A 56,680-nucleotide genomic window follows, 5' to 3' on the forward strand; every position below is an offset into this window, starting at 1 on the left:
GAAGGAATGATCATTGGAGAAGACAATTGTCCCTGTGGAAGAAAGGGTAAGTACATAAAGATAATCGGTCGTTTAAAGAGTGCTGAAATCCGAGGATGCAGCGACACCTACGCGGACAAGATGAAACTATGACAGATATTTTTGAAAACAAAATCAAGTTCCTTGTTGGATGCGTTGATGTTATAAAGAATGCTGTAGAAACGCCGGCATTGCCGATGTTTTCTGATAAGGTTGTTGGATTCCTTTCGGAACTTTCTAAGGAACTTCTCTCAATTCCTGGAATTAGAGATCATCTTGACGTAATGTCCTATGCCTATTGGATTAGAAAGGCTTCTCTTGAAAAAACAAAGGGTGAATTTGTAAGGGCTGATGTTACTCGTATGGGACGAGGCGTCGCTTTCCATATTGCCCCGTCTAATGTCCCTGTCAATTTCGCAGTTTCAATGACTTCAGCTCTTTTGGCCGGCAATATTTGCATCATTAGAGTTTCGAATAAGGAATTCGAAGAAGTCAACATCATCTGTTCTGCAATAAAAAGAATCCTGAACAAAACAGAATATGAAAAAATGAAGTCTTATATCTGCATTGTAAGATATGAGCACAATGATGAAATTACTGCTTACTTGTCTAGCATATGCGATGTGCGAATCATTTGGGGCGGCAACAGAACTATCGAGCAAATTAGACGAAGTCCCATCCCGCCAAGAGCCATCGAAATGTGCTTTGCGGACAGACATTCCGTTGCAATCATTAATGCAGATGAGTATCTCAAATTAGCAAAAGATCCTGATAACGGTTCAAAATTTGCGCAAGATATTGCCAAGAAATTTTATACAGACACCTACTACACCGATCAGAATGCCTGCAGTTCCCCAAGAATTGTTGTATGGTTGAAAGGCAATAATTCTATAGACGAAGCTAAGCAAATTTTCTGGGAAGCCCTTGAAAAAGAAGTGTCCGAAAGATACGAGCTTCAGCCTATCCAAGCTGTGGACAAACTTTCCATGGCTACAGAACTTTCTATGAAAAAAGATGGAGTTCGTTTTACAAGAAAGGGAAACAAGCTCTTTATTGTTGATGTTAATCAGCTTTCTGGCGATGTAATGGACTTCAAGATGAGCGGTGGATATTTTTTCCAGTATTCCGCAGATTCATTACTCGAAATAACCCCCATTCTTGGCAAAATGTGTCAGACCGTAGCAGTTCTTGGAATTGACAAACGTTCCATAGTCAATTTTGTTCTAGAGCACGGCGTACGAGGTGTTGATCGAGTTGTTGATCTTGGCGACACTATGGGCCTTGAATTCACCTGGGATGGCTTTAGAATGATCGAAGCCATGTCAAGAGTTATATATATTTACGAAAAGTAAGTAAAAAAGGTTTGGTGTATGCTAAAAGGTAAAACTGCTGTAATTACGGGCTGTAACCGTGGAATTGGTAAGGCAATTCTTGAAAACTTTGCCGAAAACGGAGCGAACGTATTTGCCGTTGTACGTAAGGAATCAGAGGAATTTACAAGCCTTATTACGCAGCTTTCTGAAAAGTATAGCGTGCAGATAACTCCGGTGTATGTAGAGCTTAAAGATGAAGAAAGCGTGAAGGCAGGAGCTAAGGCAATTCTTGCTGCAAAAATTCCGTTAGACATTCTCGTATGCAATGCCGGCGTTGGTTTACCCTTGAATTCCCTTGCCATGACCAAAATGGAAACCATCAAGGAAGTCTTTGACATAAACTTCTTTTCTCAGATGCTTCTCACACAGCAATTGTCTAGAAGTATGATGAGAAATAAGAATGGCAGTATTGTTTACGTTTCCTCATCTGCGGCTTTTGATGGAGGCGCGAACATTGAATACAGTGCAAGTAAGGCAGCCATCATTGGTGAAGTAAAGAGACTCGCCGTTGAATATGGTCCATTCAATATTCGAGTAAATGCAGTTGCTCCCGGCCTTACCGCCACAGATATGGGCAACAGTATGAATGAGGAAGATGAAAAGATTGCCCTTTCTATGAATATCATGAAAAGAAAAGGTGAACCAAAAGAAATTGCACACGCCGTGACATTCCTTGCTTCTGATAAGGCTTCGTTTGTTACAGCTCAAGTACTTAGAGTTGATGGAGGTTTAAGATGATTCGTGTAGCAGATTATGTGATAAACAGATTGTATCAAGAGGGTGCAAAACACATTTTCTATGTTGTTGGAAGACAATGCTTTTATCTTACAGATGCAATTAGAAGAAGCCAGGAAAAAAATGAAATTACTGGCGTTGCGATGCATCATGAACAATGTGCCTCTATGGCTGCATTGTCCTATTCTCTGTACAATGATGAATTTGGTGCATGCTTGGTCACAACTGGATGTGGCGGAACAAATGCCATGACTGGAATTCTTCATGCGTGGCAGGATAGTATTCCTATGATCATTATATCCGGGCAACAGGAGTATGCCAATACAGTAAAGGCTTCTGGCCTCCCGCTTCGCCAAGTTGGCATTCAGGAGTCTGATGTCGAATCTTATGCTAAGGCAATTACGAAGTATGCTGTTACGATTGATAATGCAAATGACATTGCTTATCATCTTGACAAGGCTATTCTTTTGGCAAAAACCGGAAGACCGGGACCAGTTTGGCTAGACATTCCGATGGATATCCAAAACTGCATGGTAAACGAAGATACTCTTAAACGATTTGACGAACAGAATGAAGTAATAGTTCCCAAACATGAAGATGTTGAATACATTGTTGAAGAAATAAAACGTTCCAAAAGACCTGTTTTACTTGCTGGCCACGGTGTAAGAACGTCTCGTTCTACTGAACTTTTGAAATCGTTTGCTCGTAAGAATAATATTCCAGTTGTTTTCACGAGATATGCAAATGATATTATGGAGTATCATGACAGGCTGAATGCCGGTGTTGTTGGTGCTTCTGGATGCAGTAGGTATGGCAATTTTTCTATCCAAAATTCTGATTTGGTGATATCTCTTGCGTCGAAACTTAGTTTGGAAACAACCGGCAATAGAGATGAGTTTGCAAGAGCTGCAAAAAAAATAGTAGTTGACATTGATAAAATTGAACATTCAAAAAAAGGCATTCGCATAGACAGATTTGTGTATGCGGATGTCCATGAACTATTGGCTCAATTGAATCAAGAAGATCTTTGCTGTGATTTTAGTGACTGGGTTGCGAAGTGTAATCACTGGAAGTCAATCTTTGAATATACAAACGAAAAAAATCCCGAAAATGGGATGCTTGATATGAAACTTGTTTATCAACGTATATCTGAGATTGCACCTAATGGAACGACTTACCTTTGTGATGCCGGATTGACAGGATCCACCGTGGATGTTCAAACGAAGAACAGGGGCTCACAAAGAATTTTGTGTTCTTATTCTCAAGGGGAGATGGGCTATTCTCTTCCTGGTTCAATCGGTGTTGCTGCGCAGATTGGCGCTCCGGTTGTTGCTTACTGTGGCGATGGATCCATAATGATGAACCTCCAAGAGCTTCAGACCATTGTAAGAAATAATTACAATATCAAGGTTGTTATTATCAATAACAATGGATATTCAAGTATCAGGCATGGACAAACCCAATATTTTAGAGGAAAAACGATTAGCTCGGACGCATCTAATGGACTTACTCTTCCTGATTTTGGAAAAATTGCGGATGCATTTGGTTTAAGATATTTGAAAATTGAAAACTATGAAGGATTAGATGCTAAAATTGGCGAACTGTTTAACGACAATCTTCCGCTTGTGTGTGAATTTGCCTGCGATCCTTTCCAGTGCGATCTTCATAATGGCCTTGTAACATATGGAAAGAGAAAATTTGGTTTCAGACCTATAGAAGACCAAGCTCCGTATATTGACAGAGACCTTTTCTTTAAGGAAATGATTGTTGAACCCCTTGAAACTAGCCATGGAACGCCGGTTTAGCGTTTCTCGAAGAGTGTTTAACAGCATGATTGAACGATTTGATTTCAAAAGGGTATAAATGAAAATTGTTGATTTGGTTCGCTATTCAAAAGACGCAAGGTTGACTTTACTAAAAGAGTTGTTGTCGTCGTTCAAGAACATCTACATTTATGGAGCGGGTAAATGTGCAATAAGCACGTTTCGCTTGCTAAGAGAGTATGGTGTTGACATAGCTGGATTTTGTGTGGATGCTGCTTTCTATGTGTCTGACGTTGTAATAGAAAACGTTAAGGTTTACAATGTTGATTCTTTAATTTCCCCAGATAACGAACTTGTTATCGGTTTTGAAAACAGAGAAAGAGCTCTTTGCATAAGAAAGGAATTCGCAAAAAAAAATGTCAAAGTCTATTTTTTTGAAGACTTGTTCTGTTTCAGACAAATGGACTATAAATTTTTTGTTGATAACGTTAGTAGTTATCAAAAAGCATATGATCTTCTGGATGATGATTTGTCAAAAGAAATTTTTATAGCGCACATCAATTCTAGAATATCTGGGGATTATGACGAAATTGCAAAATTCGACTCCAACCTTAAATATGGATATGACCTAGGGTTGATGCATTTGGGTCCTGATGAAGTTTTTGTTGATTGCGGTGCTTTTGACGGAGATACGTTCCTAGAAGTAATGGATTTCACAAATGGCAAATTCAAGAAGTATATTGCTTTTGAACCGGATGAGGCGAATGCACTTCGTCTTGAAGCAAAAACCGCAAGCTTTGATAATGTGAGTATCATTAAGAAAGGCGTGTGTGATGCGAACGAAGTAAAAAATTTTTATAACGATGGTTCTCTATATTCAAATTTTGTTGATTCCGGATTGTGGGGCAATAAAACAAGAAGAGATGTCTATGACGATAAAGGCAATTTTGTTTCTGTGCCTGTATGTCGAATGGATGACACGATTGGAAATGAACCGGTTTCCGTTATAAAAATGGATATTGAGGGGAGTGAATTGGATGCTCTGAAAGACGCTCAACAAGTAATAAAGAGAAATCTTCCAAAATTGGCAATTTGTATCTATCATAAGAGTGAAGATCTTTTTTCTTGTCTTTTGTTTATTAATTACATTGCGGGTAATGGTACATATAAATTTTATGTGAGACATCATTCCGATAATATTACGGAAACTGTGCTATACGCAATTCCGACAAAATAATAATGAGAACTTATGAACATAATAGATAGTTTTTGGGAAAAAGAAAATCTTGGGGTGACCTCCAAGGAAGTCATTGTTGATTTAAAAGATTCCGTTGATGAAGTCAAAAATGGGTTGGCTCCAGTTAATGATCAATACATTGTAGTGAAAATTCCCGCAAGTATGTTCAATATTACAAACTTGGTTCAAGAAATGGGCTTCCAGTTTGTTGAAGAAATGATTGAAGTCGAACACGATCTTCATGAGGTGAAAAGAAATAGAATTCATCAAAGATTGTATGATTCTCTTGATTACCGCCAAATGAATGTTTCTGATATTGAAACGTTATACGCAGAAATTGACAAGGGAATGTTCTCAAGTGATCGAATTTCTAATGACCCTCACTTTACCCCCGAATTATCCGCAAGGCGTTACAAGAATTGGATTCGTCAAATGCTTAATAATGGAGCCATTCCTTACGTGATGTCGTACAAGGGGGAACCTGCTGGTTTTATCATTCTTACTACAAAAGACAGAATCGTTTATCATTCTGTACTCGGCGGTGGATATGAAAAGTTCAGGAAGACCGGCCTTGGCATGGTTCAAAAGGAACAGGAAATAGTTAAGTCCCTTGGTGGCAAATTAGTTTCTACCAACGTGTCGTCTAACAACGTAAACCAGTGCAAAGCGCTGCTTGCCAATGGGTACGCGATAAAAAATATCAATCACGTGTTTGTAAAGCACAATATGTAGGGTTACAACTATGCAACTACTGGATTGCACTCTTAGAGACGGCGCTTATATCGTTGATGCAAAGTTTGGAACTTCTGCAATTAAAGGAATCATCGATAAACTTCAGAAGGCCAACATTGAAGTTATTGAATGTGGATGGCTTAAGAATTCGGAGCATAAGATTGGAACTACCTTTTTCCACGTTCCGGAAGACATATCCATGTATGTCAATCAGAAAAGTGAAAAATCCGTTTTTGTTGCAATGATTGACTGGGACAGATATGACCTCAACTATTTGCCCCAAAACAACCACAGCATTCTAGATGCCATTCGTGTGGTGTTCCCTCGAGGCAAAGCAAAAGAAGGAATCGAGGTCGGACGTCAAATTCTTGCAAAGGGATACAAAGTCTATTTCCAAGCAGCCAATACATTGGCTTACACAGACGATGAACTCGTTGAACTCGCCCAGTATGTAAATGCTATTGATGCAGAAGCATTATCTATTGTGGATACGTTCGGTGCCATGTACGAAGAGGACTTGGACAGAATCATTGAAATTCTTGATGAAAACCTTGACTCTCGTATTAAATTGGGATTCCATTCCCATAATAACCAGCAGTTGTCTTTTGCGCTTACGCAGTATTTTGTAAATAGATTGCAGTATTCTGAACGCGATGTTGTGGTTGATGCAAGCCTGTGTGGCATGGGACGTGGCGCAGGAAATACAACAACTGAATTGGCCGCAAGTTTCTTGAATAGAAAGTACAATTGCAATTACGAAATGAATCAGATTCTGGATGCCATTGATTTGTATATGGGTAACTTCCAGGAAAAATTCAGCTGGGGGTACTCTACTCCGTATTTCATTTCTGGTATGTATTGTTGCCATGTAAATAACATTGCCTATTTGCAGAAGAACCATAGGACTAATGCCAAAGACATGAACGAAATCATCAAGTCTTTGAATCCGGATGACCGCATCAAGTATGATTACGATCTTCTTGAGGAAAAGTATCTTGAAAACCAGAATCGAATGGTAGATGACTCGGATTCTGTTGAAATGTTAAGTAGCGATCTTCAGGGCCGAAATATTCTTCTCATTGCTCCAGGCAAATCGACGCTGACTGAAATTTCTAAGGTGAAGGATTACATTAAGGCTAAAAATCCTGTGGTGATTGAGGTTAACGCCATTAATCCAGAATACGATGCCGACTATTTATTCCTTATTTCAAATAGCCGCTATGACTATTCTAAGAGCGTATATCCAGCTCAGTATAACAAGATGAAGAAAATCTTGTTGTCCAACATTGCGGCAGATAACGACGAAAATAATTTCATTGTCAATTTCAACAAGGTTGTAAAACGTGGGTGGGATTATTTTGACAATGCTGTAATCAGTTGCCTTCGTTTAATGAAAGTCCTTCAGGTAAAGAACGTTGCGATTGCTGGCTTTGATGAATTCAATGATCGTTACAACGAATCGTACGCAGACTCTTCGTTGCCGACGGTTAATCCCAAGGGCGATTGGAATAAGCTGAATGCAGAAATTCTTGATATGTATAAGGATTTCAAGAACAATGTTGGCAATTCAATGAACATCGAATTCGTAACAGATAGTATATTTGATGTGTAAGTTTATCAAGGAGACGTGTAAAATGACCAATTTGGAAAAGTATAAGAACGCATTTGTTGAAGGCTTGGAAATCTCTGCTGATCAGGTTACTGAGGCTCTCGAATATCAGGGCATCCCTCAGTGGGACTCCGTGGGCCACATGGGCCTTGTCGCAAGCCTTGAAGAAGCCTTTGATATCATGATGGACACGGACGATATCATTGACTTCAGTTCCTACAAGAAGGGCATTGAGATTCTCAAGAAGTATAATGTCCAGATGGACTAGTTTTCTGTAGGGCAAAGCATCCCGGTGCATAAGCTTCCTTTTGCTGATATAGATATGTACATGTCAGTCTATAAATACATAGACTCAAACATGTTCATTATTGTCGGGCAAAAGGAGGCTTTTGTTGTAGATCCGCATAAAAATGAAGAGGCTCTAGAAGTCTTAAAGGGGGTTGATAAGGTAACTCTTCTTCTAACCCACGAACATGCGGATCATATCTCCGGTGTATGGTGGTTTAAGGAACATTTTGATTGCACCTTGGTTTGTTCTGATGCGTGCAATACAAACATATCTAACCCTCATTTTATTAGGCCGCTACTGCTGTCTTTGACGATAAAAGAAAAAGACGTAAAGAACGGAACGAATGTGCTTGCTGAATTCAAGAAGGATTTTGTAGCACAGACATATTGTGCTGATACTACGTATTCGGATACATTCAGCCTTACCTGGCAGGGACATTCCATAGGTTTCAAACTGATTCCCGGACACTCTGTTGGCAGTAGTTTAATTACTTTTGACAGAAAGTATGTATTCACCGGGGATTCCTTGCTAAAAGATTATCCCGTTGTGGTTAGCTTCCCTCAGGGGGATAAAAAGACTTTTTTGGAGCAGACAATTCCCTTTTTAGAACGGGATTTGTCTCCAAATGTTATTATTTTACCAGGACATGGGGAACCATTCCTTTTGTCAGAAATAATGAGCGACGGTAAAATTCATGTGGGATTTCGATAAGTTTGGCGACAACATTGCTGTCATAACCGAAAGTGGTGATAAGATTTCTTACTCCATGCTTGGTGAGTATTGCTCTGCCCTAACTGGTAGCATTTCCCGCCGTTGCCTCGTATTCAATCTTTGTAAAAATGAACTTGGCTCGCTTGTTGGCTACGCAGGTTTTTTGAATGCGGGAATTATTCCGTTGATGCTCAAGTCTGATTTAGATGAAGGACTTTTGCAGGATCTTATTCAGCGCTATAAGCCGGACTATATTTATGTTCCCGCAAATATGATCGAAAGGTTTGCCAGTTACAAGGCTGTGTACGAAAATCTTGGATATGCATTGCTAAAAACAGGCTTTGAAAACGTATATCCGTTGAACGATGATCTTGCCTTATTGCTTACAACCAGCGGCTCTACTGGTAGTCCAAAACTTGTACGCCAGAGCTATCGCAATATCGAAGCAAATACTGCGTCTATCGTTCAGTTTCTTGGTTTAACCGCAAGTGAACGAGTGATTACGACGTTGCCCATGAACTACACTTACGGCATATCCATAATCAATACGCATTTGGCTGTTGGTGCAACCATTATCTTGACCGATAAGGCCTTGATGCAAAAGGAATTTTGGCTGCAAATGAAGGATTTTGAGGCAACATCCTTTGGTGGAGTTCCTTACACATTTGAAATGCTGAATCGTTTGCGCTTTGAGCGAATGAATTTGCCGGCCCTAAGATACGTAACACAGGCTGGAGGAAAGCTTTCTACTGCATTGCATGAAAAGTTTGCCAAGTGGGCTGAAGGTGCCGGTAAGAAGTTTGTTGTTATGTACGGGCAAACAGAAGCTACCGCAAGAATGTCTTATCTCCCTGCTGAAAAAGCTCTAGAAAAATGCGGCAGCATAGGAATTACTGTTCCTGGTGGTAGGTTTTCTCTTGTTGCCGAAGATGGTCGCGAGGTTGCAACGGCTGATACTCAAGGTGAACTAGTTTTCTACGGTGATAACGTCACTTTAGGTTATGCCGAATGTGGCGAAGACCTAATTAAAGGTGACGAGCGAAATGGTCGCTTAGAAACTGGTGACATTGCTAAGTTTGATAATGAAGGCTTTTACTATATCGTCGGTCGTAAGAAACGTTTCCTCAAAATTTGGGGAAATCGCATTAATTTGGATGAGACAGAACGACTCTTGAACACGGAATTCTCTGGTTGTGATTTTGCTTGTGCAGGAGTTGATGATAAGATGGCCGTATTTATTACGAATGAATCTTTCAAGGACAAGGTGCTGTCTTATTTGACAGAAATGCTGAAGTTCCATGCAACAGCTTTTAAAATTTGCTTTATAGATACAATTCCAAGAAATGAGTCGGGCAAAGTTCTTTATAAAGAATTGCCGGAGGGAGTGTAAATGCTTACTGAAGAAGAAATGGACATTCCCCCGTATTCGCTATCTAAATCAGAAAAAAAAGAATTTCTTACTAGACATCTGGCTGCATTGACTCGTCATCACTATGAGTCTTGTACAGAATACAAGAAAATTTTAGATGCAAAGGGCTTTGATGTGGCAAGCGTTTCCGATTACGCTCAAATCCCTTTTTTGCCGGTGCGCTTGTTTAAGGATTACGAACTGAAGTCTGTTCCTGCAGATGCTGTTGTCAAAACCCTTACGAGCTCGGGAACCACAGGACAAAAGGTTTCAAAGATTTTTTTGGATAAGAATACGTCTTCTGCTCAGTCGAAGGTTTTGACAAAGATTGTTTCCTCTTTTATTGGGAAACAGCGTGTTCCTATGCTGATTCTTGACAGTTCTGCTGTTATTAAGAATAGGGCAATGTTCTCTGCTCGTGGTGCCGGAATTCTAGGTTTTTCCATGTTCGGTTCTGATCGTCTTTATGCTCTTGATGAAGAAATGAATCTGAATGTGGATGCAATTAAGGCGTTCTTGGAAAAACATCAAGGTGAAACCATGTTCCTATTTGGTTTTACCTTCATGATTTGGCAACACTTCTACAAGGAACTTAAAAAATCTGGAGTCAAGTTTGATTTGTCTAATGGAGTCCTAATCCATGGTGGAGGATGGAAAAAATTAGTCAATGAGGCTGTTAGCCCTGAAATGTTTAAGTCTGCACTTCACGATGTTTGCGGAATAAATCATGTATATGACTATTATGGCATGGTGGAGCAGACCGGTACGATTTATGTAGAATGCGAATGCGGTCGCTTGCATACCAGTATTTTCTCTGACATTATTTGCCGTAATCCAAAAGACTTTTCTGAATGCTTGTTTGGTGAAGAAGGATTAATCGAAGTGGTTTCTGTTTTGCCGGAGAGCTATCCGGGGCATGTGCTTTTGACAGAAGATGTTGGCGCTGTTCTTGGAGAAGATGATTGTCCGTGTGGTCGTAAGGGAAAGTATTTCAAAATCAACGGCAGAATAAAGAATGCTGAGATCCGCGGGTGCAGTGATACCTATGCAGCGGAGGCGAAAAATGCAGCAAAATAGTATTGACGTATTAAATTCGGTGCATTTTCTTTACCCCAAAGAGAGTAACGTAGAAAGACTTGTTTCTCATAAGGCGTTTGTGCCATTTGATGAATTGGTATGCACTTTCTTGAATGAATGCTCTAAAGAACTTCTTTCCGATAAACAGGCGAAAACTTTTCCTGATGTTGTCACATTTGCTTTTTTCTGTCGAAAAGCAAATATCGAAAAATTAAAGGAATCGTATAAAGATCGCTTAAATGGTAGGCTTGGTCGTGGAATAACGTTGCATATCGCGCCGTCCAATGTTCCTATTAATTTTGCCTATACGCTGGTTGCAGGTTTGCTTGCTGGCAATCGTTGCATAGTCCGTGCCTCATCAAAAGATTTTGCACAGACTGAAATTATTTGTAAGGTGCTTGATAAAATCGCCGAAAGAGACGAGTTTTTTGATTTAAAAAACATTCTTGCAGTGGTAATGTTTGACCATTCCACTGAAATCATGAACGCTTTATCCTCCCTTTGCGATGTACGTGTTGTTTGGGGTGGCGATAAGACCATTGCTGAAATAAGACAATCTCCGATGAAGCCTAGAGCAACTGAGATTACTTTTGCAGATCGTTATTCTTTCGCTGTTTTTGACGCAGAATATGTGGGTGCTCAAGGTGATGAAGATTTGAAGAAAATCGCACAATCTTTCTTTAACGATACTTATCTTTATGACCAGAATGCTTGTTCTTCGCCACGCTTTATAGTATGGCATGGAAAAAAAGAACAGTGTTCTATCGCAAAAGAAAAATTTTGGAGTGCGGTTCACGAGAATGTTTCTTCCAAGTATAATTTACCTCCGATTCTTGCCGTTGATAAACTTACAACCCAATATAAGTGTGCTGTAGAACTGGAAAGTGTAAAAATTGAACAATCCGTAGACAATGTCATTACTAGGATTGCGATTAATAGCATTCCGCAAAACATTGTAGAATATATGTGTGCTGGTGGTTTCTATCTTGAGTACGAAACTGATAATATTGACGATATTGTTCCTGTGGTAAACAATAAATTTCAAACTCTTTCTTATTTGGGAGTAAACCCTGTTGAATTACTGACTCTCGTAATTCAACAAGGTCTAAGTGGAATAGATAGAATAGTTCCCGTTGGAAAAACTGCGGATTTTGGTTTCATCTGGGACGGATATGATTTGATAGAATGTATGAGTAGGGTTATTTATGTCTAAGTTTTCTTTTGTAATTCCTTGCTATCGCTCTGAAAAAACGATTTCTATTGTTGTAGATGAAATCAAGAGTGAAATGAAAAAACGTGCAAATGACACGTATGAAATTGTTTTGGTGAATGATCATTCTCCGGACAATGTGTGGAAAGTCATTGAAAAACTGACTAAAGAAAATGAAAATCTGATTGGAGTGAACCTTGCTCGAAATTTTGGACAACATTGTGCATTGATGGCTGGTTATGGTCAATGTACCGGTGATTACGTCGTTTCTTTAGATGATGATGGTCAGGCTCCACTGGATTCTCTCTGCGATTTGATTGCAAAGGTTGAAGAAGGCTACGATGTGGTGTACGCCTATTATCACGAGATTAAACAGAATATTTTTCGTCGTTTTGGCTCGCGTATGGCTGGAAAAATGGGCGAGATTATGCTGAATCCTCCCAAGGACTTGAAAGGTAGCAGTTTCTACATCGCTCGCAAATTTGTTGTTGATGAAATGGTTAACTATCGTAATCCTTATCCATATTTGATGGGGTTGGTTTTAAGAGTTACAAAAAACATCGCTTGTGTAGAAACTCAGCATCGTTCCCGTCTTGAAGGGACTTCTGGTTATTCCTTTTGGAAATTACTCCACCTTTGGATGAACGGCTTTACTGCGTTCTCTATCAAGCCCCTTCAGTTTAGCACGTTCCTTGGTGTGCTCTTTGCTGTAGTAGGCTTCATCTACGCAGCAGTAATTGCTGCGCAACGAATTATGGGGATAATCAGTGTTGCTGGTTGGAGCTCCATTATCGCTCTTATGCTAATTATCGGTGGTTGCATCCTGGTGATGCTAGGCTTAATTGGCGAGTATCTGGGACGCATCTACATTTGCATCAACAATTCGCCGCAATACGTGGTGAAAGAGATTACGGGATCTCGCCGCACATAGTCAAAGGATAGTTCGACATCCAGTCCTGCTGGCGGAAATCCTTCGCCGAAAAACGGATGCCCGTGAGCCCTTGGTACCGCTCAACGAATTTGCGGAGGCTTTTCCCCTGAAGGCTATCTCCTGCCTTCACTTCGATGGGGATAATCGTGTTCTCCTTTTGGACAAGGAAGTCGATTTCTCCACTCGAGTTTTCGGCAGACCAGTAAAAGATTTGATGGATCCCCTTTGCATTCAACTGCTGAAAAACATACTGTTCGGCCAAGGCGCCATTGAACTCCTCAAAGATTTTCGAACCGTTCAAAATGATTGTCGCCGGGACGCCCGATTTTGCACAAAGTAAGCCGACATCAACCATAAACACCTTGAACGCGGAAAAATCCTCGTAGGCATTCAACGGGAAATCTCCCTTCTTTACGCGATGAACCTTGGAAATAAGCCCCGCATCGCGCAGCCATTCCAAAGCAAGTTCAAACGTCTTCGCACGTGCCCCCTCCTTAAGCATTCCATAGATGAACTTCTTGTTCTCCTTGGAAAGCTGTGCAGCGATGGAATTCCAGACCATCCTGATTCTTGGCACCTCCGCATTGGGGGCATGTTTTGAAAAATCGTTGTCATAGGAATCGAGAATGTTTTGCAATACCCTGGAAACCTGAGTTAAATCCCTTGTTTCGGCATAGGTCTTTACGGATTCCGGCATTCCCCCAACAAAATAATACACCTTCAAGAGGCTCATCAACTTGCTGCCAAATATCGAAAGCATTTGGAAATTTTTCTCTTTAACAAGATTTGCCAGCACTTGCTCCCCAACGGCCGCGAGGAACTCCAAAAAACTCATGGGGTAAACATTTATGAAATCCACCTTCCCCACTGGGAAAGATGTCCCTTGATGCATGGCAACGCCCAACAGAGAGCCTGCCGCGATTATGTGCAGTTCCGGAGCCTTTTCGTAGAAATACTTTAGGGAAGTCAGAGCCCGTGGAGCCTCCTGGATTTCATCAAAAACGATGAGAGTTTCCTTGTCGACGCTTACTCCGGTAGCAATTCGAAGCCCCTGAAGAATACGTTCAATATCGTAATCCTGGTCAAACAGGCTACGGCAGAGTTCGTTATCTTCAAAGTTTATATACACGGACTTGGCGTAGGCTTGTTGGGCAAAGGCTTGCATAAGCCACGTCTTGCCGACCTGACGGGCCCCTTTTAGAATCAAGGGCTTCCGTTGCGCGGATTCCTTCCAGGCGTAAAATTGTTTCAGAACGTCTCTTTCCATATGCTAAATATAACAAAATCTGCAGACATTGACGAAATCTCAAACTAGTTTTTGTTGCTTTCTGCAAAAAGTCGGACTAAAAATTGTAATTTGTTGGTTCCGGTTCAATTTTACTCATTCAAAATGGCCGCAGGCGCCCAGTGAGGGTGGTTCAAGTGTGTTTGCGTAAATTTTACCTAGAACTCCAGATTTTCGTGGAATTAATGTATATTTAGCGCATGATTCAGCGGAAATTGAAAGAATCCTTAAAAAAAATGGCGGAAGTGTACCCGGTTGTCACCCTTATTGGGCCTAGACAATCTGGTAAGACAACCCTGGCTAGGGATACCTTTCCTGATTATGCTTATGTTAATTTGGAACGTCTTGAAACTCGTCGTTTTGCCAAAGAAGATCCAAAGGGGTTCTTTGAATCGTATCCGCCTCCTTTAATAATCGATGAAGTTCAGAATTGTCCTGACTTGCTCAGCGAAATTCAAGTGCTTAGCGACAGCCTTGGGAAAAAGGGATGTTTTGTTTTGACGGGTAGTCAGCAATTGTCCCTGATGGAGGGCGTGACTCAGTCATTGGCAGGGCGAACAGCTTTATTGACTTTGTGGCCCCTATCTTTACAAGAACTTGCTCTGGCATCTATTTGTAAATGTCGTGATGAAGCCATTCTTTGGGGTGGAATGCCGCGAATTTATGATAGCGGTATCGAACCGGGAATTTACTATAGGGATTATTTTAGAACCTATGTAGAGCGCGATATTCGCTCTCTGATGAAGATTAAGGATTTCGACAAGTTTGAGGTCTTTGTAAAATTACTTGCAGGAAGAGTCGGGCAGGTCTTTAACGCCTCAGCCTTGGCTGGTGATGTTGGTGTATCTAGCAAGACTATCGGCGAATGGGTTACCTTGCTTGAAACATCTAACATCATTTTTAAATTGCGCCCTTGGTATGGTAACCTTGGCAAGCGGTTGGTTAAATCCCCAAAGATTTATTTTACAGACACGGGCCTTGCGACAATGCTGCTAGGTATTGAAAATACGCAACAATTATCAAGGGATCCTTTACTAGGGAACTTGTTTGAAAATCTGGTTGTTGTTGAGATAATGAAGTCCGCTTTGAACGAAAATCGAATGACGGAGTTTTATTATTTCAGAACCGATACCGGTGTAGAAGTTGATTTGCTTTATAAGATCGGTAGTGACTGGAATGGTGTTGAGATAAAGTCTGCATCAACAGTGAATTCAGAATTCTTCAAGAATATGGAGAAACTTGCTAAACTGCCTGGATTTGAACAGATGAAAAAAAATCTTGTTTATTCTGGGGAAAATTTAAATAGTTATAAGGGCGTCCACTGCTGTAATTATGTGGATGCTGGTTTGCTTATTACCAAAAGAAAATAACCACGCCAACAAGAATTGTTGCGATGGATGCAATTTTTTTTGCCGTGAGTTTTTCTTTGAAAATAAAGAATGCTAATACGGGGACGAATAGATAGCTCAAGGCTTCTATCGTTCCCAATTCTTTTAATTGCACACCCTTGCTCATGGCGAACACATTGCTTAGCATGATGAGGCCCATGAGTATGTAACCACCAATCACCCATGGGTTCAGGTATTCTTTGGCAATGTTTGTTTGCTTTTGCTGAGCAGCCTTTTTTAACAGCATTTGTGCCACGGCGGCCATGAACACGTTGAATATGGCGAGTGCGTAAAACATACTATGCTCTTGTGTTCAGGGTGATGCCGGCAATGATCACTGCCGAGCCGATAACATTGTTTAGTGAAATAGCTTCGCCAAACATAAAATGGGCGATTAGCAGACCGAACACAGCGCCAGAGCCCTTGAAAAGGTAGGCATCACTCACTGGCATTCGCTTAATGATTTGCTGCCATATGATGGCGTAAACGCCCAATACAAAAACTACGCCGCAGATAAATGCGATGTAGGGGAGGCTCAAGAACTCCTGCATAGAGGCGTACTTCGAAAAAATCCCTGAACAGGAGTATATGAAGAACGCTGTAATTAGCAGTATGTACTTTGCAAAACTTTTCATGTTATCTCGTTAGGCGTAAAATAGAAATATAATGGTCAAGGCTGAATTAAAAAAATTCATGTAATTTCGTATCTAAATGCCCACTATGGCATTTTACACACGCAATCCATGAAAGATGCAGTGGATTCATTGACTGAATTTTGCAAGAATCATAGTGGGACCATTGTATGTCAACGAGAAAGAGTCTAGGAACGTTCTTGATTTGTTTTTTCGCTAAAAATCGTCTTGAACAAGCTTTCCATTCCTGATTTCAGAAATCAACAAGTCGTAATTGTAGGCAGAACTTTCCGAGTATAGGCCGGTTCCTGGATTTTGGAGTTTTTCAAAAGTTTGTGAATTGTAGATAACACTCAATGAATCGTGTAATGATAGCGAACGTTCTTGCATTAACCAAAGTGCGAGATCGTTGACTATACCCTCAACAAGAAAATCCTGCTTGCTGGTCATACGGTTCCTCTCCTTTGCAACAGAGAAATCGCATCAACAGTTCTAAACGCATACTGGTTACTTAATTTACGGTATTTCAACCCTTTCACAAGGTCATCAATTGCGATAATGCCCATGGAAAATGTTCTGAACAGTGTTGCAATGTCATCGTTAGCGACGGGGCCAATTATCAGGTCATAGGCATCAGCAGGATGTTCATTTGCGCGACTGCGATTCGCCATCACGAATTCAGCCCATTCCTTGTCAGCTGATGGAAATTCTTTGATATGTAAGCCTTGCGCTTTTTCAAAATCGAATTCATAAACGTTCACCACAGGTGATCCACCGAAACGATCAGCAACCTTATTTGCCATTTCTTGCGCTTGATGCAGAATGGTGGTCAGGTAAAAAGATTGCCCAAAATCCTTAAAAGGCTTGCACTTAGACAAATCTATTTTATCAATCTCGCAGTTTGAACCGTGATAGAGAATCACTTGATCAGACCTCCGTTTTTCAAACAGATGTCAGTCAAATCATCAACTGTGTCTTCAAAAGAAAGCAAATGCTCCGCTTCGTAGTGTTTCTGCAGAAAGTCAAAGCCTTTAAACAGGCTTAGGTAGTTGAAAGCCTGCTTTTTCGTTAAAGATTTCGCCTTTGCAAATTCGTTTATTGCGGCTGTAATCCAAGAAATTTGCTTTTCCATGCCATGGAATATAAAAAAACATGATAGAAAGGGCAATGTTTGTATCAAAATCATCACCAACCTACGTGAAGTTGCAGGACGCATACGTCGCTGAAAAGGGCATCCGTATTGGTAACTGGAAGGAAATCGGCTACCTGATGAAGAATTCCTCCAACTTCTACTACTGCGACCAGGCTGCGGGTACTGCATGCACCGCGTCTAACAATGGTGATGGTCATGGCACTACAGGAACCTTCAATGAATATGATTTTACTGTCACATGGACTGCTACCAACGTTGCCACTTTGAATGACTGCCCTGCAGGTAAGAACTGGTCCTTGACCACTTCTGGTAACTCTTCTGCCGGTGGTTTGGTTACTTATACAGCAACAGTTGATGGTGCTAGCACCGCTGGTGGTGATTGTGAAGTTCTTACTCCGAACTTCCTCCGCCTCCACACTGCAGCTTCTAGCAATTAATTTTTAGCGAATTAGTTAATAAAAAGGTGGTTTCGTATCGAAACCACTTTTTTTAATTATGCAATTTATTCTGTCATCTGCATTTGCAAGCCTTGGTCTAACAGGAATAATTACCTTTTTTGGAGGGGATTCTTCCAAAATGTTATTCCTTTTCTTTGTTGTTTCAACAGCATTTGTTGTTTTGCTGTCAAGAGCAAACATCTCTTCGCATATTCAAAAAAAAGAATACTACTCATTTTTTTTCACGCTATTTGTAATATTAGGTTGCGGTAGTACTTTATGGGCACTGTCAGTATTTCCGCTATATGATCCTCAACAAGTTGCACTGACCATTGGGGGACCCCTGAACGGATTTTTTGGAATCTTTGTCAGGAAATTTATTGTTGAAACATTAGCCCCTATTTTAATCTCTTTCATTTGTCTGGTTCCTTGGCTTTGTAAATTGTCCCGTTATAGGCGAATTATGTGTCAAAGTCTGATTTGCTTGTTGGTTGTTGGAACTTGTTCAGTAAAGGTCTATCTTGAAATTCCATTTTTAGAATACAAGCGTGTTTTTGAAGCCTGGTATAACGATGAAGACCTGGCCAGTTCACCTTTTTTTATTGATAATTACACCAATTTAGATTCCCTAAATGTAGAGAAAGTGGGTAACACAAGAAATCTTATCTATATAATAATGGAATCTATGGAAAATTGGGATGACTCCTTGATTCCAGAACTGATTCGGTTGGAACAAGAAAATATTCATTTTACCAGTGTTGAAGGGAAAGTTTCTGGCGGGCGAGAAATTGCCGGATCCACATGTACTATCACAGCAACAGTTTCAAAAACGACTGGTGTTCCGTATCTATCGGCTAATTATACCGGTGACACTATTTTACCTAATGTGAAAAGCATTTACGACGTGATGAATTTTTATGACTATCACAATACATTCCTACAGGGAACTGACGCAAGATTTGCAAACCTGAATTTTTACCTAAACGCCCATGGCGTTAACGATGTTTATGATATAAAGCGACTGTCGAATTATTCGGATATGGATCCGAAATTAACCGCAAGTAAAGACTATCGTCCAGGAATATCGGATCGCAGTTTGTATGAAATTGCCAAGCTGATACTGGATACCCTAAGTAAAAAAAATAACTTCAGCTTAACTATTGCGACTATTGATTCTCATTTTCCCATTGGTTTTTACAATGACAAATGTTCTATAAAGCCTCAAAGCGGTAAAGATGAAGATATGCTTAGGGCTGCGATACAGTGCGCATCGAAAGACGTCTATGATTTCGTAAAATGGGTAGAGTCAAAGAGTTTTGGAAAGAATACAGAAATTGTTATTGTCGGCGATCATGTATTTAAAGGGAAACTTCTTATCGACCATCCTGATAGACGCTGGGTCGATATTTTCATTAATCCATTGATGCAACCGAAAAATACATTACGTGATTTTTCTTCTGTTGACATAGCCCCATCTATTCTTGAAAGTATGGGGTTTATTATCCCTGGCCATAGAATGGGCTTTGGAACTAGTCTTTTTTCTGATGAACCAACAATATTAGAATCAGGAATGGATTATAAAAGCGTAAATATTCAAATTTCTAAGATGGTTCGGAGTCCTGAATATTATCACCTTTCAAAAAGAATCATTGAATGAATAATCGTGATAGAATCACTTGTTCGCAACACCGCCAGGGCTGGCTCAGGCGACTAAAATACACACAATAATATTGATACGGATTATTCGTTCTCTAGCGCTAAGTTCGATATACAAAAAGGACGCTATTTCTAGCATCCTTTTTTCATAATTTTTGAGATAAAAATTAGTTGGTAGTGAGCTTGAGGAAGTTCGGAGTGAGGACTGCGCAGTCATCTGTTTCACTTGTGGAACCATTAATTGTAGCGGTGTACTTAACCATGCCTCCTGCAGAACCATTCTGAGCAGTAACAAGATTCCAATCCTGCTTTGCTTCGCAATCATTCAAGGTTGCCTTGTTTGTTGCGGTCCAGTATCCAACGTAATTGTTGTCTGCAACAGTAGCGGTTGAACCGTAGCCCTTTGCATTCTTAGCGTCGTCGCATAAAGAAGAAGCATCGCAGTACCAGTAGTTAGAGGAGTTCTGCATCAAGTAACCGATTTCCTTCCAGTTACCAACGCGGATGCCCTTTTCAGCGACGTATGCGTCCTGCAACTTCACGTATTCTGCGGGAGTTTTGGGAATGGGATTTGTGTTGATATCATTTTTTTTTCAAACTTTGCTCGTCCCTGAAATGTTTTTGGGGTAGAATGGAGGCTTTATGCTTTTTTATGATGCTGCAATGGAAAGTTTAAAAAATAATCCTGGTGAACTCACTGATTCGTCTATTGAAACTTATCAGTGGAATTTGAAAAAATTATATGATTTTTCACCGGAGCTTGATTGCTCTGCAATTGATGAAAGATTGATTCGCGATTTTAAGGCCCATATGCAGGAGTTGGGAAATAAACCCGCAACCGTGACGAAGGCTTTGTCTGTCTTTAGAATTTTCGTGAACCGGTTACGTAGAGAGGGTGTAATAGAAAATGATCCGTTCAAGGGGGTGAGGATTGGACGGGTTTATACAAGGCGCGGTTTCCTGACTGTGCGAGAATTGAAAATGCTCTATTTAAACTTTTCGGATAACAAGTCCTTGCTTACAAGAGAAGAGTGTGAATGTGTGAAGGTATTTTTATTCAGTTGTTTTACGGGACTTCGATATAGTGATTTGCAATCGTTAACTTGCAACGAGATTTTTGACTGGAAAATTCGTAAGCAGACTCAGAAAACGGGAGAGTCTGTGTATATTCCAATACCAGTACAGGCACGCTTGCTCTTGCCAAGCCAATTAAATGGAAATGGTCCCGTATTTCATGTAGTTGAAAATTCAACTTTTAACAAGCGCTTGCGTCGTGCGGCAAAGAAAGTTGGTTTTACAAAATATTTGCACTGTCACTTGGCTCGCCATACTTTTGCCACGACCTGTATTTCTTTGGGGATTCCTCTGCCTGCGACAAGTAAACTTCTTGGTCATCGCAACTTGGATACAACCTTAATTTATGCAAAATACGTGGATTCATTTTTGGACAAGGAAATGAAAAAATTCAATAAGCTTTAAAACGGAAAGGAAAAAGGATATGTATAATGAAACTATGTCCTCTTTAAAAGAACAAATCATTGAAAAGTTGGTGGCGGATGGCTATGACATTGATGCTTCTTTGACGATTCCTGCGGCAACCGAGGCTCTTGTGGCGCGAATGAGGGGGGGGGGGCTTCGCGGCGCAAGAGCTTGGTCTGCCAGAAAGTATGCGAGGTGAATGCCGCACAAATGAACTTGTTCATTTGTATGGCTGAACCGATGCTACGGACGCTTTAGCGTCCATCGTTGAGGTCGTGGCTGAGCGTGCCCGTGCTTACCAAGTCCAGGCGGTACTGCTTGCTGATGTTCTCGAATTCGATTGCGGTAGCCATATTCAGGAATGTAGTAAATATTTTTGTGGATTCTATCGCTTCGCACCAGAATGACATCATGTTTGGGGAGGTGCGGAAAAATTTATTGCAGGTGTCTTGTCAAACTTGTAAAACTGGTGTATATTTGTGCAGTCTGATCAAAGTAAAGCCGTTTTTGTTCACGCCTGTAAAACGGAAAGGATATGTTATGAAGAAGAAAGAAGTCCCTGTTGCGGGGAATAGTGCTGTTCCGGCCAATGTTGCCGAGAAAACGAAAGAAATTGTCCTCATTGACGAGAATTTGCTGAAAAACAAGGTTTACACCATCCGTGGTGTAAAGGTGATGCTTGACGCCGATCTGGCGGAGATTTATGGGTATTCTGTAAAGGCGTTTAATCAGCAGGTTAAGAATAATGCAGAAAAATTTCCGGAGGATTTTAGGTTTCAGGTGTCCGAAAAAGAAGTAGATGCATTATCGAGGTCAAATTTTTTGACCTCGATGCAAGTAAAGGGAATAAAAGGGGGACGAACTTACCGACCTTATGCCTTTACAGAGCAGGGCATTTACATGCTTATGACAGTTCTCAAAGGTGATTTGGCGACCAAGCAAAGTCTTGCCCTTGTTCGTCTTTTCAAGGATATGAAGGACTACATTGCCTCAGAAAATCAACAGTTGCTTGGTTGTTCCAACTGTGTTCAAATAGCAACCCTCACGGCTCAACATTCCCACGAAATTGCCGAAATTCGCACGGATGTGGCTCGTTTGGAGGTGGAGTCTCTGAAAACTCAGGAATCCTTGGGCAAGGTCATGGAGTTTTTTCACGATCCATCTACCTATAAGCACCACTTGATTCTGAATGGGCAAAAACTGGAGGCTGATGTCGCTTACACGCAGATTTATGGTATGGCTCAGAAGTCAATTTTCATGTTTGATGATTTTGTTGGCGTAAAAACACTGGATTTATTGCGAGGTGTCGCTCAGAATGTTAAGATTACGCTTTTCAGTGATCAGCGGAATGGCTGCGCTTTGACTCAAACGATGATTGACGACTTCAAGGCTGCTCGTCCTGACGTTTCCTTCGAGCGGAGGCCTGCAGGCGGAATATTCCATGACCGTTATATCGTTTTGGATTACAAAACGGACCATGAAAAGATGTTCCATTGCGGCGCTTCTAGCAAGGATGCCGGCAAGAGAGTGACTTCGATAACCGGCATCGAACATCCTGAAGTCTATCACGAGCTGATTGAGGGAGTGTTGAAGTTGCCTGTTCTGCCTTGACTGTTTTTGCTGTGGGTTATTTTATCGTCGCTTTGATGTCGGAAAATGTGGTTATCGTCGGTTTTGTCGTCGGTTTGGTGTCAAAACTTGCGTTTGTCATCGGCTTATCGCCGGTTTAGCGTCGGTTTATGTTTATGAAGAAGAAAGAAGCCCCTGTTGCGGGGAGTGAAATTGCCATCATTGATGAGAATTTCCTGAAGAGCAAGGTTTACACCATTCGCGGTGTAAAGGTGATGCTTGACGCCGATCTGGCGGTGATTTACGGGTATAGCACCAAGGATTTCAATAGGCAAGTTAAGAATAATATAGAACGTTTTCCCGAGATTTTCCGATTTCAGTTGACTATGGACGAAATTGCTGAATTATCGAGGTGCAAAAATTGCACCTCGATGCAGGTCAAAGGGGTGAAAGGTGGGCGAGTCTATTTACCTTATGCCTTTACAGAACAAGGAATTTATATGTTGATGACTGTTCTTAAGGGGGAGCTTGCTATTAAGCAAAGTATTGCTATAATGCTTTTGTTTAAAGACATGAAGGACTACATTGCTGCCGAAAATCAGCAGTTACTAGGTTGTTCCAACTGCCTTCAAATTGCGAATTTGACGGCTCAACATTCCTGATTATTCCGGAGCGGCGGAGCCGCCAGTCCGGAAAAATGAGAGCCACTAGTCCGGTCTGACGGAGCCACCTGTTTTAGGGTTATTGTGCTTCAGATGGGTTCAACCCATACACTTCTCGCATGGATTTCCTTGTAAGCCCCAAGGAACGTGGCCTGAGGAAGGGGGGGGGCATCAAACGTCTCGGAAGGTGCATGAACTTTTGACGATACCACTTCCGAGCCCTCGGAAGGAGCGTGAACTTTTTGCGACGGCCCGTTGCGTCATCCTGAGTGGCGAGCAGCCGCGAAGGAACCAGTCCAAAATTCCGCAAATGCAGCAAAAGTCTGCGCCCCAAGGGGTCAGATGAGGCTTCGCCACATCTGCCTGCGCTCGGTCATGCCAAGCTACGCACAAGTGCGTTCTTGTCACGACTCTCGCTGGGGTCACGATCGCTCCCGTGATTTAAGGGCGAAAAATTTTTACAATCTTTTTTCAAAATCCAGGGAGCATTCTACGGCAAAAAAGCGTGTATATAGCAGGCGGCGATTTAGCCACCTCGCAAAGGTGTGCGCAACACCCAGCAACACGTATGAACGAAAACGAAACCGCCGTAGGCGCTGATAACGAAACTAAAGTCATCGACTTCTCTAAAATCACCATCACCAACCGTTTCATGTTCCCGCTGGTCATGAGCCACAAGGAAATCGCAAAGCCCTTCATCGAGGCGGCGCTTGGCATCAAGATTTACGACCTGAAGGACCCCGAGCAGGAAAAGACGGACCAGGTCGGCATCTTCAGCAAAAGCGTGCGCTACGACGTTTACGCCCAGGAAACCGGCAAGGACGGCGAAGTCAAGCGCTCCTTCGATCTGGAGATGCAGATGGAGGACACCAAGGAACTCCCGAAGCGCGCTCGTTACTACCAGTCTATTCATGACACCCACGAGCTGCGCAAGGGAAGCATGTACAGCAGCCTTAAGGACCAGTACGTGCTCTTCATTTGCCCGGAAGACATTTTCAAGGAAGGCCTGCCTATTTATAGTTTCCAGAACTATGCGACAGAAAACAAAAAACTCGCCTTGAACGACCGCACTTTCAAAAATTTCTATATATTTAACCAGTACGAGAAACTTCCGGATACGCACCCGCTTAAACCGTACCTGAAGTATTTTGCTACAAACGCCGCCGAATCCTCGGAGACAAGGAAAATCCACACCAAGGTGGAGTGGTACCGTTCAGACGAAAAGACACAGGAGCGCTATATGACATGGGAACAGGAAATCCAGCTTGCCGCAGAAGCCGCTGCTGAAAAAGAACGCGAGCGCAACGAGAAAATCATCGCCGAGAAGGATGCCGAGATCGCCGAACAGGCACGCAAAATCGCAGCTCTTGAGGCGAAACTCGCCGGAAAGAACTCCAAGTAACCTCTGCGAAAAATCTCCGCGATACAAGGGACCCCGCGCGGGTCTTTTTTTGTGGGCGGCCCGGCACTCCCGTGCTGTCGCTTCCGTTGAATGTCCGATTTCCTTGTCGGTAAGGTGTTCTTCCAAAGGCCAATTCAAGTTGTGCTCCTTGGCAAGTTTCAAGACCCTGTTGACGGTCTTCTTGGACACCTGACAACTTGTCGCGATGTCGTTCTGGCTTAATCCCAGATTTCGCAACCTGAGGATTTCGCGGTATTTGGTCATTCGACCTCCTGTCTATTTTTTGCACGGAATTGTGCTTGCTAAAATTAGACAGGTTTCCTTATCCCCGGAACCGCGGTTTCCGTTTGACCGGTACGCCGGTTTCCATTACTCCGGTTTCACGGTGTACTTTGCTCCGGTATATTCAATTTTAATTATATTGCTATCCATAGGATGCTCCTTTCATCCTATTTTTTTACCCCCTTAGAGGAATTTGCGAAAGACAATATACGTTATCAAAAGTCCGCGGCATCATTGTCGTGGACATTCGCATTATAGAGTTTTCATGACATTTTGTGGGTGGCTCTCAGCCTCCGGAAGGGTGGCTCCGTATTTTCCGGAATAGTGGCTCTCTAGTACCGGACTGGTGGCTCAAAGTACGCCGGAATAATCAATTCCCACGAAATTGCGGAAATTCGCACGGATGTGGCTCGTTTGGAGGTGGAGTCCCAGAAAACCCAAGATTCTTTGGGCAAGGTCATGGAGTTTTTCCACGACCCGTCTGCTTACAAGCACCACTTGATTCTGAATGGGCAAAAACTAGAGGCCGATGTTGCCTACACGCAGATTTATGGTATGGCTCAGAAGTCAATTTTCGTGTTTGATGATTTTGTTGGCGTAAAAACACTGGATTTATTGCGAGGTGTTGCTCAGAATGTGAATGTGACGATTTTTAGCGACCAGCGGAATGGATGCGCTTTGACTCAAACGATGATTGACGACTTCAAGGCTGCACGTCCTGACGTTTCCTTCGAGCGGAGACCTGCAGGCGGTATATTCCATGACCGTTATATCGTGTTGGATTACGGAACGAGTCACGAAAAAATGTTCCATTGTGGAGCTTCTTCAAAAGATGCGGGAAAGCGTGTCACGACGATAGACGACATTGAACACCCTGAAGTCTATCACGAGCTGATTGAGGGAGTGTTGAAGTTGCCTGTTCTGCCTTGACAGTGTTTGCTGTGGATTGTTTTATCGTCGCTTTGATGTCGGAAAATGAGGTTATCGTCGCTTTTGTCGTCGGTTTGGTGTCAAAACTTGCGTTTGTCATCGGTTTATCGCCGGTTTATGTTTGATGAAATTCGCGTTAGGGATCGAAGTGGCGAAGCCATTCGGACTCGCGAAGCGAGGCTGAACGGAAAAATTTTCGTGTAAGATGTTTCGGTTAGATGTTTGCGAAAATTTTATAACGCGAGTGCCCGCCCCGGCTTGCCGGGGAACGCCCAAAGTCTCGCCACCATCATATTATGACCCTTCTTGAATGGATACAATGCGTTTACACCTACCCAAACAAATCGTCCAAAACAACCTCGTTTTGCACTACTCCGGAATGGGAATTTTTCATAACGCCGAATGTTGTTACAAAAGTATTGAGCAAGGCCATTTTGCACTTAGAGGCAACCCTAAATATTTCTATGCGGTTGCGGAGTTTGGTCTCGTAACTTTTATCGATGATGAATTCGCCCTGCGAGAATTTCATTTCACAGACATTAATAACACGGTCGGCCCGCTTAATCAGAAGGTCTATTTGTGCTCCATCAGTATTGCAATCAATTGTGCGGCTGGTACATCTCCAGGCGGAACACTCCGTTGCAATGCCGTTTATTCCCAGCGATTTCTTTATCTGGTCTAAATGAGCAAAACAAACCTGCTCAAATGAAATTCCCTGCCAAGATACAATGCCGGGATTCATCAGGTTGTGTTGCCAATATTCCTTGTCCTTGGACTTCTGTTTTTCGCAAAAATGCAAATGGAACAGTGTAAAGAAATCTGTCAAACGATATGTCCCGTTATTACTCTTGGAGCCAAACTGGGAAAAGCATTCTACGAAATCGCAACGCTCCAAGTTGGCAAGCATGCGCGTCAATGTTCCCCCAGAAATTTTCGTTATTCTAGCAAGTTCTTGCCTACTCATTCCGCTCTGTTTTTCGGACAACTTTTCGACAATCCTTATGTAACTGTCAGCTCCGGAAAAAAGCGCGTTGTATAGTTCATTAAATTCATCATGCAAGGCGCCGTCTTTGTCGAAATAAAGCCGGTCAATATTTTGCGCAAGGCTATTGTTAACATCTAGCAGATCCAGATAAAAGGGGACTCCGCCGAGAACCATGTAACATTGCGTAATCTGGAACCGATCCCAATAACAGTTCTTTTTTTTCAGGAACAGTTCGCATTCCCGTAGGGAGAATGGGTGCAGATTTATTTTTCGGGTAATCCTGTTATGAAGTCCGCCCTGATTTTCGATTAACTTATCGACCATCCAGGAAGTTGCACTTCCGCAGGCAACGAACAAAATGTCGTCACGATTTGCCGCCCAGGAATTCCAGAAGTATTCGAAGGCGGATACAAAATCAGACTTAAAAGTATCAATCCAAGGCATTTCATCAAAAAAGACAACCTTGCGTTTCGCACGACATTCACACAAAAGTTTTTCCAGGGCAGAAAAAGCCTCGTTCCAATTTTTTAGTGCAGGGGCAAAAGCTGATTTGCTGTACTCCTTGAGACAATCTGCGAAATTCTGGAGCTGCTCCGCCTGGGATTTGTTATGTGCACCAGTGTAGGAAAACGAGAAACGTTCCCTAAAAACACTTTGAATCAAGAAAGTTTTCCCGATTCTTCTTCTGCCGTAAACCACGGCCAGTTCAGACTTGCCGGAAGAATATGCTTCTTCAAGCAACTTTATCTCTTTTTCTCTACCAACCATCTTTTTCATATACCCAAAATATACGAATTTATTGTTGTTTTGGGTAAGGAAAGGATTTGTTGTTTACCCAAAAAGTGTGTTTTTATGTCTATTTTGGACACGTTTTCAAATACGAGTTGATTGAGGATGTGCTTGGTGGTTGAGTTTAGTTTGCAGTGCAAAAGTTACGATTATTCCCGTACGGGAATAATTTGCCGCAATTCTTGCTGTTTGACGTTGATTTTCCCGTACGGGAAAGTTATATTTGACGGTATGAAGGTGCAACAGGTAAATGATATTTCGATTTCTGTGAAAAAAAGAAGAAATCAGTTAAAACTGACGCAAGCGGAATGCGCTGCCTTTTGTGGTGTCGGCGTTCGATTCTTCTCGGAACTGGAAAATGGCAAGGAAACGCTACAGCTTGATAAAGTATTGCATGTTTTGCAAATGCTTGGTTTAAATCTTCATGTTGTGGAAAGGGAAAATGATCGATGAAGTTAAAGGTTTATTTTGCAAATAAGCTTGCTGGTAGTTTGTTTTCTACTCCCGATAAAGGGATTGTGTTTGCTTACGAAGATTCCTATGTTAGGCAAAATGGAAATTCTCTTTCGATGTCACTTCCATTAAGATTCGGTGAGTTTTCGCAAAAGGAATGTCTGCCGTTTTTCTCGGGAGTTCTCCCAGAAGGTGACGTTAAACGTCGAATTTCTGAGTATTTGCATGTTTCTGAATCGAGTACGCTTAAGTTGCTGCAGGAACTTGGGGGTGAATGTGCCGGTATGATTTCGGTATTGCCAGAAGATGCCGAACCTAATCAGAAGTTGATTTATAGACTGGATTCTGACAATTACGAGGAACTGTCAGAAGATGTTTTACTTGGTTATATAAAGAACGCAGAAACGAGGCCTTTGCTGAAGGCTAATGAAGAGCTGAGACTTTCTTTGGCTGGGGCTCAGGAAAAGTTGCCTCTGGCATTTTTTGACGGAAAATTTCATTTTCCAAAGAATGGTGCTCCATCGACACATATCATCAAACCAACTGGCAAGGGAGAATTGTCGTCGCTTGCAGTAAATGAATATGTGTGCATGAAGCTTGCAAAATATTCTGGCCTAAGCGTGCCTGATGTGGCTTTGAAGAAAATTCAGGATGAAACGTTCATGATGGTGGAGCGCTATGATAGAATCAAAAGAGGTGATTCTGTTGTTCGTTTACATCAGGAGGATATGTGCCAGGCGTTGGGAATTCTTAGCGATCGAAAATACCAGAATGATGGTGGTCCGGGCATTGCGGATATTTTTCAGCTGATTAGTCGAAGAACTTCAGTTCCACTTTTGGACGCACGGGCATTTATTCAGTACGTCCTGTTTAATCTCGTTATTGGCAACTGCGATGCTCACGGGAAAAATTATTCTTTGCTCTATGATGGCGGTGTCTTGAAACTATCTCCGATTTACGATGCCGTCTGTACGCTTTTGTATCCGACTCTAACAAGAAAGGTTTCCATGAAAATTGGAAGCCATTATGAGATTGATAAAATCAGAAAGGCTGATCTCGTTCTCCTGGCGGAACAACTGAAATTAAGACAGTCCGTGATTCTGAATTTGTATTCGGATTTGAGAAAGAAAGTTCTTCTAGGTTTTTCATCAATCCGTGAAGATGAATGTCTTGACGGCTGCACAGAAACGATTGATGAAATCGAAAAAATCGTGCAAGAAAGAGATATAACAAGTGATTGCTAGGCTTTCTTGGCCTTACACCGTATCCATAAAGGTCTTCTGGATTCTATTGAACACGATAATGCCCAATGCCAACAGGACAATCATAAATCCTGCGCTGTAACCTAATGCTTGCCAGCTGAATTCGCCTACGCCAAGCCCTGCAAGAATCATAATCAACACGGGGGTGAGTAGCAAAAACTCAGCCAATAAAAAATCGATCCCGGTGGGCCGGAATCGATTTTTCACGTTAAATTGGTGTTAGCCTCTGGTTACCCTGAACATGAAGCTGATTACGTTCGAGTCAAAGGTGCTTTCACTATCATCACTGGCGCCAAACGTATACAAATAGCCGATGCTCAATCCGACGGACCATGTGTCAGAGATCCACCAGTCCTTGCCGATTTCTACTTGCATTTCGTAGTCGAGCATTTCGAATGTTTGATGGAGGTTCTCTTTGTTGTGGTTTATGTCTTCACCGAAGAATGCAAACCCATTTGCGATGCTAAAGAAGGCGCCGTTCATTACGGAATGGGGATTTCTAAAGGGGTAGAATGTAAATCCTACTCCTACAAAACTATAAAAGCCATAGGCATCGTCATCCTTGCTGTTTTTTTCTTTAAGGTTTTGTGGCGAAGATCCTAAGACCGAATATTGATTATCGAAGTTATGTTCGTAAGAAGTTTCACTATACTTGCCTTCGCCTATCAGCATGGCAAAGTCTAGTTCAAAGAACAGCGCCACGAGGTTCCCAAAGGATCTACCGAATCTCAAGCCGAGAGTCGGTATGGCGAAATCGTTGAATTCATAAACTTCCTCTACTACTCTTTCGTACGAATATGAATAGTCGTTGTTATTATAGTCATAATGATGTTTGTATTGATAATCGGATTGCTTGTAATTAAAACCTACATAGGTTGCGCCAAGGCTTGCGTTAAAGTAGAATCCACGATGCTCCCTTGGCGGTCGATAAAGTTTTACCGGCTTTTGGGGGGTAACGGTTTCTTCGACTGTTTCTGCGGGATTTTCTTCGGATTCCTGTGCAAAGACTGTGGTCGCTGCAAGCATTCCGGCAAGAACCATCTGGACGAAGTGACTATGAAAATTTTTCATATTCGTCTCTTAGCCTCTTGTCAAGCGGAACGAAAGGGTGTACACTGTTTCTGTACCTTTAGCTTCATCAAAATTTGTTGAAGAATGGTTGTATGAAAATCCAATACCTATGGACAAGTGGTTGCTTACCCACCATTCCTTGCCAATTTCTGCGATAAAGCTTCTTCCAAAGGAGGCGATGTTTCCTGCGGAGTAGTCGTCCGTTACAAAACATGCATAAATAACGTAACCAAAAGATCCGCCGATAAAGAAACCGTTCATGGCTGAATTTGGATTTCGGAACGGGTAGATTGTCGTGCCGAAGCCAACGAAGGTTCTTAAATTTACTGCATCGCCCGAAAATCCTTCGGAATCGTAAGCTCTCCAATCTTCCGCGTAAACCTTATCCCCTTGTTTGTCATAGAGCGGATTGCCGTTCTCGTTTTGGGCGATCTCTCTATCGTAGTTAACCTCTTCGTAGTCCATAACGCCTGAATAGATCGCGAAATTGAATGTTGTATGAAAGGCAATCAGGTTTGCAATGGCTGTACCGAACTTAAAGTCGAATGAAGGGGTTGTGATTCCCCAAAAATCAAATGATTCGATATCTTTTTTATCAATTCTGGTGTTGTCCAGATCTTCCCATGTACTTTTGGCGCTGATTTTGTTGTAGCCAATGCCAAAGCCTACGCTATTGTAGAAACCGCGATGTTCCCTTGGGACAAAAGATGAAGTAAGATCTTCGGCGAAAATGCCAGAAACAAGAATTGCAAAAATAAAAAGGAATGTATTTTTTAACATAGTGCGGATAAAATAAAAAAATATTGTGTTTTTGTGTAGACGCGTGTAAATGGGTCTACATTTGGTTTTAGGATTAGATATGAAATTTGGTGCGTTATTTTTTGTTGCAGGCTTGTCTTGTGCAATGGCTGCAGAACTTGATGGGGCTGCCGATAGTACTCTTCGTCAGTTGGCGGAGGCTCGTGGCCGCATGGTGGGTTCCATTCTGAATTCCAATTGGTTTAGCTATGGTCTTGGGGACGATGCCGAGGTTTATGAGAATACTCATAAGTCGCAGTTCAATATCGTGGTTGCCGAAAACGAAATGAAGTTTGACGCCACGGAACCGTCTCGTAATTCCTTTAACTTCAAGAACGGCGACAAATTGATGGCTTACGCTGCAAAGAATGGCATGCAGGTTCGTGGTCATGCGCTGGCCTGGCATAGTCAGGTTCCTCAGTGGGTGCCTGATCTGGCTGCGAGTGTGGCTGCTGCGGGTGGATCTGCCAAGGACACTTTGCTTGCCGTGCTGAAGAACCATATCGAAAATGTGGTGGGACATTACAAGGGCAAGGTCCGCGAGTGGGACGTGGTGAACGAAGCCATTGCTGATGGTACTCCTGCTGCTTGGCGTGATGGCGCGACTTCTGTCTGGTACAAGTATATCGGTCGCGAATTTATTGACTCTGCCTTTGTGTGGGCCCATAAGGCGGACCCGGACGCAAAGCTTTATTATAACGATTATTCCCTGGAGTGGGGGTTGGCTGCAGGGGCGAAGGGTAAGTTCGCTGTGGATTCCGTGGCAAAGCGCCTGAAGGCTGCGGGCATTTACATTACGGGTCTTGGGACACAGACTCATATTTCTGATTACCATGTGACGACGCCTCCTAACGTAAAGGCCTTGGCTCAGGCTCTTGAAGCGGAGGGCTTGACTTTGCAGATTACGGAGCTGGACATTGGCTTCGATAAGAAGGATGTTTCCAAGGCGGATTTTGAGGCCCAGGGAAGTTTGTACCGTCAGTTTATGGATGTGTTCCTGGAGGCGCCCAACATGGAGGCGTTTGTTATCTGGGGATTTTCCGACAAGTATAGCTGGCTTGCTGATTTGTATAAGTACAATGGTTTGGTCTTTGATTCCAGTTTTGCAAAGAAGCCTGCTTACGATAGTTTGGTTGCTAGTTTGAAGGCTCATAGTGCAGACAAGGTTTCTAAGGTCAAGGATATTGTTCCCCTGGTTTGGGAGGATGCTTCGCCTTTTGGAAATGGTTCTTATGTAATTGTGGATTATAGCCAAGCGGGTGCCGAATCTCGTGGGGAATGGTCTGGCGATGTTAAGAATGGCAATGGCAAGTTTGAATCAGAACCGCTGGCTGGCAAGACGGGCTACATGAATGTTCCGTTGGCGGGTTGCGACCAGAATGCGGATTATTGCGGCTACCAGCATGCGATTTACACGTTGCCTCAGGATGTGGTGGACTCCAATTTCCTGTCGAAGTGTGAGGCCTTGGTGTTTACTGCTTACGGACCTACGGGGAGTACCGCCTACGTGAATATTGGAACTGGCGATCCCAAGATGACTTTGCAGAATGGACGGCCCTTGAGCGCCAAGGTCTGGAGCGGTATGACGGTGGACCTGCAGGCTGTTCGCGATGCTATGGCCGGTGATGCCGCCGTTAGGCCCGCGCAGTTGACTTTCAATAGCAGCAACACTTCCGCCATGTACATTGCAAAGATTGAGGCTGTGGGATGCCCTGATGGTTCCGAACGTCCGGCTGCGATCCGTGGTGTTTCTGCTAGGGACGGCTTGAAGGTCGTGATGAGTGGCCGCACCTTGAATCTTGTGGGTGTAGCGTCTGCTCGTGTGGACGTGATGGATTTGCAGGGACGTCCGGTATTTTCCGCTAATGATGTTCGGGGCTCGCAGAACCTGGAGGGGCTTGCAAGTGGAACTTACATCGTTCGCGTTCAGAGTGGTAACTTACAACGTTTTGGCCGCGTGATTTTAAAATAGCGCTGCCTTTTGGAGTAACTTGGAAATATCCCTGAACTTGGTTCAGGCATAAGAAAAAAGGCGTCCTTTCGTGGACGCCTTTGCTTGAGTTTTTTTTGCATGGTTTTTCGGGGAATACTAACCAAATAATCCTGTTTGTGGAATTTGGTTAGTAATATTTGCCTCAAAAATCCCGTTTTACAGTCGAATTACTAACCAATTTGGCTAATGGAGCTTGATTGGTTAGTATATTGCTTGTTAATTTGTATTAAATTAGGCGTTTTTTACTAACCAAAATACCCTTTTTTAGTGGCTTGGTTAGTAGCACCTGTAGCTCCTTATTTAATTCGCAGGCGGGCGTACTCGTACAATCCCAGGGAAAGGGCCACGGAGGCGTTGTAGGAATGGGCTTCGGGCATCATGGGGATGCGGAGTACAGCGTCGCACTGCTTCTTGATGAAGGGAGGCAGACCTACGTCTTCGCCACCGACTGCAATAACGGCCTGATCGCTGAACTGGAAGTCCGCCAGGTTGGTTTCGGTGTCGGCATCCAGACCGAGAATCTGGTAACCGGCCTGTTTCAGTTCGCCAACGGCAGCTTCCAGGTTGTTGGGACGGCTGATGCGCATTTTTTCGAGAGCACCGGCAGAGGTTCGTGCGACGCTGGGAGTAATGCCGCACATGCCCTTGGCGGGGAGCAGCAAGATGTCGCAGCCCAAAGCCAGGCAGCTACGGATGCATGCGCCCAGGTTGCGGGGGTCTTCGATGTTGGTGGCGACTGCAACCAGCTTGCGTTCTCCCTTTTCCTTTGCGTTAAAGAGTTCGCCACGGACGTCTTCCCAGACCAGCAGTTCCTTTTCGTTCATGAGGGCGACCACGCCGTGGTTGGGGGTGGCGTAGCTGTTCAGGATCTTGGAGTCCACCTGCTGTACGTGTACGTGTACGCGCTTGGCCAGCTTCTGCAGTTCATAGAGCTTGGGGTTGCCGGACTTGTGCATGAAGAGCACGCGGTGAACCTGCATGGGGCTCTTGGTCAGGAGTTCGGTGACTTCCTTGATGCCGCCTACGGCGACCTGGGGTGCTGCGTCTGCGTCGCCTACTGCGGGGATCACGCCGTCTTCATAGGCGCGGGCGGTGTCCTGGGGACGTTCTTCAAAGCGGGGCTTAAAATCGCGGCGGTCATTGAAGTCGCGACGGTCATTGTTGCGGAAACCTTGAGTAAAGTCGCGGGGGCCATCGCCCTGGGGGCGTGCGGGGCGGAACTCGTTGTCTTCGCGGACGCGGTAGTTCTGACGGGGAGCGCGGCCGAAGCCTCGGCGTTCGCTTGTTTCGCGACGATCGTTAAAATCGCGGCTTGATTCACGGCGGTCACCAAAATTTTTGTTGTCTCTATCAAATGCCATGGTTGTTTCCTTTCTTCTTGTTTAAAAGTATGCGTTCCCTTTTTGCGAACCCATTATTCTTTCGCTCTGCACACAATTACCTGGTTCATACGGATGTCGGTTTCCTTTTGTTCCAGAGGCTCCACCTGGATTTGTTTCGGGGTGGCGATGCCTGCCTTGTAGGCGTCGGGGTGTTTTGCTAAAAAGCGGTCGTAGTAGCCCTTGCCGTGTCCTTGGCGCTGGCCTGTTACGTTAAACTTTGTGCCGGGGACCAGGAATACGGTGAAGGGGCCGGTATAGGGTTCCAGTCCTTCTCGGGGTTCCATGATGCCGAAACGTCCGGGGGCCAGGTCCTTTTTCAGATTGTCGATGGGGTAGAACTCCATGGTGGTCTCGCCGGTCACTCGGGGCAGGAGCAGACGGTTTTCGCGGACCAGCTGTTCCAGGACGGGAGTGATGTTGGGTTCACCTTTCAGGGGGTAGAAGGCTGCAACTTTACGGGATTCCTTGTAGCCAGGTATGGCGTGGATTTCTTCCCAGGGGTTGTTGATCAGCTCTTCGCCGGGGCGCTTTCTTTTGGCCGGGTCAAAGAACCCGCGGGCGCCCAGGACCACGATGAAGAGGAGTATGAGGAGTGCTGCTTCCATAATTTTTTTGCAGGCGCTGTGCCCGCTGTTGAGTTAGTCGGGATCGCCTACGCGCTTGGCCTTGGGAAGGTTTTCCTGGAGGATCTCGTTCCAGATTTTCTTCTGCCAGTTCATGAGGTGGGCTTCTTCGTAACGTTCTTCCCAGGGCATGGTTCCGGGGGCGGCCAGCCAGATGAGTTGCGCCCTGTTGCCCAGCATGGAGGGGTCCAGGTTCAGGGTGGCGGCCTTTTCGTCGCGCCAGGTCTTGAGTACCGAGAGCAGGTCGGAATTGGGCACGACGGGCGGGGGCGGTGCCTTGGGGAGGCGTTCGGGCCAGTCGCTTTCGGGGGTGGCCATGGCGGTTTCCATCATGTTGACGAAGGAATCCAGGCGTTCGTCCCTGAAGTTGCGGGGGAGGCGGGGCAGGTGGTCCAGCAGTACCTGGGGGTAGGTATCCACGGCATGGCGTACGATGGCTAGCATCAGGTCACCGGGCATGACCTTGTAGGGCGGGCGGTCCATTTCTTCGGCCTGTTTTTCTCGCCATTCCCAAAGGTACTTCAGGATGTTCAGGGCGCAGGGGCTAAAGACGCTGCTGCCGGTAATGCGCCAGGGATCCTTTTTGGGCGGGGCCGGATTACGGGAATGCTCGATAAGGGCGTCACACTGTTCGGTGAGCCAGCTCATGCGTCCGGCGGCCTGCAGTTTTTCTACCAGGATGGCGCAAAGTTCATGAAGGTAAAAGGTGTCGTGGATGGCGTATTCGCACATTTCCAGGGGCAGGGGACGAGTGGTCCAGTCGGCACGCTGGTTTTCTTTTTTCAGTTCGTCGCCAAAATATTCGCGGACCAGGTCGGCCAGGCCTAAATGGGGTTCGCCCAGGATCTTTGCGGCAAGCATGGTGTCGAAGATGTGGGTGGGGCTAAACTGGTAAGTCTGCCAGAGCAGTCGCAGGTCGTAGTCGGCCCCATGGAAAATCAGGGTCTGCATGGCGCGTGCCTTGAACAGGGGGGCCAGATCCAGGCCGCAGAGGGGGTCTACGATATAATGGTGGTCGCCAATGGTGATTTGAATAAGGCAAAGGCGTGCTGTGTAGTGATACATGGAGTCAGCCTCGGTGTCCACCGCGGCCATGTCATAATTCTCCAGGTCCAATAGAAGGTTGGCTAGTGTCTCCTCGCTATCCACCAATATGTACTTTTCGTCTTGCATCATTTGGGTAGAAAATGTAATAAATGTATTTGTCATTACGAAAATGTTTCTAAATTTGCGCCTATGAAAAAGATTTCTCTTACCGGTATCAAGCCGACTGGCACTCCGCACCTCGGCAACTATGTGGGCGCAATCCGCCCGGCTCTTGAACTTACTAAGACTTACGATGCAGTCTACTTCATTGCAGACTATCACGCTCTGACCACCGTGCAGAACGGCGCCGAAATGCGCGACAACATCTACAAGGTGGCCGCCACTTGGCTGGCTCTTGGCCTGAACCCGGAAGAGACTTTGTTCTATAAGCAGAGTGACATTCCCGAAATCTTTGAACTCAGCTGGGCTCTCAGCTGCTTTACCCCCAAGGGCTTCATGAACCGCGCCCACGCCTATAAGGACAAGGTGGCAAAGAACGAAGCCGCCGGCGAAGATGTTGACGCAAACGTGAACATGGGTCTTTACTGCTACCCCTGCCTCATGGATGCCGACATTTTGATGTTCAATGCAGACATCGTTCCCGTTGGCAAGGACCAGAAGCAGCATGTGGAATTTGCCCGCGATATCGCCATCAAGTTCAACAAGCATTTTGGCGAAGATGTGTTCACCGTTCCTGAACCGGTTTTCCAGGAATCCACCGGCGTGATCCCGGGTCTGGATGGCCGTAAGATGAGTAAGTCCTACGACAACTACATCGACATCTTCCTGGATTCCAAGGCTCTCAAGAAGCGCCTGGGCAAGATCGTGACCAACTCCCAGGGTATTGAAGAACCCAAGGATCCGGATACTTGCAACGTGTTCAAGCTGTACAAGCTTTTCGCTACTCCGGAACAGTGCGACGCACTGGCAGCCCGCTACCGCGCAGGAGGCCTGGGCTGGGGCCACGCCAAGCAGGAACTGCAGAACGTCCTCGAAGAACATCTGGGCGCCGCTCGCGAAAAGTACTTCGACCTTCTGGCCCACACCGAAGAAATCGACAAGATTCTCGCCTATGGCAAAGAGAAGGCCAGAGCGAAGTCTAAAGTTATGATGGATCGCGTGCGAGGCCTTCTCGGAACGTATTAGTCAAGCGGGAACGGCTTGTATTAACAAGCCGTGGGAGCGCGAAGCAATTGGCGTCATAGGTTCTTATGGGACGAAGGCCAATTGCGGAGTCGTATAAGGCCCGCGTCAAGTCCAAGGCAATGATGGACAAGGTCCGCTCCTTGCTGGGTACTTACTAGTCGGCGACTCCGGCTCACAGTAGTCCTTAGAAGCATTTTTACAACAGCCCCCGGCAATACGCCGAGGGCTTTTGTGTTATACTTTTTATTATAATTATCCACGATATGAAATCAGTCCTGTCCGTCATCCTTTTTTTAGTACTGAATGCGTTTGCAGTATCCGCAAATGGTTCTTTTGGGGTGACTGCAGATGGCTCGATAAGTCCCTTGGGAATGGTGCTGATGGGAGCTGCCACGGGATCGTTTAATGCGGATTCGGTCATGGCGGCTGAAGCGGAAGGTGCAGAATCTTGCGAAGGCGATGACTGCGAAGATGATGACGATGACTGCGAGGGCGAAGATTGTGAAGAATCGGAAGATTGCTCCGAAGAGGACTCTGAAGATTGTCTGGATTCCGCTGCGGTTGCCGCCCGCAATATGAAAAATGTTCCTCTTCCACGTCAGACTGCCTATACTGGCAAGGGCCTGTCTATTGGTCTTGGTGGTGGAATTTACAATCCTACGGAAGATTGTGATTGCATGGGTATTTGGCAAGGGCAGCTGGAATACTTTTATGCCGATTGGATTAGTGGCGGTATCGATGTCCGTTTCTTTGGGGGCGACCTGGATAGCGATGTGATGGTCATGTACCAGCGCTACCGTACGAACCTCAGGTTCCATAAGGCCTGGCAGAAATTGGATATTTACCTGGAATCGGTGTTGGCCTTTGAAAATACAAGCATTTCTGAATTGCGTGACCAGATCAATAGCCGCGGAAAGTATTCTACGGAGGTCGTTGGCGATTTTACCGATGATATGCCGGATTGGGTTGTTGGCGTTACCACGGATACAATTCTCGTTGAAGACACGACCTTTGTGAAAGACAAGGAAGCTTGTGAACGGATGCTGTCGCTGGATGGTTTTTCTGTGGGCGTGGGTGCTGGTTTTGGTTTGAATCTGACTCGCCTCTGGGGTGTGACTGGAAGTGTTCTTTTCGAATACAATTTCTCGAAGGTTATGGAACTCTCCTTGGTGCCCGGTGTGGCCTTCAATTTGCGCGAAGTTTGGGGTTGGGCCAAGAAAAATCTGCTTTCTACCTGGATTATGGTGGAATTTGGCGCCCAGCGATACTTCAATAATGGTGTAAAGGATTGGGCGAATTACGGTCTTGTGGGCATCCAGTTGGGCATTTAACCCTTGGACTGCCCCTTCCAGTTTGACAAAACGGTTTGATTTTCTATATTTGAGCCACCGATTTTTATCGGAACCCTCCCGGGGCCAATGTTGGTAACCTGGGCGAAAGACCAAAGGGATCTCATTATGAGACAGTATGAAACTATGGTGATCATCGACGCTATGATCTCCGACGACGCCATCAAGGCTGAAATCGAGACCATCGCCGCTGCAATCACTAAGGGTGGCGAAATTGTTCGTCGCGATGATTGGGGCAAGCGTAAGCTCGCTTATTCTATCAACAAGCGCCAGCACGGCTTCTATGTTATCTTCTACTACAAGGCAGAAGTTGCAACTGTTGCCGCTATGGAAGCAGCTCTCAAGCTCAATGAAAACGTTCTCCGTTGGATGACCCTCGCTGATTATCCGATGTCCGAAATCGTTTACAATGCAGACATGGCTCAGTCTACCGAAGAAATCGTTCCGGTTGACGCAGAAGAAGGGGAGGCTGAATAATGGCTTTTGAAGATAAGAAGCAGGCAACCCGTATTCGTCGCAAGAAGACTTGCTGGTTCACCGAAAACAACGTTCAGTTCATTGACTACAAGGATGAAAAGACTCTCCGTCGCTTCATCTCTGAACGCGGTAAGATTATTCCTCGCCGTATTTCTGGCACCTCCGCTAAGTATCAGCGTATGCTGAACGAAGCTATCAAGCGTGCTCGTCAGATGGCTATCCTTCCGTTTGTCTCTGACAGCATGCGCTAATAAGGAGGAACTAGACTATGGAAATTATTCTTAAGGCTAACGTACCTCACCTCGGTAAGATGCTCGACGTTGTGAAGGTTAAGAATGGTTATGCAAATAACTACCTCTTCCCCCGCAAGCTCGCTGTTCGCGCTACCAAGGAAGCTATCGCTGAAATCGAAAACAACCGCGCTGCTGTTGAAGCTGCGTTCCAGAAGGAATTGGCTGCTGCAGGCGACGTAGCTGCAAAGCTCTCTCAGATTTCTGTGAACATGGAACGCCGCGTTGTTGAAGGCGAACGTCTGTACGGTTCTGTATCCGCATCTGACATCGCTGACGCAATCACCAAGCAGGGTGTCAAGGTGACCCGTGCTCAGGTCGAACTGGCTGAACCCATCAAGCAGCTGGGTGTCTACACCGTGACCATCAAGGTCTTCGGTGACGTCGAAGCTCAGGTTAAGGTTTGGGTCGTTAAGGAACAGGCTTAATTAGCTGCCGGACGCGAAGCGTCCACAGGCTTAAGTCAATCCTTAAAGACTAGATCTTCGGACCGCTCCCCTCCTAATCGGGGGGGGCGGTTCTTTTTTTGTTGGAAAATAGTTGGTTGGAAAAGGCGGTGGAAATATTTGAAAAAGAGGGTTTTACACCGCCTTTTTATTATGTTGTATAAAAATTAGACGGTTTTGGAAGTACTTTTTTGGCTTTTGACCTCCGTAAAAGCCTAATTTTGCGATTTGTTATGAACACTCTCCCCCTAAAAAGGTGTTTTATTGTAGGCAAACTAACGAAAAGGCGGTGGCGGGGCGGCTGTTTTCGGCTTTTCCACTGCTTTTTTTCTGAATTTTTGCGGAAAAACGTATTTATAGGCCGTTGCGGCCGCCTGAGGTTTGGTTTATGGTGGGTGAGTTTTCTATTTTTGGGGCATGCGCAAGATTTCGTTGATGTCTTTTGTTAAGGTTATGGCCTGTGCGGCCAGTTTGTTGGCTGTTCAATCTTTTGCACAGCCCCGTGATTTATTTGCTGAATTTGAGGAAGAAGCCGCTGTGGCCGATAAGGCCGCCGCTGATTCTGTAGAGGCTGCCAAGAAGGCCGAGGCGGATAAGCAAGCCGCCGAAGAAAAAGTCGCCGCCGAGAAGGCCGCTGCCGAAGAAAAAGCCGAGGCGGAACGCGTAGCCGCCGAGAAGAAGGCCGCCGAAGAAAAAGCCGCCGCCGAGAAGGCTGCAGAGAAGGCTGCCGCTGATAGCGCCGCTGCTGCCCAGGCGGCTGCTGCCGCTCCCGCAAAGACCGAAGAAGAATTGGCAGCTGAACAGGCTGCAAAAAGAGCTGCTGCTGAAAAGGCGGCTAACATCATGCGCTCAACGGCAGAAGGAGCCGCTGCCGAAGCAGAAAAGGCTAGGGCTGCGTCCGATTCCTCCGCTGCCTCGCAGGACCCCTACGAAGGTGTAGACCGCAACGAACTTTACGCCCGCGAAATGCAGCGCATCAGTGATTCCCTGCAGTATATCAGCGATTCTATCGCTCTTGCTCAAATGACTGCCGATAGCATTGCCGCTGTCGAAAAGGCTAGGAACGATAGCATCCAGGCTTATAACGATTCTATTCAGGCAGCCAGCGCCAGTTCTACAGCAATTCCCTCTTCCAGCTCCATGAGCCGTCGCGACATTCTTGGCCCCGTCAAGGTTTCCAAGGTGAATGGCCTCGACGATATGAAGGGTAAGTACAAGAGCCCCCGCAAGGCCATGTTCATGTCTCTGGTGGTGCCGGGCGCCGGTCAGCTGTATGTGGGCGGATCCACCTTTACCAAGGTCCGCGGTGGTGTTTATCTAGCTCTCGAAGCCGCTCTCTGGGGTAGCTGGTATTACTATTCCGTGTACAAGTATGATCGACAGGTAAACAGATACAAGAACTTTGCCAACGACCATTTCTCCATTGGTACCTACGAAACGAAGATGCGTAAACTGTATAAGGATGTTTCTGAGAATGGGGCTGAATTCCGTTCCCGTTACCTCGGTTCTCGTGAGTCCTTCTGCGAAGCCATTTTTGGTGATGCGAATAGGGAAGGTTGCTACAACGATTCTTACGTCTACTACAAGGATACTGACTATAGAAATCGTTTTGTCAATAATCCTAAGTCGCTGGGTGATGATCGCAAGAAGAACGGCTTCTACGATGAATCTGCTGTGTACCAGCATGTGTCCGATGGCTCTTACGTGCTGGGCTGGGACGACGTGAAGGATGAAGCTGTTGCTGCAAGCCTTGATCTTGAAACTAACGGTTCCGAAGTTGTGGCCCTAGGTACATCCTCCAATCAGGACACCTACCGCAGCATGCGCAACAAGGCTAACGACTATGCCGATATGCAGGCCTGGTTCTTTGGCGGCATCATCCTGAACCACATTGTGTCTGCCGTTGATGCTGCCTTTACGGCCCACGCTCATAACAAGGCTCTGTATCAGGAAGATCTTTCCTGGTATGACCGTCTCCACTTTGACGGTGGTGTAGTTCTTGGTGAATCTGTTGGCGTAAATGTAATGGCTAGCTGGGGATTCTAATGAAGACTTTTGGAAAGGTCCTTCAAGTTCTACTTCTTGCCGCCGCGGTCGCTTTTTCGCAGGTGGTCATCTCTGTTGATGACAATGTTTCTAAGAATAGCGACAAGAGCTGGTGGAAAGCCATGGGTGCTTCGGCACTCCTTCCGGGTATGGGCGAACTGTACCTGGGCGAGCAGGAATTTGTGCGGCCTTTCGTGTGGACCGACGTTGCCCTGTGGGTGACTGCCATTGGATCCTATTTTATTGGTGAACGCTATGTGACATCCGCTCACGGATATGCGGTTCGTCACGCAGGGCTTAATACTTCCAGCAAGAACGTCGATATGCTGAATACCGTGGGCGATTATCGTAGCCGTGGCGGTGTTGACGGTCAGAACTCTTCACCTGATATGGATGAAGATTACAATCAGGCCATGATTCGTGCTGGCAAGAAAATCGATGAAGACCTGTCGGCTGAAATCCAGTGGGACTGGGGTAGCTCCGACAATCCCGAAACTTCGGAACACATTGATGAATATAAAAGTCGCTTGCGCCATTATCGTGTGAGCCGCATCGTTTTCCAGGCTAGTGTTGGTGCGTTGGTCTTGAATCGTGTGGTTTCTATGCTGAACACGATCCGTGTTTATCGACGTACTTCTTCTAAGGCCTTCTCGGAACGGATTGAGTTTGTTCCCGAGTTCTATGAAGATGGAAGCGGCTTGTTGATGAACGTTAAATTTTAGGCGGATTTAGGCAGCTGTTTGAGACCGCGGAGCACCTAAACAACATTATAGGATTGAACAAATGCATGCAGGTACTTCTAATTTTTTAAAGGCATTCCCCATAAAGTTTGCGATTCTAATTGCGACGTTCATTTCGTTGCTGTTAGTGGGGTGTAGCGATGAAGCTCCTGGTGCAAAGGTGCCTGCTTTCAAGGCTCCTGATTCCAAGGCTGCGGCCAAGAGTGGTGCGCCCGGTGGTAAGGGGCCCGGTGGCCCTGGTGGTCGTGGCAACAAGACTTTCGCCGTTGAAGGTTATATTGCAGAATTCCACAAGCCCAGTGGATCTTTCCAGACAATGGCTACCTTGGAAGCTTTGAACCGTGTGGAGTTGTCCGCTGCCGCCAACGGTCGTCTGGTGAATCTTTATGCAAAGGATGGCGCTTCTGTACAGAAGGGTTCGCTCCTTGCCAAGATTGATGATTCCGAATTGAAGGCACAGTTGAAGCAGGCTGAATCCAGTCTGCATCTGGCTCAGCAGAAAATGGAACGTACCAAGGGTTTGGTCGAAAAGAACGCCGCGACGACGACGGATATGGAAGCTGCTGAAGCCTCCCTCAAGTCTGCCGAGGCCAGCGTCGAATTGATAAAGGCTCAGATTGCAAAGACTGAAGTCCGTGCCCCCTTTAGCGGTAAACTCGGTTTTGTGAATGTTTCTGTGGGCGCCTGGGTGACCACGGGCACTTCCATTGCGACTTTAAGTGAAGTGACGAAATTGAAGGCCAAGTTCGCCTTGCCGCAACGATATGCGACTACCTTGAAGGTGGGCAATCCCATTACCTTGATTGACGAAGAACGGGCCATCCAGAAAGTGGGGAAGGTGACAGCCCTTGACGCCACGATTTCGGAAAGCAGCCGTACCCGCCAGATTATGGTGACCGTGGATAATTCCAAGGGCGAATTGATTGCTGGCGGTTATGCCAAGGTTAGCGTTGAATTGCAGTCTGGCCGAACCCAGACAATTCCCGTTCCCGCCGAAGCTCTTACGCTGGACAAGGATGGCGCCTATATCTTTGTGGTGCAGGATGGCAAGGCTTCTATGCGCCGTGTGGAGACGGGCCTTCGCACTCCCATTGCAGTTGATGTAATTTCTGGGCTGAATGAAGGCGATACCGTTATTACTTCGGGCTTGATTAGCATCCGTCAGGGAAGTTCTGTTCGTATCCGAGAAATCCGTAACAACACCGATTACGAAGTGGATTAGACGAGAGACGAAAGAAAAATGAGTGTTGCAAATCTATCTGTTCGTAGACCTGTCCTAATGACGGTGATGGCCTTGGTCATCATCTTGCTTGGCGCCTTCGGTATGAGTGAGTTGGGTATTCGTGAATACCCGAACGTAGACTATCCCATTATTCAGGTTAGAACTTCTTATCCTGGCGCAAACGCTGCCGTGGTGGAAGCCGAAGTTACCGAAGTCCTGGAATCATCCATTAACAGTGCCCCGGGTATTAAGGCCCTGACCTCTACCAGCTCCGATGGCTTTTCTTATATCAGTGTGGAGTTTGAAACGGGCATGGATCTGGAGGATGCCGCCAACGATATCCGTGACCGCGTAAGCCGTGTCCGCCGTAAATTGCCTGACGATGTGGACGAACCGACGGTGAACAAGAGCGACTCCGATTCCGACCCCATCTTGATGATCAGCTTGGTCAGCGATAAGCTGGACGCCATGGACGTTTCTGAAATCGCACGCAATCATGTGAAGGAACGTCTGCAGACCATTAACGGTGTTTCCGAAGTGGTTATCTGGGGTGAAAAGCAGCCTACAGTGCGTCTGTGGATTGACCCCATCCGTATGCAGGCCATGGGCGTTACCGGAAGCGAAATGAGTGCCGCCCTTTCCAAGGGCAACCTGGAACTTCCCGCAGGCTCTATCGAAGGTTCCGAAACAACCCTTTCTATTCGTACTCTGGGCCGAATTTCTGACCCGGAAGCTTTTGCAAACATTGCGGTAAAAACTGCGGCCGATGGCACTGTAATTCGCGTGTCCGACGTTGCTAACATCCATTACGAACCGCTGGATACCCGTAAGGGATTTAGACGTAACGGCAAGAACACGGTGACCTGCGCTCTGGTGGCTCAGCCTGGCAGTAACCATGTGAACATCGCTGACGAATTCTACAAGCGTGTGGAAGAACTCCGCCGGGAATTGCCTGAGGGTGTCGAGATGCTTTATGGCCGCGACACTTCCATTAATATCCGCGCTTCCATCAAGGAAGTGGTGGAGACCATCTTTGTGGCGTTCCTTCTGGTGATTGCCATTATCTTTGCATTCCTGCGTGAAGGCCGTACGACGATTATCCCCATGGTGGTGGTGCCGGTGGCTGTGATTGGAAGTTTCTTTGTGCTGTACCTTTGCGGCTTTAGCATTAACGTTCTGACGCTTCTGGCCATGGTGCTTGCCATTGGCCTTGTGGTGGATGATGCTATCGTGATTGTGGAAAACATTTACGACAAGATTGAAAAGGGCATGACACCTAAGCAGGCTGCCGTGGCGGGAACAAATGAAATCTTCTTTGCCGTGATTGCAACGTCTGTGGTCTTGATGGCAGTGTTCATTCCGGTGCTTGCCCTGGGCGGTACCACGGGTCTTCTATTCCGCGAATTTGTGGCGGTGATGATCGGGACGGTCTTCCTTTCTACCACTTGCGCCTTGACGCTTTCTCCCATGCTTTGTTCGAAGTTCTTGCGTCATCAGAAGAAGGGATCGTTCTACAAGATAACGGAACCGTTCTTTGAAGGTCTGAATAAAATTTATGCCGTGCTTCTGGGTGGCTTCCTTAGATTGCGTTTCTTGTTGTTCCCGGTGGTAGCCGGGCTCCTGTTTGCGGCTTATTTCTGCTTCAACAACATGAGCTCTGAAATGGCTCCCACAGAAGATTCGGGCTCTGTCATGGTGAACGTGAATATGCCCGAAGGTGTGACCCTTACCCGTACCAAGCGCATGGCCGATGCGTTTGTGGATGAGGTCATGACCATTTTGGATAGCGGTGAGTATAAGGAAGTGCAGGCTGGCGCCTGGAATGCCGGTAACTCCAGAATTCGTTTGTCCTTGAATGACGACAAGACGGCTCGTCGCCCCCAGAGCGAAATTGCCCATGCCATCCAGATTCTGGGTAACGAATACCCGGACTTGCGCGTGATGGTGTTTGAACCTCAGAGCATCAGTACCCAGCGAGGTGGTCTGCCGGTGCAGTTCGTGTTGCAGGCGGGGTCCATCGAAACTTTGCGTACCTTGGTTCCCAAGTTCATGGAAGCGGCTAGCAAGAGCCCCATATTCAGCGTGGTGAACACCAACCTGAAATTTACCAAGCCTGAATTACATATTGAAATCCTGCGAGACAAGGCTGACGAGGAAGGGGTATCCGTAAATGATATAGCCCAGGCCGTTCAGCTTTCTATCAGCGAAAAGAGCTATGGTGAATATTATCGTGAAGGCCGCCAGTACGACGTGATTGGTGCCGTGGGTTATCAGTACCGCAGCTCTCCCCAGAATCTTTCTCTGTTGACGGTGAAGAACCGCAAGGGGGAGGCCGTTAGCCTGGATAACTTCATCACTTATAAGGAACGTTCTGCATCTCCGTCGTTGCCCCGTTACAACCGATTCAGTTCTGCGACCATTCAGGCAGGGCTTGTTCCCGGGATGACCATCGGCGATGGCGTTGAAGAAATGCGCAGAATCGCTAAGGATGTACTGAAGGAATACCCCAACGTGAGCACGACCCTTAGCGGTGCTTCCAAGGAATTCGAGGAAAGTTCTTCGGGATTGTATATCGTGTTCTTGCTGGCTCTGGCGCTGGTGTTCCTGGTGCTGGCGGGTCAGTTTGAAAGTTTCCGCGCTCCCCTGGTGATTTTCTTTACGGTGCCCCTGGCTTTGGCCGGTGCGTTGGCTTGCCTCTACCTGACAGGTCAGACCTTGAATATCTTCAGTGAGATTGCCTTGATTCTGTTGATTGCCCTTGTGACCAAGAACGGCATCCTGATTGTGGAATTTGCAAATCAGATTGCGGCGGCTACCGGATGTACAAAGCTTGAGGCGGCTAGGCAGGCGGCGACCCGCCGCTTCCGCCCAATCCTTATGACGAGCCTTTCTACGGTATTGGGCGCAGTGCCCCTGATCCTCACGGGCACGCCTAGCCGTATCGCAATGGGTATTGCCATTGCGGGCGGTCTCACCTTTGCGACCTTCATGACGCTCTTTGTGGTGCCTGCGGCCTACAGCTACTTCGCCGGCAAGGTGGAGCACGTCAGCTCTACTGACGCAAGTAAGATGGCTTAAAATTATTCAACTAGCTGGAAGACGACTTCGCCCTTGCGGCTCATGCCATAGCGTGTGCGGAGAAGCCCTTCCTTGTAGAGGGAGTCGGTCTTCAGTTGCTGAATCTGCACTTTGCGCTTGTCGATCACCATCTGCAGCGAATCAATCTGATGCTGGTAGCTGGCGATCTCGCGGTTGATTCTACGCTGCTGTCTGATGCTGTTCTTTCCGAACATCATCTGGGCCACTACGATGATGGCGAAGATAAACAGTGCGAGAATGACTAAGTGCTTCTTCAAGCTCAAAACTAAAGGCTCCCATTAAAGTAGAACTGCATATTGTCCTTCGTCTGGACCAATCCTGCAATCTCAAGTTCTGTTAATATAGCTAAAATGTTGCCAGTCTTAAAGTTACAATCCTCTTGAATTTCCGAAAAAGTCTTGCGGAATCCGTTGAACTTTGTAAAAATCATGGTGGCCTCCTGGGAAAGCTGGCAGCCGGTGTGGGCGAGATTCTGCAAAGAGGGAGCTTCCTGGCTATGGGCGGTCAAGGGAATTCCTGCCTGCACTCTCAGACTTTCCGGTAAAAAAATTGGCTTTGCCTTCCCGCAGTCCAAATAAAGATTGGGGCCGCAGGCCACTTCGCTGTCAAAATCTCCCGGCACGGCTAATAGCAACTTGCCCTCGCCAAGGCAGTAATCCGCCGTGATCAGGGCCCCGCCCTTGTTCTTGCTCTGTACCAGTACCGTAGCGCGGCTAAGACCGCTGATGATGCGGTTACGGGCCGGAAACATGCCCTTCAGGGAGGCCTGGTCGCCGGCGTACTCGCTAAGGATGGCGCCTCCGGATTCCAGGATGCGGCGGGCCAGGTCGGCGCGTTCTCCGGGGATTCTTGCGTCGATTCCCTGGGCGATGACGGCGATGGTGGGGAGGCCCGCCTCCAGGGCGGCTTCGTGGCAGTAGCTGTCGATGCCTTGAGCGAGCCCCGAGACGATGACCGCCTTGGTGCCTTTCAGGGAATGTACCAGCCTGCGGCAAAGTTCTGGGGCGGAACTGCCTGGACGTCGGGTGCCTACCATGGCAATTCCAATGGAGTCTTTTTCTGGCAGTGCGCCCTTGTAGAATAGACGCTTTGGCCTCAAAGACGATTCGCCCAGCAGTAGCGGAAACAGTTTCGGTTCTAATTCCTGGCTGACGTACTCTTCGGCTTTTCTATTTTTACTCATATGAAGTATTCCTTTCAAGATCTTGTGAATATCATGGCCACCCTCCGCTCGGAAAATGGCTGCCCCTGGGACCGTAAGCAGACGCACCAGTCCCTGCTCCCCTACTTGGTGGAAGAATCCCACGAATATATCGACGCAGCCCAGGCCAACGACAAGGTTCACATGGCCGAGGAACTGGGAGATGTGCTCTTCCAGGTGGTATTCCATTCACAGGTCGCGAAGGACAATGGCGATTTCTGTATCGACGACGTTGTGCAGGGAATCTGCGAAAAAATGGTCCGACGTCATCCTCATGTGTTTGGCGATGCCAAGGTGGATGATGCCTCCGAGGTGACCCGTAGATGGGAACGCATCAAGGCTGCGGAAAAGAACAATCAGGACATGGTCGGCAAGTCCGCTATGGATAAAGTAAGCAAGAGCATGCCCACGCTGGCCCGTGCCCAGGAAATCCAGCGGCGTGCCGCCAAGGTCGGATTTGATTGGGTCGAGGCAGAACCTGTATTCAACAAAGCTGTGGAGGAATTTAGCGAATTCCGTGCCGAAATGCAAGCCTCCTCTGCGGAATGCAACAACATCGACCGTATGGAAGATGAGTTCGGCGATATCTTGTTCAGCCTGGTGAACGTGGCCCGCCATTGCGGCTTCAATGCGGCCCTGGCACTGGAACGGGCCAACACCAAGTTCGAAAAGCGCTTCCGTATCGTGGAACAGATGGCTCGCGACGAAGGCAAGGAAATGAAGGAGGAAACTCCTGAACGTCTGCAGGAATTCTGGCGCGCTGCCAAGAAGGCCACAAAGGTGCAGCCCTAGGCCGCCGATTTAATGCAAATTGGAACGTTCTTTTTGGGAATAGGGGTTTAGCAGAAAAAGTTTCCGCTAACCGTTTTGCGAGGTATATTATTATCGTGCTTCCAATCTATTTCTGGTTCTAGAGAAGGGATGCCGGATCGAACCATACGGGTAGGAATAGATAGGAAGCACACTTGTTCTCTTCTAATTCCACTGAGTCCCGCGGGCTTGTCCCGCGGGGCTCTTGTGTATTTATGGGAGGGTGTCGGTAAAACACCCTTCCTTGTGTTGTGTACATGTGAAAAAGTCCCGCGGTTTCCCGCGGGACTTCTTCTAATTCTGAGTTGAACTCAATTAAACGTTTGGGGCCGTGAGCAAAAAAAGACCTCGGTATTAACCGAGGTCTTTTCAGCGAGAGTGAGGGCCTGCCAGAACTTGCATTCTGAATGGTCCCGAACGGTCTCCCTGTGAGCAAAAAGACCTCGGTATTAACCGAGGTCTTTTTAGCGAGAGTGAGGGCCTGCCGGAACTTGCATTCTGAATGGGCCCGAACGGTCTCCCCGTGAGCAAAATAAAAAGGGTCGGTAAGAACCGATCCCTTTTTATTTGCGAGAGTGAGGGCCTACCAGAACTTGCATTCTGAATGGGCCCGAACGGTCTCCTTAAGCGCGTGCGCCAGCCTTGTCGCCGTACTTCTTGATGAGTTCTTCCTGGATGTTCTTGGGAACCGGAGAGTACTTGCAGAATTCCATGGTGAATTCTGCCTTACCCTGGGTCATAGAACGCAGGTCAGTTGCGTAGCCGAACATTTCGGACAGCGGAACTTCAGCGGTGATGGTGGTCATGCCCAGTTCTTCGTTAGTACCAGCGATGGTACCACGACGCTGAGAAACGTTACCAACAACGGAACCCTGGAATTCGGTCGGGGTCTGGATTTCAACCTTCATGATCGGTTCGAGGATCTGAGCGCCGGCCTTAGCGAAAGCTTCGCGGAAAGCCATACGAGCAGCAACCTGGAAGGCCATATCAGAGGAGTCAACCGGGTGGAATGCACCATCCTGAACGTCCATTTCGATACCCACAACCGGGAAGCCGATCAAGGAACCTGCTTCCATGCAGCTCTGGAAACCCTTATCGCAGGACGGGATGTATTCCTTAGGAATACGGCCGCCAACGACGGAGTTAACGAAGTTGTAAACCTTTTCGGAGTCGCCTTCGACAGCCATCGGACGCATTTCGCCGACAACCTTAGCGTACTGACCGCTACCACCGGTCTGCTTCTTATGAGTGTAGTCGAACTTGGAAGAACGAGTGATGGTTTCGCGGTATGCAACCTGCGGAGCACCAGTCTGGACGTCAACCTTGTATTCACGACGCATACGTTCGATGTAAACGTCAAGATGAAGTTCGCCCATACCCTTGATGATGGTTTCGCCAGATTCCTTGTTAACTTCAACCTGGAAGGTGGGGTCTTCCTTGGTGAAGCGGTTCAGGGCCTTAGACATGTTGTCCAGGTCGTCACGGTTCTTAGCTTCGATCACCAGTTCGATAACCGGGTTAGGAACGTGCATGGAGGTCATGTTGTAGTGGTTCTTGCCATCGGTAAAGGTAGTACCGGATGCGCAGTCAATACCGAACAGAGCAACGATGTCGCCTGCACCAGCTTCGGTGATATCCACCATTTCATCAGCGTGCATACGAACGAGACGGCCAACGGAAACCTTCTTGGTGGTTGCCATGTTGGTGATCATGTCGCCCTTCTTGATGGTACCCTGGTAAACGCGGATGTAGGTCAGCTGACCATAGCGGTCGTTGACCAGCTTGAATGCGTAGCAAACCAGCGGTTCAGCATCTTCGGACTTCAGGACAACTTCTGCTTCGTTGTTGTCGATGTCCAGAGCCTTGTTTTCAACTTCGGTCGGGTTCGGGAGGTAGTCCACAACACCGTCGAGGAGCTTCTGGATACCAATGTTCTTGTGAGCGGAACCCATGAACACCGGAGTGATTTCGAGAGAAATGGTAGCTTCGCGGATGGTCTTCTTGATGAGATCCTTGTCGATTTCATCAACGCCATACATGCCTTCCATAGCCTTTTCCATGATTTCGTCGTTGTAGTCTGCGCAGCAGTCAACGAGCTTTTCACGGTATTCCTGAGCCTGGTCAACCAGTTCAGCCGGAATTTCCTTTTCGATCATGTCGTCGCCGTTGGCGCCTTCGAAGTAGTAGGCCTTCATTTCAACCAGGTCGACCACACCCTTCAGTTGGTCTTCGAGACCGATAGGAATCTGCATAACGCAGGGCTTGTGGTTCAGCTTTTCCTTGAGCATAACTGCAACGCGGAGCGGATTTGCACCGGAACGGTCGCACTTGTTGACAAACACAACGCGGGGCACATGATAGCGGCGCATCTGGCGGTCAACGGTAATAGACTGAGACTGAACGCCTTCCACGCCGGTAAGAACGAGGATAGCACCGTCAAGCACACGGAGAGAACGTTCAACTTCGATAGTGAAGTCCACGTGCCCCGGGGTATCGATGATGTTGATGGTGTCAGCTTCGCCAGACTTGGTGTGAGTCCAGCTTGCGAAGGTAGCAGCAGACTGAATGGTAATGCCGCGTTCGCGTTCGAGTTCCATGGAGTCCATCGTGGCACCGACGCCGTCCTTACCACGAACTTCGTGGATAGCGTGAATACGCTTGGTGTAGTAGAGGATACGTTCGGTAAGAGTGGTCTTACCGGAGTCGATGTGGGCAGAAATACCAATGTTTCTGTGAGTTGCAATGTTTTTCATTTTTTATTCCACAAATGGAGTTGATGTTATTTGAGTTGCGCGCAAAGATAGAAAAAAAAGGGGGTGGGGTCAAGGGCGGGGTATTTTTGGGGCCATTAAACAGCGAAATCCAGGCCTTTTTGACCCGGATTTCTTGAAATTTTTAAAAATAAAAGGTTTTTTATAGGTTTGCGGGACCGACCTGCTAACCCTATATATTAATCTTGGGGCTCGGCAGGTTCTGCATCCTGAACTTCCGGATCCTGGTCCGAAAGGGCCTTGAAGTAGGCAGCAGCCGTTTTTCCCACCTCGTTGGTGTCGTAGAAGGTGTAGGCTCCGTTGCCGATGGCGCCGATGGCTGGGATGGCTCGGAGGGCCACTCGACCAAGCATCTTGGTAGAAACTTTCAGACCGATTTTCTGGAGGATCTTTTCCAGAGCGCTGAGGGAAAGCTTTTGCACGATAATGCGACTGCCGGTGCGGACTGCCAGGTCGCGGAGGAGGGAGGCGGCGCTGTGGCGGAAGAGGCACCAGACCATGGCTTCGCGGCTGAGGAGGGCTACCTTGCCATAAGTGGCGGCAATGTCGGAGACCAGCTGGGCCTGTATACGCCAGACGGAGGCAATGTCGGGGATGGAGGTCAGGACTCCGGTAAAGCCAGCGGGGATAGAAAGTGTGGCACTGACGGCTGCTGCCTTGATGGCTGCCTGCTGGGTCAGTTTCTTCACTTTTTCGCCGGGGTCGGCTGTTTCGACATAGAGGGATTCGGGAATCTCGGTAATCAGTTCGAAAAGAAGCTTGGAAAATTTATCCTTAAGCATGTCGGCGGTCTTGTCGTTTATTTCCATAGAGTCCTCTTGAATCCTTCTGGTGCAAAAAAAATGTGAGTGCCCTTGAAATATACAATAGAATTTGAGGATCGTTCATGAAATGCGCAAACATCAGTGTCTTATTTTGCGGAGGTTTTCGTTTCGTTCTACGATTATCGGAATTCTGGAAAGTAATCTAATGGCGGTTTGACAGCGAAGTGGAAAGATTGCTCGTGAAGTGATGATTCTCACGTTTGTGAGAGTTCCCTTTAAGAATTTTCGTTTTGTACGATATATCTAAAAGAATGATTGATAGGACCCTTGTAGACATGACTCCGGATTTAGCCAAACGGTATTTGGCACACAACGATCACAATCGGCCTTTGCAGCTGTTGTGGGTTCGTGAGCTAGCGCTACGGATGTGCGTAATGCTTCCGGTAAACCGATTCGACTTTTGGCAGATCTTGATATTGAGAAAAGCTTTAGTAATTGTCCCGATGTTAAGGGGATGAAATTCCTTGGGATTATATTCGGGGCCTTAGAAAAGCCGATTTTCCTTGAAGAATGGGAAAAAGGTGCGAAGCCTGCTGCCAAGAAACCTGCAGAAAAGAAGGGGACAGCGAAAAAGGTAACAGCAAAGAAATCGGCTGCTGCGAAACCAAAAACCGCAAAAAAGAAATAATAGCTTAAACTGAAAAATCTCCGCCTCACTGGGGCGGAGATTTTTTTGAATGTCTCGTTTTCGGATCTATTTATTGATGGACTAGAACAATACCTTGGCCAGGCCTCCGGCTAATCCAGGAAGTGTATAGCGCAGAGTCTTATCGCCCAGCCAGTATTCCAGGGCTTCATCAATCCACTGTCGTTCGCTGGTAATCTTGCGGATCACGATGTCGGTACCTTTATCGGTATCATCAAAGTAATAGTAACCGCGGAACTTGATTGGGAAGATTTCTCCATGGAGCAACACGGAAACGTCTGCAGTTCCTTTGTCTGAATCTATAGACACGGACTGGACATCACCGAACTTCTTGACTAGTTCGTGATTCTTGACGAAGGCTACCACAGCTTTGTCGCGGAGATTACTGAGCAGAGACATTGTTGTGAAGAGTGAATAGTGAACAGTGAATAGTTGTGAGCGATGAGTAATGAGCTGTGAGCTAAAGTTAGGCGCCTTTGTCGCGATTATCTAGCTGAAAGGAGCCGAAGGCTCCGTCCTCATACCTCGCGCCTCACACCTTTTCGATTAGCGGGGGAGGGTCAGAATTTCGATGCCGTCCTTGGTCTTGACCACGGTGTGTTCCCACTGGGCGCTGAGGGTGCCATCGCGGGTCACTGCAGTCCAACCGTCAGACAGAGTCTTGGTGCCGGGCTTGCCTGCGTTCAGCATGGGCTCGACGGTGAACACGTTGCCGGGTTCAATGAAACTGGTCAGTTCGTTGTTGCGGAAGTGGAACACCAAGGGCTCTTCGTGGAAACCACGGCCGATACCATGACCGCAGTAGTCTTGAACCACGCTGAAACCGTGTTCGTCGGCAATGTCATTGATGGCGTAACCGATGTCGTTCCAGCGGGCACCCTGTTCGCCTGCAACGCGGATGCCTTCTTCCATGGCGAACTTGGCGGTGTCCACCAGTTCCTGTGCTAGCTTGCTGACCTTGCCTACGGTAAACATGGCGGAAGTGTCGCCGTGATAACCTTGGAGGATGGTGGTGATGTCGATGTTTACGATGTCGCCTTCCTTAAGGATGGTCTTGGCGTCGGGGATGCCGTGGCAGATAACTTCATTGATACTGATGCAGGCATAGCGGGGGTAACCGTGGTAACCCTTACAGGCGGAAATGCCCTTGTGCTGACGGGTGTAATCACCGATGAATTCATCGATTTCCAGGGTGCAGACACCGGGCTTGCACATTTCGCCTGCGCGAATCAGGGTTTCTGCTGCCAGAGCGCCTGCGTCGCGGATCAGTTCAATTTCTCTTGCGTTCTTTACTTTAATCTTAGCCATAATAGTGATTAGTGGTTAGTGGTTGGTGGTTAGTGATTAGTGGTTAGGACGTTCAATTTTTGCATAATACTGTTTACTAACCACTGTTTACTAATCACTGTTTTTTCCAAACATACCGGTCCAGCAGGTAGGCTAGGAGCATCTGCTGATCCTGGGTTCCGTTAGCCAGTTCCTTGGCCAGGGGGATGAAGTGGCTGATGCGTTCCTTGGCCTTCTGTCCACCGAAGTGCTTGCTAACCTCTTGCAGTTGCTTGAGGGTGCGTTCGCCAACCTTCTTGGCGATGGCTTCGTTGGTCAGAGGTTCCTGCTTGATGAAATTGATACCGAAGTCTGCTGCAGTCTTCTTGATTTCAATTTCTTCCACCGGGGTAATCAGGGAAATGCAGACACCGCTACGGCCTGCACGGGCGGTACGTCCGCTGCGATGCACGTAAACTTCATGATCGTCCGGGTGGTCGTAAACGATAACGTGGGTGACGTGGTCCACGTCAATACCGCGGGCGGCAACGTCTGTACAAATCAAGATGCGCAATTTCTTTTCGCGGAAGGCGTTTAGGGTCTTTTCGCGGAGAGACTGGCTAACGTCGCCAGACAATGCGCCAACGTTAAAACCGTAACCGGAAAGAACCTGTTCCAGATAGCTGACGTCGCATTTCTTGTTGCAGAAAATCATGCAACTTTCGGGGTTCTCATATTCCAGAACCTTGATGGTCATGGAATCCTTATCCATTACATCGCAGGAATACCAGCGGTGTTCAAGATTGTTTGCGATAACCTTGTCATAAGACAGAGAAAGGAACTCTGCGGAGGGTCGCTGGAATTCGCGGGCCAGGCTCTTGACGGTCTGGGGAATGGTGGCACTGAACATGGTACAGGCCAACTGCTTGGGAAGATACTTGCGGATCTTCTGCATGTCGGGGTAGAAACCCATGGAAAGCATTTCGTCGGCTTCGTCCAGAACCAAGTCGCGGATGTCCAAAAAGTCTACGTTACCGCGCTGCACATGGTCCATCAGACGGCCCGGTGTGGCTACGATAATATGCACGCCTTCCTTAAGAGCCTTCAGCTGGGGTTCGTAAGAAACGCCACCGAAGATGGCTACAGACTTGATGCCTGTCCCTGCAGAAAGTTTCTGAACTTCGTCCTGCACCTGAATTGCCAATTCGCGGGTGGGCACCAGAATCAATGCCTGGGGAAACAGGTGGTCACGAACGATGACCTGCAAAAGGGGCAGCACGTATGCGCCGGTCTTGCCGGAACCTGTCTTGGACTGCACTAGCATATCGCGGGCGGCCAGCATATAGGGCATGGTCTTACGCTGGACGGGCATCAGGTCGGTCCAGCCGTGGCTTGCGAGAATGGCCTTCTGTTCGGCCGGCAGCATGTCAAAAGTATAGTCGGGGAGCTTGTGCTCGGGCTCAATAATATTAATCGGAGTCAAAAACGGGTTGACTTTTGTTTCCTTGGAAACGTTTTCTTCTTTTACTTCTTCGCTCATAATGAGCGCAAAGTTAGAAAATTTTGTTCCAGTGGTATTCAATACCGAAGCTGATGAACCAGTCTACAGTGGATGCGCCAACTGTTGTGGGCTCCGCCGCAGCCTCGGGAGAGGGGGCTGTGTAGACATCGCGTCCGCGGCTAGAAATTCCTGTACGGACACTAAATCCATAATGGTCGAGGAATACGAATTGCCCACCAAAACCTAGTAGGGCTCCCTTATAGGCGTCTTCAAACTTGACTCGGGATTCGTAAGATCTAGAAGGCTTGCTGACCGTATTCTTGACCGCGATATCTTCGGAGTAGAAACTGTATTGGAAACCCAGGAAGGCAAAACTGTGAATGTCGAGCCATTTGAAAGGATCGAAGGATTTAGAAAACATGACGTTTAGACCGAC

The 56,680-nt window shown here is 46.3% G+C and carries 58 protein-coding genes and 1 pseudogene (2 of these 59 running past the window's edge); 37 read left to right on the forward strand and 22 right to left on the reverse strand.

All coding sequences use genetic code 11. The features are described from left to right. The 13 genes from BUB94_RS00995 to BUB94_RS01055 all read left to right on the forward strand — a co-directional run. Positions 1-132, forward strand: the 3' end of a protein-coding gene (locus BUB94_RS00995; protein WP_073233501.1) for a LuxE/PaaK family acyltransferase. 963 nt of this gene lie to the left of the window's left edge; only the last 132 of its 1,095 coding nucleotides appear in the window; its start codon lies off the left edge, out of view; it ends in the stop codon at positions 130-132. Next, positions 129-1,370, forward strand: coding sequence for an acyl-CoA reductase (locus BUB94_RS01000; RefSeq protein ID WP_073233503.1), 1,242 nt, complete (start codon positions 129-131; stop codon positions 1,368-1,370). Before BUB94_RS00995 ends, BUB94_RS01000 begins: the two co-directional genes overlap by 4 nt. Positions 1,371-1,388: 18 nt before the next feature. Then, positions 1,389-2,129: an SDR family NAD(P)-dependent oxidoreductase gene (locus BUB94_RS01005; RefSeq protein ID WP_073233505.1), complete on the forward strand. Its 741-nt coding sequence runs from the start codon at positions 1,389-1,391 to the stop codon at positions 2,127-2,129. After that, the gene (locus tag BUB94_RS01010; protein ID WP_073233507.1) at positions 2,126-3,931 is read left to right on the forward strand and encodes a thiamine pyrophosphate-binding protein; all 1,806 of its coding nucleotides are present in this window, start codon (positions 2,126-2,128) and stop codon (positions 3,929-3,931) included. The genes BUB94_RS01005 and BUB94_RS01010 overlap by 4 nt, the downstream gene beginning before the upstream one ends. 58 nt (positions 3,932-3,989) lie before the next feature. Next, a complete protein-coding gene (locus tag BUB94_RS01015; protein WP_073233509.1) occupies positions 3,990-5,126 on the forward strand; it encodes an FkbM family methyltransferase in 1,137 nt (378 codons plus the stop codon). 12 nt (positions 5,127-5,138) lie between these two features. Then, the gene (locus BUB94_RS01020) at positions 5,139-5,858 is read left to right on the forward strand and encodes a GNAT family protein (RefSeq protein ID WP_073233511.1); all 720 of its coding nucleotides are present in this window, start codon (positions 5,139-5,141) and stop codon (positions 5,856-5,858) included. A gap of 10 nt (positions 5,859-5,868) precedes the next feature. Next, positions 5,869-7,470 carry a beta/alpha barrel domain-containing protein gene (locus tag BUB94_RS01025; protein ID WP_073233513.1) on the forward strand — a complete coding sequence of 534 codons (1,602 nt, stop codon included), beginning with the start codon at positions 5,869-5,871 and terminating at the stop codon, positions 7,468-7,470. A 22-nt stretch (positions 7,471-7,492) separates the two neighbouring features. Continuing rightward, complete coding sequence (locus tag BUB94_RS01030; RefSeq protein WP_175549667.1) at positions 7,493-7,735, forward strand: acyl carrier protein; 243 nt, start codon at positions 7,493-7,495, stop codon at positions 7,733-7,735. Between the two features lie 90 nt (positions 7,736-7,825). Then, entirely contained in the window at positions 7,826-8,467 is a 642-nt protein-coding gene (locus BUB94_RS01035) for an MBL fold metallo-hydrolase (protein ID WP_175549668.1), read from the forward strand. Then, the gene (locus BUB94_RS01040; protein WP_073233522.1) at positions 8,451-9,857 is read left to right on the forward strand and encodes an AMP-binding protein; all 1,407 of its coding nucleotides are present in this window, start codon (positions 8,451-8,453) and stop codon (positions 9,855-9,857) included. The genes BUB94_RS01035 and BUB94_RS01040 overlap by 17 nt, the downstream gene beginning before the upstream one ends. Further along, the gene (locus BUB94_RS01045; protein WP_073233524.1) at positions 9,858-10,952 is read left to right on the forward strand and encodes a LuxE/PaaK family acyltransferase; all 1,095 of its coding nucleotides are present in this window, start codon (positions 9,858-9,860) and stop codon (positions 10,950-10,952) included. Further along, on the forward strand, positions 10,939-12,165 hold the full coding sequence (locus BUB94_RS01050; protein ID WP_073233526.1) for an acyl-CoA reductase: 1,227 nt from the start codon (positions 10,939-10,941) through the stop codon (positions 12,163-12,165). Before BUB94_RS01045 ends, BUB94_RS01050 begins: the two co-directional genes overlap by 14 nt. Then, positions 12,158-13,093 (forward strand): glycosyltransferase family 2 protein, encoded by a 936-nt coding sequence (locus tag BUB94_RS01055; protein WP_073233528.1) that lies wholly within the window; start codon positions 12,158-12,160, stop codon positions 13,091-13,093. Before BUB94_RS01050 ends, BUB94_RS01055 begins: the two co-directional genes overlap by 8 nt. Here the strand turns inward: BUB94_RS01055 and BUB94_RS01060 are convergent. Next, a complete protein-coding gene (locus tag BUB94_RS01060) occupies positions 13,071-14,360 on the reverse strand; it encodes an ATP-binding protein (protein ID WP_073233530.1) in 1,290 nt (429 codons plus the stop codon). The two genes, BUB94_RS01055 and BUB94_RS01060, sit on opposite strands and share 23 nt — an antisense overlap. Positions 14,361-14,578: 218 nt before the next feature. Between BUB94_RS01060 and BUB94_RS01065 the strand changes: the two genes are divergently transcribed. Beyond that, the gene (locus BUB94_RS01065) at positions 14,579-15,748 is read left to right on the forward strand and encodes an ATP-binding protein (RefSeq protein ID WP_073233532.1); all 1,170 of its coding nucleotides are present in this window, start codon (positions 14,579-14,581) and stop codon (positions 15,746-15,748) included. Here the strand turns inward: BUB94_RS01065 and BUB94_RS01070 are convergent. Both BUB94_RS01070 and BUB94_RS01075 read right to left on the reverse strand, forming a co-directional pair. Continuing rightward, positions 15,732-16,064 (reverse strand): hypothetical protein, encoded by a 333-nt coding sequence (locus tag BUB94_RS01070; RefSeq protein ID WP_073233534.1) that lies wholly within the window; start codon positions 16,062-16,064, stop codon positions 15,732-15,734. The genes BUB94_RS01065 and BUB94_RS01070 overlap by 17 nt on opposite strands. 1 nt (position 16,065) lies before the next feature. After that, the gene (locus BUB94_RS01075) at positions 16,066-16,401 is read right to left on the reverse strand and encodes an EamA family transporter (RefSeq protein WP_073233537.1); all 336 of its coding nucleotides are present in this window, start codon (positions 16,399-16,401) and stop codon (positions 16,066-16,068) included. Positions 16,402-16,455: 54 nt separating this feature from the next. On the opposite strand from BUB94_RS01075, the gene BUB94_RS17415 reads away from it, so the two are divergent. After that, positions 16,456-16,590 carry a DUF3791 domain-containing protein gene (locus BUB94_RS17415; RefSeq protein ID WP_371585268.1) on the forward strand — a complete coding sequence of 45 codons (135 nt, stop codon included), beginning with the start codon at positions 16,456-16,458 and terminating at the stop codon, positions 16,588-16,590. A 24-nt stretch (positions 16,591-16,614) separates the two neighbouring features. Here the strand turns inward: BUB94_RS17415 and BUB94_RS01085 are convergent, their stop codons facing one another. The 3 genes from BUB94_RS01085 to BUB94_RS01095 are packed head-to-tail and all read right to left on the reverse strand — an operon-like array spanning position 16,615 to position 17,530. Beyond that, a complete protein-coding gene (locus tag BUB94_RS01085; RefSeq protein ID WP_073233539.1) occupies positions 16,615-16,848 on the reverse strand; it encodes a hypothetical protein in 234 nt (77 codons plus the stop codon). Beyond that, entirely contained in the window at positions 16,845-17,321 is a 477-nt protein-coding gene (locus BUB94_RS01090) for a DUF3990 domain-containing protein (protein ID WP_073233541.1), read from the reverse strand. The genes BUB94_RS01085 and BUB94_RS01090 overlap by 4 nt, the downstream gene beginning before the upstream one ends. Beyond that, positions 17,318-17,530: a DUF3791 domain-containing protein gene (locus BUB94_RS01095; RefSeq protein WP_073233734.1), complete on the reverse strand. Its 213-nt coding sequence runs from the start codon at positions 17,528-17,530 to the stop codon at positions 17,318-17,320. The genes BUB94_RS01090 and BUB94_RS01095 overlap by 4 nt, the downstream gene beginning before the upstream one ends. 35 nt (positions 17,531-17,565) lie before the next feature. Here BUB94_RS01095 and BUB94_RS01100 point away from each other — a divergent pair, with 35 nt between their 5' ends. Both BUB94_RS01100 and BUB94_RS01105 read left to right on the forward strand, forming a co-directional pair. Further along, a complete protein-coding gene (locus BUB94_RS01100) occupies positions 17,566-17,988 on the forward strand; it encodes a hypothetical protein (RefSeq protein ID WP_217653107.1) in 423 nt (140 codons plus the stop codon). Positions 17,989-18,046: 58 nt separating this feature from the next. After that, positions 18,047-19,645, forward strand: coding sequence for an LTA synthase family protein (locus BUB94_RS01105; protein ID WP_073233544.1), 1,599 nt, complete (start codon positions 18,047-18,049; stop codon positions 19,643-19,645). Between the two features lie 166 nt (positions 19,646-19,811). Here the strand turns inward: BUB94_RS01105 and BUB94_RS01110 are convergent, their stop codons facing one another. Then, the gene (locus BUB94_RS01110) at positions 19,812-20,186 is read right to left on the reverse strand and encodes a hypothetical protein (RefSeq protein ID WP_073233546.1); all 375 of its coding nucleotides are present in this window, start codon (positions 20,184-20,186) and stop codon (positions 19,812-19,814) included. A gap of 100 nt (positions 20,187-20,286) precedes the next feature. On the opposite strand from BUB94_RS01110, the gene BUB94_RS01115 reads away from it, so the two are divergent. From BUB94_RS01115 to BUB94_RS01145, 6 genes and pseudogenes are all read left to right on the forward strand, one after another. Next, positions 20,287-21,123 carry a tyrosine-type recombinase/integrase gene (locus BUB94_RS01115; RefSeq protein WP_073233548.1) on the forward strand — a complete coding sequence of 279 codons (837 nt, stop codon included), beginning with the start codon at positions 20,287-20,289 and terminating at the stop codon, positions 21,121-21,123. A gap of 540 nt (positions 21,124-21,663) precedes the next feature. Beyond that, positions 21,664-22,734: an ORF6N domain-containing protein gene (locus BUB94_RS01125; protein ID WP_073233736.1), complete on the forward strand. Its 1,071-nt coding sequence runs from the start codon at positions 21,664-21,666 to the stop codon at positions 22,732-22,734. A 134-nt stretch (positions 22,735-22,868) separates the two neighbouring features. Further along, positions 22,869-23,351, forward strand: a pseudogene (locus BUB94_RS01130) (ORF6N domain-containing protein); the annotation flags it as partial. A 571-nt stretch (positions 23,352-23,922) separates the two neighbouring features. Next, positions 23,923-24,756 (forward strand): PD-(D/E)XK nuclease family transposase, encoded by an 834-nt coding sequence (locus BUB94_RS01135; protein WP_073233554.1) that lies wholly within the window; start codon positions 23,923-23,925, stop codon positions 24,754-24,756. A gap of 90 nt (positions 24,757-24,846) precedes the next feature. Continuing rightward, on the forward strand, positions 24,847-24,978 hold the full coding sequence (locus BUB94_RS17285) for a hypothetical protein (RefSeq protein ID WP_256375037.1): 132 nt from the start codon (positions 24,847-24,849) through the stop codon (positions 24,976-24,978). Positions 24,979-25,443: 465 nt separating this feature from the next. Then, a complete protein-coding gene (locus BUB94_RS01145) occupies positions 25,444-25,968 on the forward strand; it encodes a hypothetical protein (protein ID WP_139260092.1) in 525 nt (174 codons plus the stop codon). A 331-nt stretch (positions 25,969-26,299) separates the two neighbouring features. On the opposite strand, the gene BUB94_RS01150 is transcribed toward BUB94_RS01145, so the two are convergent. Next, positions 26,300-27,730 (reverse strand): AAA family ATPase, encoded by a 1,431-nt coding sequence (locus tag BUB94_RS01150; RefSeq protein WP_073233558.1) that lies wholly within the window; start codon positions 27,728-27,730, stop codon positions 26,300-26,302. Positions 27,731-27,973: 243 nt separating this feature from the next. Here BUB94_RS01150 and BUB94_RS01155 point away from each other — a divergent pair, with 243 nt between their 5' ends. Together BUB94_RS01155 and BUB94_RS01160 are read left to right on the forward strand one after the other, a co-directional pair. After that, complete coding sequence (locus BUB94_RS01155) at positions 27,974-28,195, forward strand: type II toxin-antitoxin system Y4mF family antitoxin (protein WP_073233560.1); 222 nt, start codon at positions 27,974-27,976, stop codon at positions 28,193-28,195. Next, positions 28,192-29,439, forward strand: coding sequence for a type II toxin-antitoxin system HipA family toxin (locus BUB94_RS01160; protein ID WP_073233562.1), 1,248 nt, complete (start codon positions 28,192-28,194; stop codon positions 29,437-29,439). The genes BUB94_RS01155 and BUB94_RS01160 overlap by 4 nt, the downstream gene beginning before the upstream one ends. Before the next feature lie 12 nt (positions 29,440-29,451). Here BUB94_RS01160 and BUB94_RS16315 read toward each other — a convergent pair whose 3' ends face one another. From BUB94_RS16315 to BUB94_RS01170, 3 genes are read right to left on the reverse strand one after another with little or no spacing between them, the layout of a single operon-like run. After that, positions 29,452-29,625, reverse strand: coding sequence for a hypothetical protein (locus BUB94_RS16315; RefSeq protein ID WP_175549669.1), 174 nt, complete (start codon positions 29,623-29,625; stop codon positions 29,452-29,454). Between the two features lie 51 nt (positions 29,626-29,676). After that, a complete protein-coding gene (locus tag BUB94_RS01165) occupies positions 29,677-30,528 on the reverse strand; it encodes a hypothetical protein (RefSeq protein WP_139260093.1) in 852 nt (283 codons plus the stop codon). A 9-nt stretch (positions 30,529-30,537) separates the two neighbouring features. After that, positions 30,538-31,308, reverse strand: coding sequence for a hypothetical protein (locus BUB94_RS01170; protein ID WP_073233566.1), 771 nt, complete (start codon positions 31,306-31,308; stop codon positions 30,538-30,540). A 79-nt stretch (positions 31,309-31,387) separates the two neighbouring features. On the opposite strand from BUB94_RS01170, the gene BUB94_RS01175 reads away from it, so the two are divergent. Then, positions 31,388-33,298 (forward strand): endo-1,4-beta-xylanase, encoded by a 1,911-nt coding sequence (locus tag BUB94_RS01175; RefSeq protein ID WP_073233568.1) that lies wholly within the window; start codon positions 31,388-31,390, stop codon positions 33,296-33,298. A 317-nt stretch (positions 33,299-33,615) separates the two neighbouring features. Here BUB94_RS01175 and BUB94_RS01180 read toward each other — a convergent pair whose 3' ends face one another. From BUB94_RS01180 to BUB94_RS01190, 3 genes are read right to left on the reverse strand one after another with little or no spacing between them, the layout of a single operon-like run. Further along, positions 33,616-34,680 (reverse strand): TrmH family RNA methyltransferase, encoded by a 1,065-nt coding sequence (locus BUB94_RS01180; RefSeq protein WP_083537970.1) that lies wholly within the window; start codon positions 34,678-34,680, stop codon positions 33,616-33,618. A gap of 53 nt (positions 34,681-34,733) precedes the next feature. Beyond that, positions 34,734-35,306 (reverse strand): 5-formyltetrahydrofolate cyclo-ligase, encoded by a 573-nt coding sequence (locus tag BUB94_RS01185; protein WP_073155617.1) that lies wholly within the window; start codon positions 35,304-35,306, stop codon positions 34,734-34,736. 33 nt (positions 35,307-35,339) lie between these two features. Then, positions 35,340-36,500 (reverse strand): ribonuclease D, encoded by a 1,161-nt coding sequence (locus tag BUB94_RS01190; protein WP_073156706.1) that lies wholly within the window; start codon positions 36,498-36,500, stop codon positions 35,340-35,342. A gap of 60 nt (positions 36,501-36,560) precedes the next feature. On the opposite strand from BUB94_RS01190, the gene trpS reads away from it, so the two are divergent. The 9 genes from trpS (at position 36,561) to BUB94_RS01240 (ending at position 47,204) form a co-directional block, all read left to right on the forward strand. Continuing rightward, entirely contained in the window at positions 36,561-37,556 is a 996-nt protein-coding gene (gene trpS, locus BUB94_RS01195) for a tryptophan--tRNA ligase (RefSeq protein WP_073233569.1), read from the forward strand. A 263-nt stretch (positions 37,557-37,819) separates the two neighbouring features. Further along, positions 37,820-38,887, forward strand: a complete 1,068-nt coding sequence (locus tag BUB94_RS01205) for a hypothetical protein (protein ID WP_139258140.1) — start codon at positions 37,820-37,822, stop codon at positions 38,885-38,887. Between the two features lie 126 nt (positions 38,888-39,013). Further along, the gene (rpsF, locus tag BUB94_RS01210; protein ID WP_073155629.1) at positions 39,014-39,382 is read left to right on the forward strand and encodes a 30S ribosomal protein S6; all 369 of its coding nucleotides are present in this window, start codon (positions 39,014-39,016) and stop codon (positions 39,380-39,382) included. Next, on the forward strand, positions 39,382-39,633 hold the full coding sequence (rpsR, locus tag BUB94_RS01215) for a 30S ribosomal protein S18 (protein ID WP_073155632.1): 252 nt from the start codon (positions 39,382-39,384) through the stop codon (positions 39,631-39,633). Before rpsF ends, rpsR begins: the two co-directional genes overlap by 1 nt. Positions 39,634-39,650: 17 nt before the next feature. After that, positions 39,651-40,100, forward strand: coding sequence for a 50S ribosomal protein L9 (rplI, locus tag BUB94_RS01220; protein ID WP_073155635.1), 450 nt, complete (start codon positions 39,651-39,653; stop codon positions 40,098-40,100). A 453-nt stretch (positions 40,101-40,553) separates the two neighbouring features. Continuing rightward, positions 40,554-42,164, forward strand: a complete 1,611-nt coding sequence (locus tag BUB94_RS01225; RefSeq protein WP_083537972.1) for a hypothetical protein — start codon at positions 40,554-40,556, stop codon at positions 42,162-42,164. Continuing rightward, a complete protein-coding gene (locus BUB94_RS01230) occupies positions 42,164-42,886 on the forward strand; it encodes a hypothetical protein (RefSeq protein ID WP_073155641.1) in 723 nt (240 codons plus the stop codon). The genes BUB94_RS01225 and BUB94_RS01230 overlap by 1 nt, the downstream gene beginning before the upstream one ends. 61 nt (positions 42,887-42,947) lie before the next feature. Then, positions 42,948-44,126: an efflux RND transporter periplasmic adaptor subunit gene (locus tag BUB94_RS01235; RefSeq protein ID WP_073155644.1), complete on the forward strand. Its 1,179-nt coding sequence runs from the start codon at positions 42,948-42,950 to the stop codon at positions 44,124-44,126. Positions 44,127-44,144: 18 nt separating this feature from the next. After that, a complete protein-coding gene (locus BUB94_RS01240) occupies positions 44,145-47,204 on the forward strand; it encodes an efflux RND transporter permease subunit (RefSeq protein ID WP_073155647.1) in 3,060 nt (1,019 codons plus the stop codon). A 2-nt stretch (positions 47,205-47,206) separates the two neighbouring features. Here the strand turns inward: BUB94_RS01240 and BUB94_RS01245 are convergent, their stop codons facing one another. Together BUB94_RS01245 and BUB94_RS01250 are read right to left on the reverse strand one after the other, a co-directional pair. Continuing rightward, positions 47,207-47,482, reverse strand: coding sequence for an FtsB family cell division protein (locus BUB94_RS01245; RefSeq protein WP_073156709.1), 276 nt, complete (start codon positions 47,480-47,482; stop codon positions 47,207-47,209). 8 nt (positions 47,483-47,490) lie between these two features. Then, entirely contained in the window at positions 47,491-48,408 is a 918-nt protein-coding gene (locus tag BUB94_RS01250; RefSeq protein ID WP_073233573.1) for a DNA-processing protein DprA, read from the reverse strand. On the opposite strand from BUB94_RS01250, the gene mazG reads away from it, so the two are divergent. Next, on the forward strand, positions 48,409-49,218 hold the full coding sequence (gene mazG, locus BUB94_RS01255) for a nucleoside triphosphate pyrophosphohydrolase (RefSeq protein WP_073233575.1): 810 nt from the start codon (positions 48,409-48,411) through the stop codon (positions 49,216-49,218). 641 nt (positions 49,219-49,859) lie between these two features. Here mazG and fusA read toward each other — a convergent pair. Further along, the gene (gene fusA / locus BUB94_RS01260) at positions 49,860-51,989 is read right to left on the reverse strand and encodes an elongation factor G (RefSeq protein ID WP_073155656.1); all 2,130 of its coding nucleotides are present in this window, start codon (positions 51,987-51,989) and stop codon (positions 49,860-49,862) included. Between the two features lie 197 nt (positions 51,990-52,186). Then, positions 52,187-52,816 (reverse strand): EcsC family protein, encoded by a 630-nt coding sequence (locus BUB94_RS01265; RefSeq protein ID WP_073155659.1) that lies wholly within the window; start codon positions 52,814-52,816, stop codon positions 52,187-52,189. Between the two features lie 415 nt (positions 52,817-53,231). Here BUB94_RS01265 and BUB94_RS16320 point away from each other — a divergent pair, with 415 nt between their 5' ends. Beyond that, on the forward strand, positions 53,232-53,459 hold the full coding sequence (locus tag BUB94_RS16320; protein ID WP_139260094.1) for a hypothetical protein: 228 nt from the start codon (positions 53,232-53,234) through the stop codon (positions 53,457-53,459). An 81-nt stretch (positions 53,460-53,540) separates the two neighbouring features. Here BUB94_RS16320 and BUB94_RS01275 read toward each other — a convergent pair whose 3' ends face one another. From BUB94_RS01275 to BUB94_RS01290, 4 genes are all read right to left on the reverse strand, one after another. Then, positions 53,541-53,876, reverse strand: coding sequence for a hypothetical protein (locus BUB94_RS01275; protein ID WP_073155664.1), 336 nt, complete (start codon positions 53,874-53,876; stop codon positions 53,541-53,543). Positions 53,877-54,023: 147 nt separating this feature from the next. Further along, positions 54,024-54,785 carry a type I methionyl aminopeptidase gene (gene map, locus BUB94_RS01280; protein WP_073155667.1) on the reverse strand — a complete coding sequence of 254 codons (762 nt, stop codon included), beginning with the start codon at positions 54,783-54,785 and terminating at the stop codon, positions 54,024-54,026. A gap of 94 nt (positions 54,786-54,879) precedes the next feature. Further along, positions 54,880-56,283 (reverse strand): DEAD/DEAH box helicase, encoded by a 1,404-nt coding sequence (locus tag BUB94_RS01285; protein ID WP_073233579.1) that lies wholly within the window; start codon positions 56,281-56,283, stop codon positions 54,880-54,882. A 13-nt stretch (positions 56,284-56,296) separates the two neighbouring features. After that, positions 56,297-56,680: the 3' portion of a hypothetical protein gene (locus BUB94_RS01290; RefSeq protein WP_073233581.1), read on the reverse strand. The gene runs 891 nt beyond the window's last position; 384 of the gene's 1,275 nt are visible here — the last part of the coding sequence; the start codon falls outside the window, past its right edge; it ends in the stop codon at positions 56,297-56,299.

The sequence above is a fragment of the Fibrobacter sp. UWH9 genome (assembly GCF_900129715.1).
Lineage (GTDB): Bacteria > Fibrobacterota > Fibrobacteria > Fibrobacterales > Fibrobacteraceae > Fibrobacter.

Excerpts from the sequence above, each read along its gene's own strand:
- BUB94_RS01230 (WP_073155641.1), top strand. The coding sequence starts at position 42,164 with ATGAAGACTTTTGGAAAGGTCCTTCAAGTTCTACTTCTTGCCGCCGCG.
- BUB94_RS01265 (WP_073155659.1), bottom strand. The coding sequence starts at position 52,816 with ATGGAAATAAACGACAAGACCGCCGACATGCTTAAGGATAAATTTTCC.
- BUB94_RS01285 (WP_073233579.1), bottom strand. The coding sequence starts at position 56,283 with ATGAGCGAAGAAGTAAAAGAAGAAAACGTTTCCAAGGAAACAAAAGTC.
- BUB94_RS01125 (WP_073233736.1), top strand. The coding sequence starts at position 21,664 with ATGAAGAAGAAAGAAGTCCCTGTTGCGGGGAATAGTGCTGTTCCGGCC.
- BUB94_RS01190 (WP_073156706.1), bottom strand. The coding sequence starts at position 36,500 with ATGATGCAAGACGAAAAGTACATATTGGTGGATAGCGAGGAGACACTA.
- BUB94_RS01030 (WP_175549667.1), top strand. The coding sequence starts at position 7,493 with ATGACCAATTTGGAAAAGTATAAGAACGCATTTGTTGAAGGCTTGGAA.
- BUB94_RS17285 (WP_256375037.1), top strand. The coding sequence starts at position 24,847 with ATGTCCGATTTCCTTGTCGGTAAGGTGTTCTTCCAAAGGCCAATTCAA.
- BUB94_RS01155 (WP_073233560.1), top strand. The coding sequence starts at position 27,974 with ATGAAGGTGCAACAGGTAAATGATATTTCGATTTCTGTGAAAAAAAGA.
- BUB94_RS01005 (WP_073233505.1), top strand. The coding sequence starts at position 1,389 with ATGCTAAAAGGTAAAACTGCTGTAATTACGGGCTGTAACCGTGGAATT.
- rpsF (WP_073155629.1), top strand. The coding sequence starts at position 39,014 with ATGAGACAGTATGAAACTATGGTGATCATCGACGCTATGATCTCCGAC.
- BUB94_RS01015 (WP_073233509.1), top strand. The coding sequence starts at position 3,990 with ATGAAAATTGTTGATTTGGTTCGCTATTCAAAAGACGCAAGGTTGACT.
- BUB94_RS01150 (WP_073233558.1), bottom strand. The coding sequence starts at position 27,730 with ATGAAAAAGATGGTTGGTAGAGAAAAAGAGATAAAGTTGCTTGAAGAA.
- BUB94_RS01170 (WP_073233566.1), bottom strand. The coding sequence starts at position 31,308 with ATGTTAAAAAATACATTCCTTTTTATTTTTGCAATTCTTGTTTCTGGC.
- BUB94_RS01105 (WP_073233544.1), top strand. The coding sequence starts at position 18,047 with ATGCAATTTATTCTGTCATCTGCATTTGCAAGCCTTGGTCTAACAGGA.
- BUB94_RS01180 (WP_083537970.1), bottom strand. The coding sequence starts at position 34,680 with ATGGCATTTGATAGAGACAACAAAAATTTTGGTGACCGCCGTGAATCA.
- BUB94_RS01085 (WP_073233539.1), bottom strand. The coding sequence starts at position 16,848 with ATGACCAGCAAGCAGGATTTTCTTGTTGAGGGTATAGTCAACGATCTC.
- BUB94_RS01160 (WP_073233562.1), top strand. The coding sequence starts at position 28,192 with ATGAAGTTAAAGGTTTATTTTGCAAATAAGCTTGCTGGTAGTTTGTTT.
- BUB94_RS01000 (WP_073233503.1), top strand. The coding sequence starts at position 129 with ATGACAGATATTTTTGAAAACAAAATCAAGTTCCTTGTTGGATGCGTT.
- trpS (WP_073233569.1), top strand. The coding sequence starts at position 36,561 with ATGAAAAAGATTTCTCTTACCGGTATCAAGCCGACTGGCACTCCGCAC.
- BUB94_RS01025 (WP_073233513.1), top strand. The coding sequence starts at position 5,869 with ATGCAACTACTGGATTGCACTCTTAGAGACGGCGCTTATATCGTTGAT.
- BUB94_RS01045 (WP_073233524.1), top strand. The coding sequence starts at position 9,858 with ATGCTTACTGAAGAAGAAATGGACATTCCCCCGTATTCGCTATCTAAA.
- BUB94_RS01040 (WP_073233522.1), top strand. The coding sequence starts at position 8,451 with ATGTGGGATTTCGATAAGTTTGGCGACAACATTGCTGTCATAACCGAA.
- BUB94_RS01235 (WP_073155644.1), top strand. The coding sequence starts at position 42,948 with ATGCATGCAGGTACTTCTAATTTTTTAAAGGCATTCCCCATAAAGTTT.
- BUB94_RS01250 (WP_073233573.1), bottom strand. The coding sequence starts at position 48,408 with ATGAGTAAAAATAGAAAAGCCGAAGAGTACGTCAGCCAGGAATTAGAA.
- BUB94_RS01095 (WP_073233734.1), bottom strand. The coding sequence starts at position 17,530 with ATGGAAAAGCAAATTTCTTGGATTACAGCCGCAATAAACGAATTTGCA.
- BUB94_RS01175 (WP_073233568.1), top strand. The coding sequence starts at position 31,388 with ATGAAATTTGGTGCGTTATTTTTTGTTGCAGGCTTGTCTTGTGCAATG.
- BUB94_RS01035 (WP_175549668.1), top strand. The coding sequence starts at position 7,826 with ATGTTCATTATTGTCGGGCAAAAGGAGGCTTTTGTTGTAGATCCGCAT.
- BUB94_RS01055 (WP_073233528.1), top strand. The coding sequence starts at position 12,158 with ATGTCTAAGTTTTCTTTTGTAATTCCTTGCTATCGCTCTGAAAAAACG.
- BUB94_RS01275 (WP_073155664.1), bottom strand. The coding sequence starts at position 53,876 with ATGTCTCTGCTCAGTAATCTCCGCGACAAAGCTGTGGTAGCCTTCGTC.
- mazG (WP_073233575.1), top strand. The coding sequence starts at position 48,409 with ATGAAGTATTCCTTTCAAGATCTTGTGAATATCATGGCCACCCTCCGC.
- BUB94_RS01075 (WP_073233537.1), bottom strand. The coding sequence starts at position 16,401 with ATGAAAAGTTTTGCAAAGTACATACTGCTAATTACAGCGTTCTTCATA.
- BUB94_RS01225 (WP_083537972.1), top strand. The coding sequence starts at position 40,554 with ATGTCTTTTGTTAAGGTTATGGCCTGTGCGGCCAGTTTGTTGGCTGTT.
- BUB94_RS01060 (WP_073233530.1), bottom strand. The coding sequence starts at position 14,360 with ATGGAAAGAGACGTTCTGAAACAATTTTACGCCTGGAAGGAATCCGCG.
- BUB94_RS01070 (WP_073233534.1), bottom strand. The coding sequence starts at position 16,064 with ATGTTTTACGCACTCGCCATATTCAACGTGTTCATGGCCGCCGTGGCA.
- BUB94_RS01205 (WP_139258140.1), top strand. The coding sequence starts at position 37,820 with ATGAAATCAGTCCTGTCCGTCATCCTTTTTTTAGTACTGAATGCGTTT.
- BUB94_RS01185 (WP_073155617.1), bottom strand. The coding sequence starts at position 35,306 with ATGGAAGCAGCACTCCTCATACTCCTCTTCATCGTGGTCCTGGGCGCC.
- rpsR (WP_073155632.1), top strand. The coding sequence starts at position 39,382 with ATGGCTTTTGAAGATAAGAAGCAGGCAACCCGTATTCGTCGCAAGAAG.
- BUB94_RS01165 (WP_139260093.1), bottom strand. The coding sequence starts at position 30,528 with ATGAAAAATTTTCATAGTCACTTCGTCCAGATGGTTCTTGCCGGAATG.
- BUB94_RS01115 (WP_073233548.1), top strand. The coding sequence starts at position 20,287 with ATGCTTTTTTATGATGCTGCAATGGAAAGTTTAAAAAATAATCCTGGT.
- rplI (WP_073155635.1), top strand. The coding sequence starts at position 39,651 with ATGGAAATTATTCTTAAGGCTAACGTACCTCACCTCGGTAAGATGCTC.
- BUB94_RS01240 (WP_073155647.1), top strand. The coding sequence starts at position 44,145 with ATGAGTGTTGCAAATCTATCTGTTCGTAGACCTGTCCTAATGACGGTG.
- BUB94_RS01065 (WP_073233532.1), top strand. The coding sequence starts at position 14,579 with ATGATTCAGCGGAAATTGAAAGAATCCTTAAAAAAAATGGCGGAAGTG.
- fusA (WP_073155656.1), bottom strand. The coding sequence starts at position 51,989 with ATGAAAAACATTGCAACTCACAGAAACATTGGTATTTCTGCCCACATC.
- BUB94_RS01010 (WP_073233507.1), top strand. The coding sequence starts at position 2,126 with ATGATTCGTGTAGCAGATTATGTGATAAACAGATTGTATCAAGAGGGT.
- BUB94_RS01020 (WP_073233511.1), top strand. The coding sequence starts at position 5,139 with ATGAACATAATAGATAGTTTTTGGGAAAAAGAAAATCTTGGGGTGACC.
- map (WP_073155667.1), bottom strand. The coding sequence starts at position 54,785 with ATGGCTAAGATTAAAGTAAAGAACGCAAGAGAAATTGAACTGATCCGC.
- BUB94_RS01100 (WP_217653107.1), top strand. The coding sequence starts at position 17,566 with ATGTTTGTATCAAAATCATCACCAACCTACGTGAAGTTGCAGGACGCA.
- BUB94_RS01135 (WP_073233554.1), top strand. The coding sequence starts at position 23,923 with ATGAACGAAAACGAAACCGCCGTAGGCGCTGATAACGAAACTAAAGTC.
- BUB94_RS01050 (WP_073233526.1), top strand. The coding sequence starts at position 10,939 with ATGCAGCAAAATAGTATTGACGTATTAAATTCGGTGCATTTTCTTTAC.